General features: G+C 66.5%; 32 protein-coding genes, 1 tRNA gene and 3 pseudogenes (2 of these 36 cut by a window edge). 16 read left to right on the forward strand and 20 right to left on the reverse strand.

The window, feature by feature from the left end:
- Positions 1-29: the 5' end (the start) of a complex I NDUFA9 subunit family protein gene (locus tag RI03_RS03375; RefSeq protein ID WP_010215187.1), read on the reverse strand. It extends 907 nt beyond the left edge of the window; 29 of the gene's 936 nt are visible here — the first part of the coding sequence; its start codon is at positions 27-29; its stop codon lies off the left edge, out of view.
- Between the two features lie 97 nt (positions 30-126).
- On the opposite strand from RI03_RS03375, the gene RI03_RS03380 reads away from it, so the two are divergent.
- The 3 genes and pseudogenes from RI03_RS03380 (at position 127) to RI03_RS03385 (ending at position 1,733) form a co-directional block, all read left to right on the forward strand.
- A tRNA-Leu gene (locus tag RI03_RS03380) sits at positions 127-213 on the forward strand.
- Positions 214-350: 137 nt separating this feature from the next.
- Positions 351-1,321 (forward strand): annotated as a pseudogene (locus tag RI03_RS24470) (DNA/RNA non-specific endonuclease).
- A complete protein-coding gene (locus tag RI03_RS03385) occupies positions 1,308-1,733 on the forward strand; it encodes a hypothetical protein (RefSeq protein ID WP_010215189.1) in 426 nt (141 codons plus the stop codon). Before RI03_RS24470 ends, RI03_RS03385 begins: the two are co-directional and overlap by 14 nt.
- A 203-nt stretch (positions 1,734-1,936) precedes the next feature.
- Here the strand turns inward: RI03_RS03385 and RI03_RS03390 are convergent, their stop codons facing one another.
- Positions 1,937-2,878: an MBL fold metallo-hydrolase gene (locus RI03_RS03390; RefSeq protein WP_026046417.1), complete on the reverse strand. Its 942-nt coding sequence runs from the start codon at positions 2,876-2,878 to the stop codon at positions 1,937-1,939.
- Between the two features lie 103 nt (positions 2,879-2,981).
- Between RI03_RS03390 and RI03_RS03395 the strand changes: the two genes are divergently transcribed.
- On the forward strand, positions 2,982-3,890 hold the full coding sequence (locus RI03_RS03395) for a LysR family transcriptional regulator (protein ID WP_010215191.1): 909 nt from the start codon (positions 2,982-2,984) through the stop codon (positions 3,888-3,890).
- 95 nt (positions 3,891-3,985) lie between these two features.
- On the opposite strand, the pseudogene RI03_RS24475 reads toward RI03_RS03395, so the two are convergent.
- Positions 3,986-4,909: pseudogene (locus RI03_RS24475) on the reverse strand (PhzF family phenazine biosynthesis protein).
- Positions 4,910-4,960: 51 nt separating this feature from the next.
- Between RI03_RS24475 and RI03_RS03405 the strand changes: the two are divergent.
- Together RI03_RS03405 and RI03_RS03410 are read left to right on the forward strand one after the other, a co-directional pair.
- A pseudogene (locus tag RI03_RS03405) lies at positions 4,961-5,305 on the forward strand (integrase core domain-containing protein); the annotation flags it as partial.
- Positions 5,306-5,519: 214 nt separating this feature from the next.
- Entirely contained in the window at positions 5,520-6,326 is an 807-nt protein-coding gene (locus tag RI03_RS03410) for an RMD1 family protein (RefSeq protein WP_238542222.1), read from the forward strand.
- A 219-nt stretch (positions 6,327-6,545) separates the two neighbouring features.
- Here RI03_RS03410 and RI03_RS03415 read toward each other — a convergent pair whose 3' ends face one another.
- From RI03_RS03415 to RI03_RS03430, 5 genes are all read right to left on the reverse strand, one after another.
- Positions 6,546-9,617: a discoidin domain-containing protein gene (locus RI03_RS03415; RefSeq protein ID WP_037514683.1), complete on the reverse strand. Its 3,072-nt coding sequence runs from the start codon at positions 9,615-9,617 to the stop codon at positions 6,546-6,548.
- Positions 9,617-11,038 (reverse strand): glucoamylase family protein, encoded by a 1,422-nt coding sequence (locus RI03_RS03420; protein WP_010215203.1) that lies wholly within the window; start codon positions 11,036-11,038, stop codon positions 9,617-9,619. Before RI03_RS03420 ends, RI03_RS03415 begins: the two co-directional genes overlap by 1 nt.
- A gap of 103 nt (positions 11,039-11,141) precedes the next feature.
- The gene (locus RI03_RS03425; RefSeq protein WP_238542223.1) at positions 11,142-13,328 is read right to left on the reverse strand and encodes a TonB-dependent receptor domain-containing protein; all 2,187 of its coding nucleotides are present in this window, start codon (positions 13,326-13,328) and stop codon (positions 11,142-11,144) included.
- Positions 13,329-13,358: 30 nt separating this feature from the next.
- Positions 13,359-14,093 (reverse strand): carboxypeptidase-like regulatory domain-containing protein, encoded by a 735-nt coding sequence (locus tag RI03_RS24480; protein WP_238542224.1) that lies wholly within the window; start codon positions 14,091-14,093, stop codon positions 13,359-13,361.
- Positions 14,094-14,131: 38 nt separating this feature from the next.
- Entirely contained in the window at positions 14,132-15,112 is a 981-nt protein-coding gene (locus RI03_RS03430; protein WP_010215204.1) for a LacI family DNA-binding transcriptional regulator, read from the reverse strand.
- 189 nt (positions 15,113-15,301) lie between these two features.
- Between RI03_RS03430 and bglX the strand changes: the two genes are divergently transcribed.
- Complete coding sequence (gene bglX / locus RI03_RS03435) at positions 15,302-17,596, forward strand: beta-glucosidase BglX (RefSeq protein ID WP_026046419.1); 2,295 nt, start codon at positions 15,302-15,304, stop codon at positions 17,594-17,596.
- Between the two features lie 3 nt (positions 17,597-17,599).
- Here bglX and RI03_RS03440 read toward each other — a convergent pair whose 3' ends face one another.
- Positions 17,600-18,946: an MFS transporter gene (locus RI03_RS03440; RefSeq protein ID WP_238542225.1), complete on the reverse strand. Its 1,347-nt coding sequence runs from the start codon at positions 18,944-18,946 to the stop codon at positions 17,600-17,602.
- Positions 18,947-19,141: 195 nt separating this feature from the next.
- Positions 19,142-19,396, reverse strand: coding sequence for a hypothetical protein (locus RI03_RS22565; protein ID WP_010215209.1), 255 nt, complete (start codon positions 19,394-19,396; stop codon positions 19,142-19,144).
- Here RI03_RS22565 and RI03_RS03445 point away from each other — a divergent pair.
- The 5 genes from RI03_RS03445 to RI03_RS03460 all read left to right on the forward strand — a co-directional run bounded on the left by RI03_RS03445 (position 19,395) and on the right by RI03_RS03460 (position 25,995).
- Positions 19,395-20,912, forward strand: a complete 1,518-nt coding sequence (locus RI03_RS03445) for a M28 family peptidase (protein ID WP_010215211.1) — start codon at positions 19,395-19,397, stop codon at positions 20,910-20,912. The two genes, RI03_RS22565 and RI03_RS03445, sit on opposite strands and share 2 nt — an antisense overlap.
- Positions 20,913-21,202: 290 nt before the next feature.
- On the forward strand, positions 21,203-21,331 hold the full coding sequence (locus tag RI03_RS25050; protein WP_274517550.1) for a hypothetical protein: 129 nt from the start codon (positions 21,203-21,205) through the stop codon (positions 21,329-21,331).
- Between the two features lie 115 nt (positions 21,332-21,446).
- The gene (locus RI03_RS03450; protein WP_010215212.1) at positions 21,447-22,325 is read left to right on the forward strand and encodes a universal stress protein; all 879 of its coding nucleotides are present in this window, start codon (positions 21,447-21,449) and stop codon (positions 22,323-22,325) included.
- Complete coding sequence (locus RI03_RS03455; RefSeq protein ID WP_010215213.1) at positions 22,322-24,886, forward strand: cation-translocating P-type ATPase; 2,565 nt, start codon at positions 22,322-22,324, stop codon at positions 24,884-24,886. Before RI03_RS03450 ends, RI03_RS03455 begins: the two co-directional genes overlap by 4 nt.
- A 35-nt stretch (positions 24,887-24,921) precedes the next feature.
- Entirely contained in the window at positions 24,922-25,995 is a 1,074-nt protein-coding gene (locus RI03_RS03460) for an AI-2E family transporter (protein WP_051007225.1), read from the forward strand.
- A gap of 268 nt (positions 25,996-26,263) precedes the next feature.
- Here the strand turns inward: RI03_RS03460 and RI03_RS03465 are convergent, their stop codons facing one another.
- The 5 genes from RI03_RS03465 to RI03_RS03485 form a co-directional block, all read right to left on the reverse strand.
- A complete protein-coding gene (locus RI03_RS03465; protein ID WP_238542226.1) occupies positions 26,264-26,503 on the reverse strand; it encodes a hypothetical protein in 240 nt (79 codons plus the stop codon).
- A 105-nt stretch (positions 26,504-26,608) separates the two neighbouring features.
- On the reverse strand, positions 26,609-27,145 hold the full coding sequence (locus RI03_RS03470; protein ID WP_010215217.1) for a peptidylprolyl isomerase: 537 nt from the start codon (positions 27,143-27,145) through the stop codon (positions 26,609-26,611).
- 236 nt (positions 27,146-27,381) lie between these two features.
- Positions 27,382-29,184 carry a glycoside hydrolase family 9 protein gene (locus RI03_RS03475; RefSeq protein ID WP_010215219.1) on the reverse strand — a complete coding sequence of 601 codons (1,803 nt, stop codon included), beginning with the start codon at positions 29,182-29,184 and terminating at the stop codon, positions 27,382-27,384.
- Positions 29,181-30,194, reverse strand: a complete 1,014-nt coding sequence (locus RI03_RS03480; RefSeq protein ID WP_238542229.1) for a glycoside hydrolase family 5 protein — start codon at positions 30,192-30,194, stop codon at positions 29,181-29,183. Before RI03_RS03480 ends, RI03_RS03475 begins: the two co-directional genes overlap by 4 nt.
- A gap of 37 nt (positions 30,195-30,231) precedes the next feature.
- Entirely contained in the window at positions 30,232-31,173 is a 942-nt protein-coding gene (locus tag RI03_RS03485) for a polysaccharide deacetylase family protein (RefSeq protein ID WP_238542231.1), read from the reverse strand.
- 214 nt (positions 31,174-31,387) lie between these two features.
- On the opposite strand from RI03_RS03485, the gene RI03_RS03490 reads away from it, so the two are divergent.
- The gene (locus RI03_RS03490; protein WP_026046422.1) at positions 31,388-32,425 is read left to right on the forward strand and encodes a cupin-like domain-containing protein; all 1,038 of its coding nucleotides are present in this window, start codon (positions 31,388-31,390) and stop codon (positions 32,423-32,425) included.
- 112 nt (positions 32,426-32,537) lie between these two features.
- Here the strand turns inward: RI03_RS03490 and RI03_RS03495 are convergent, their stop codons facing one another.
- The 4 genes from RI03_RS03495 to RI03_RS03510 are packed head-to-tail and all read right to left on the reverse strand — an operon-like array spanning position 32,538 to position 38,173.
- Positions 32,538-33,563 (reverse strand): cupin-like domain-containing protein, encoded by a 1,026-nt coding sequence (locus RI03_RS03495; protein WP_037514684.1) that lies wholly within the window; start codon positions 33,561-33,563, stop codon positions 32,538-32,540.
- Between the two features lie 7 nt (positions 33,564-33,570).
- Entirely contained in the window at positions 33,571-35,190 is a 1,620-nt protein-coding gene (locus RI03_RS03500) for a tryptophan halogenase family protein (RefSeq protein ID WP_010215226.1), read from the reverse strand.
- Positions 35,187-36,680, reverse strand: coding sequence for a tryptophan halogenase family protein (locus tag RI03_RS03505; protein WP_010215227.1), 1,494 nt, complete (start codon positions 36,678-36,680; stop codon positions 35,187-35,189). The genes RI03_RS03500 and RI03_RS03505 overlap by 4 nt, the downstream gene beginning before the upstream one ends.
- Positions 36,656-38,173 (reverse strand): tryptophan halogenase family protein, encoded by a 1,518-nt coding sequence (locus tag RI03_RS03510; protein WP_037514687.1) that lies wholly within the window; start codon positions 38,171-38,173, stop codon positions 36,656-36,658. Before RI03_RS03510 ends, RI03_RS03505 begins: the two co-directional genes overlap by 25 nt.
- Positions 38,174-38,412: 239 nt before the next feature.
- Here RI03_RS03510 and RI03_RS03515 point away from each other — a divergent pair, with 239 nt between their 5' ends.
- Positions 38,413-41,901, forward strand: coding sequence for a TonB-dependent receptor (locus tag RI03_RS03515; RefSeq protein WP_037514690.1), 3,489 nt, complete (start codon positions 38,413-38,415; stop codon positions 41,899-41,901).
- A 51-nt stretch (positions 41,902-41,952) separates the two neighbouring features.
- Here RI03_RS03515 and RI03_RS03520 read toward each other — a convergent pair whose 3' ends face one another.
- The gene (locus RI03_RS03520) at positions 41,953-43,092 is read right to left on the reverse strand and encodes an endo-1,4-beta-xylanase (protein WP_010215230.1); all 1,140 of its coding nucleotides are present in this window, start codon (positions 43,090-43,092) and stop codon (positions 41,953-41,955) included.
- 195 nt (positions 43,093-43,287) lie between these two features.
- On the opposite strand from RI03_RS03520, the gene RI03_RS03525 reads away from it, so the two are divergent.
- Both RI03_RS03525 and RI03_RS03530 read left to right on the forward strand, forming a co-directional pair.
- A complete protein-coding gene (locus RI03_RS03525) occupies positions 43,288-44,367 on the forward strand; it encodes a LacI family DNA-binding transcriptional regulator (RefSeq protein ID WP_026046423.1) in 1,080 nt (359 codons plus the stop codon).
- A 177-nt stretch (positions 44,368-44,544) separates the two neighbouring features.
- On the forward strand, positions 44,545-45,357 hold the 5' portion of the coding sequence (locus RI03_RS03530; RefSeq protein ID WP_010215233.1) for a peptide MFS transporter. Its footprint extends 627 nt past the window's final position; the window shows 813 of its 1,440 coding nt (coding positions 1-813); the start codon lies at positions 44,545-44,547; its stop codon lies off the right edge, out of view.

Genomic DNA, 45,357 nt, shown 5'->3' on the forward strand with positions numbered 1-45,357 from the left:
CCGATCAAAGTCACCAGCTTGTCGTTCATCGAAAGCGCCTTCTCGAATGTCGATATGCCCTCTGCCTAGCATCGAGCGTGTTGACAAGACCAACGACGCTCCCCTAAGGCCCGCCACCTACCCAGTGCCCGGATGGCGGAATTGGTAGACGCACCAGCTTCAGGTGCTGGCGCTCGCAAGGGCGTGGAGGTTCGAGTCCTCTTCCGGGCACCATTTTCGAGAAATCGGACGTCGTACAGGACAAAGCTGGGCAATGCTGTAGCTTCGCGCCGTCGATCGCCGCAATCGCAAGTTGACTTGTAGGAAAATGTTGCTCAAATGTTCTCGCCGCACGAGACAGCGAGGGCGGCATGATTCCCATAACCGAAAACAAACGGCGACGCGCTTTTTCGATCTGGCTGCGGACCGGCAGATTGCCGAGCGTGGCTATCGCGGACGACGTAGAACTCAAGTTCAATCCTTGGCATGATCCCGCGGACGGTCAGTTCACCTTTGCTGGGTCGGGGCGTAACTATGGCCAAAGCGGGGGTGGCGGGTTTCGCAGCAGCGGGGGATCAGGCGCTGGTGCGTCGTCTCGCGAAGATTGGCCGGGCGAAGCTCGTTCGGCCACGAACCGACAGCGACCACGCCCGGGCCCGACTCCCACAGCAAAGGCGTCCGGCCCGTCCCCGAACACAAACGCGCAACGACCGATTTCCAATAATAGCTGGGGCGGTGGGGGCTTTACGCGAGGCGGTGGTGGCAGCTTCGGCGGTGCGGGGGCGTCGGGCGATTGGGGCGTCGATCCGCCAAAGCAGCGGACGGGTGCGAAAGCCCCATCGACCCCCACGAAGCAGCAAGCATCAGTACCGCCGACAACGACAGCCCAGCGTTCCAGCGCCGCGAGACCACTTCGTCGCGACGTCCGCAGCGGCTACGAATATCAGATCGACGAGACGGGACGTAACCGCACAGTGTCAGGGACCCTAGAGTTTGCCAACACGCAAGTGCGATCGAAAACGGCACAAGCGCAGGCCGGTGGTGCCGATCGGCGATCTACCGACGATGGCGGTCACTATATCGCAGTACGGTTCAATGGGCCGACCGACGCATTCAACCACTTTGCGCAGGACGCGAACTCAACCGCGGAAGCTACCGAGCGCTGGAGGACCAGTGGGCGAGGGCGAAGCGAGTCGGTAGTAACGTCACGGTAACGATTGTGCCAAGCTATGCTGGTGCGTCAAAACGTCCTGCAGTGATCAACGTCTGGTTCACGATCAACGGGCACCAAGAAAGCGTGAGATTTGCGAATGAGCCGAAGGAGAAGCATGGTGGCAAATGACGTGACGGATCGCCTGCTTGGCGAGATTGGCCAGCTTTTGGCGGAAGACACCGCGTATCCGCTCGATGACACATTGCTCTATGCTCGGCTTGATACGAATTACGTCGCGCCATCGATCTTCAAAAACCGGGGGGGAACTATCGTATACCGCCGCCCCGACCTGGACCGACTGGGCGACGCACTTCTGGATCTTTGGGATGCCGAGACGCCAGAAAACCGCTGGGCGGAAATTGAGTATCTTATCAGGGGCGACACGTTCGAGGTGACATACACCTATGCCGACGACATCGATCCGAATGAGGATACGTTCGAGCGGCGTGACCGAATTGTGAAGCGGCACTTCGGGGATAAGCCAGTCGTCTACCCTGATTTCCCGCCCGAAGATGACGGGGCCCCGAGCTATGACCTTTAGACATCCGGTAGCCATCCAGGACCGCGGCTAGAAACCCGTCGGACCGATATTTCCCAATGGTTCGAGTGCCCAGCTTCGCCCCCTCTGGGGCACTAGTCTTTAGTCCACCGCTGAGCACCGATCACCGTCGAGCGACGACCGCCCAGGCGGGTTTGATCCCGGCGCGTGGGGCGTTGCCGTGATGTGGAAACGATTTCCCCATGTCAGGGCTGGGATGACCAGGGGCGAGGCGCCCAGGAATAGCCGCTTGCGTTGCGGACGACATGCCCCAGCCCGGGAAAAGAGAGGTGCGCGCCGCCGACGAGGATGCCGCTCTCGGCCGTCTCCGCCAAGATTGCCGCGCGCGTCGCGGCGGCCGCCTTGGGATCGACATCATAATGGATCGTCACCGTTGGATCTTCGAACTGAACCTCGGCGGAGTGGATGACGTCGCCCCACAACAACAAGTGCTGCCCCTTGCTTTCGATGATATAGCCGCTCTGTCCCGGGGTATGGCCGCGCAACGCGATCGCGCGCACGCCGGGAAACAGCGCGGCAGGCGCCGTGAAGGTCTTTAATCGTCCCGCGGCGACATAGGGGCCGACCGTCTTTTGCGACTGTTCGAAGGTGGCGCGCTGCGCTTCCGGTGCGAGGGCTTCCACCGCCTTGTTCAGCCAGAGCGCCGGATCGGCGCCGTCGACATAGACCGTCGCGGCGGGGAAGACCGGACGCCCGCCGATCGACAGGCCGCCCGAATGGTCGCCATGGATATGCGTCAGGAGGATCGTGTCGATATCCTCGGGCGCATAGCCGGCGCTGCGCAGATTGGCGACGAGTTGGCCGGCGATGCCCGCGCCGAACAGTTCTCCCGCGCCGGTGTCGATCAGGATGCGATGGTCGCCAGTGTCGATCAAATAGCAGTTGATCGAGAGGCGGGCTGGCAGCGCCTGGTGCTGCGCACGATAGCGCGTGCGGACCAGATCCGGCTGGCTCATGATGGACGGCAGATCGCGTTCCACCGACCCGTCTGACAGCACCGTTACTCGAAAATCGCCGAGCTGCATCCGGTAATAGCCCGGCGCCTGCGGCCATTCAGCCTGCGCCGGTGCGGCGGCGGGCATGGCGGCAAGTGCTCCCGCAGCAATTAAAGTCCTGGCAATACCCATCGTTCGTCTCCTGTCGAGAGCGCAGATAGGTGCAATTGGGCGACGGGATTAGCCGACAATTATGGTATTGAGCAGACCGATTTCGGTCTAATAGGATCCGCCAATGTCCGCAGACGATACGCTCGCCTTCTTGGCGGTGGCGCAATTCGGGGGCTTCACCGCGGCGGCGGCGCGGCTGCGCCAGCCCAAGACCAATCTGGTGCGACGCGTGCGCGCGCTCGAGTCGGCGCTCGGGGCCCGGCTGTTCGATCGGACAACTCGGTCGCTGTCACTGACCGAAGCTGGCCAGGCGTACCGCCAGTATCTGGGTGATTGGGGAACGAAGCTGGTCGAGGCCGAGCAGGCGGTCAAAGACCTTCAGGGCGAGGCGGCTGGCTGGATCCGGATCAGTCTCGCGCATTCGCTGGCTGTGGGGGCCATGGCGCCACTCCTCGTGGAATTCGGGACGCTCCATCCCCGGATCCGCTTCGACCTGTTGCTCGATCATCGTTCGGCCGATCTGGTCGCCGACGATGTCGATATTGCGCTGCGGATGGGCCCGCTTTCGGACAGCGCGTTGGTCGCGCGACGGCTGACGCGATTTCCTAACCGGGTCCATGCCGCACCTGCCTATCTGGAGCAGCATGGTGCGCCGCTGCAGCCGGCTGACCTGATGGTACATGCGACGCTCGCCAATCGCCTGGCCCAACGCAAGGAGGGACATGCTTGGGGCCTGATCAATAATGGCGTGATGCGCGACTATCCGATCGCGCCGGTGATGATCGCCGACGATCCCTCAGCATTGCTCGCCGCGCTTGAAGCCGGGCGGGGCCTGATGCTGGCGACCGATGCTCTGGTCGCCCCTCTGGTCAAGGCCGGTCGCGTCTTACCGGTTCTGAGCGGCTGGACGGGTCGCATGCCGGAACTGCACGCGGTGTTTCCGACCGGTCGCGCGCGTTTCCTGAAAATACGATTGTTCGTCGATTTCCTCGCGGCTCGTTTCGCGACGCTGAATACAGGTGCTGAGGCTTAGGCGGAAAAGCGGGCGCTACCGCATATCGCCGCGCGTCGCTCGCCTGCCCATCGCGGCCACCGGGCGTCCGGGCGCATACAACCGCAGGCACGCAGTTACAGATCGATCTCCCCGTGCATTACGGGCACGCATAATCCGCGCAATGTCGCGACGATACCGTTCGGGGTCCGTCGCGCATCGACTTGCAGCAAGCTTGCTCTACCCATCTCAACGCCTTGATGGATTTCGAACTTGGCCTCCTCGGCATCCGGGTCGAGCGATAGCAGCAAACAGGCGAGCGGCGCGTTGGCGCTGCCGGTCGCGGGGTCCTCCCAGGTGCCTGCCAACGGTGCGAACATTCTGGCGCGGAGGGCACTGCCATCCTTGCTGTAGACGTGAACAGAAAAGCGATTGCCGAACTGCGGATGGGCGCCGAGCGCGGTCCGAAACGCTGCGAGGTCAGGTTCACATTGCGACAGGGCTTCGCGGGTAAGCTCGGCGATGACATAAGGATTGCCGTTCGAGGCGACAGTCGGCAGGTGATGCGCCGTCATCACGGAGTCGGGCTGTATTTGCAAGACTCGGGCGATGACCTCGGGTGAAATCGTGCCGCTGATACTGAGCGGTTGGGGTGCCGCTATGGTGGCGCCGATCGGCTCAAGCCGAGCATCGCGGTCGATCCGGACACGCACGATACCGGCGGGAATTTCAAAGGTAGCGACGTTGAGATCGGGGTCCTACCTCGCAAGGACAAAAGCGGTTCCAACCATCGGGTGACCGGCAAACGCCATTTCGGCTGTTCGATTGAAAATGCGAACGCGTGCGGTGTTGGCAGGGTCTACGGGCGCGAGCACGAAGGTCGTCTCGCTTAGGTTAAACTCGGCCGCTACGGCCTGCAGGGTCACATCGTCGAGGGCGTCGGCGCCTGTCACCACGGCGAGGGGGTTGCCGCCGAAGCGGCTCGCTGTGAACACATCGGCGGTATAGAAGGGGATACGGGCCACGCGGTCTTTCCGGTCTGCTGTCAACCGAGCCACCATACACGATGCAAGATGGCTGTCTTCGCTTCCTAAAATCTGTCATGCGCGCGTCGTGGACTGCCATGCATGGTGGTCAGCGACAACGGAGCCGAGCTGACGCGTTACGCCGTTCTCGCCCGGTGCCAAGGCACCGGGGTCGCGTGGCATTGCATCGCGCCGGGCAGGCCCCAGCAGAACGGCTTCGTGGAATCCTTTAATCGTCGCTTGCGCGACGAGTGCCCGAACGGGCACCTGTTCCCTTCGCTGGCTGCGGCGGAGCGGATCATCGAGGCATGGCGAACGGACTACAACACCGTCCGTCCGCACGGCAGCCTTGGCGGGCTGGCACCCGCCGAGTTTACGAACCACCCCCGACAGGGGCATAGGGAAACCGAAGCTGACGTATCAGCGGCCTGAAATCGGGCGTATGTCAGAGTACGCCATAAGCCATGATCGCTGAGAAGATACCTAGCCTTCCGGCGGTTGCACGGCACCCACGAATCATGTGACGCTCCGTGGGTTCATGAATGCCGTCGATGCGGTTCGGGATCGATGTGTCGCAACGATAAGAAGGCCGGTCTCATGGTTCTGACGCGACATGGTTGAGGGCAGTCCCCTGCGAACGATCAGCGTGGGAATCCGTGAGGTGCTCGGAGCCGCGTTACCGGGCGAACCAACGCAAGGCGACGTCCGCGCCCTCCTGCTGGGTACGCGCGTCGATACCCGCAATTTGAAAGACTTTGCCGAACCTGAAACCCTGAACCTGTCGGGCGTTGGGGCTGCCTTCGTTTTCCGTTACGGCGTTCTGGTCCTGATCGGCGCTTCGGCCGAGACCGAGCGCCGTTTGATCGAACATCTTTCCGATCACGTCATCGAACCGCTCGCCACGCCGGAGACTGAAACCGCCTGGATAGAGATCCTTGCAGACCGCGAGGAGACCGTCAGCGCAGATGGGCACATACGGCTGAAAGAGGCGTCGCGCGAACGCCTGTTGCTGACCGCCACAGTTGTCGCCAGAAGCGTCGTCCTGGCGCGGGACGAAGGTCGCATCGCCGAAGCCTTCGATCGCGTGGAGCCGCTGATCAACGAACTCCGCGTCCATGGCCGCGCAGTGATGCCGATCCGGCGGGTCATGCGGAGCATCGGCGATGTCCTCGCGGCGCAGCATCGGGTCGTCGGTCGCGCGCAGATCATGGAGAAGCCGGACCTGCTTTGGGATCATCCGGAGCTCGACCGTCTTTATGGACGTCTGGAAGCCGAGTTCGAGCTTGGGGACCGAGCCCGTGCGATGGAACGCAAGCTCGAGGTGATCGGCGATGCCGCCGAGTGGTTGCTCGATCTGGTGCAGGACAAGCGCTCGTTGCGGCTCGAGCTTGCCGTGATCGGATTGATCGCGTTCGAGGTCGCGCTCAATATCTACGAGTTGTGGCGGCACTGAAAACGATATCAACGCATAGCCGCAGGAAAGCGTCGAGAAGGCGATGCGGACGAAAGCCGGTTGAACGAACGTCCGGTTTGGAAACGCGCTTCGGGCGGTGCGAATGACGGACATTGGGTCCAGGCCACCGCTTACGATCGTTGGGTGTGTGGCATGCCGCGTGAGACGGTGCCTTGAGGCCCGTGCGTATGCATAAACGACCGTTGAGCGTCGTCGACGTCAATGAGGCATCGTGACGACGACCAGGACTCGCTTGCCGTTTGCCCGAACATGCAGCCCGTCCGACGCGAAGCGCCGCGACTTCCCGTTTACCCGCGCCTGGCCCGGCCGTCCCCCCGACACCCAGGGGATGACGAACCCGCCGGGCGGTCGCGCCGTACCGCCGATTTCGATCACCAGCGCCCCCGATTGGCGGCGGACCGATACGTCGAGCGTACCATAAGCGGTATGCAACCCGCGGATTGCGCTGCCCCGCCCGACCTGCCAGCGTTCCGTGAGCCCTCCGCCGAGAATGAGCGCATGGTCCGACGAGCGCTCGTAAGCGAACAGGTCGAGTGCCGCGCGGATGAAGTCGGAGGCGACCCAAGCGTGCGGCATGTCGCCGATGAAGCGTTGCTCGCGCGGCAGGCGGCCGACAACTTCGGCCCACCCGTTCCATGCCGCAGGACGCCGCCCCGCCATGTAGAATTCGAGGAGATGGTTCGCCCGCTCCGCCCAGCCCAGCCGGACGAAGGCGGAAACATTGCGCAGTTCATACGGCGTATAGTCTGCCCAGTCCGCCCCCGGCGCAGTCCGCGCGAGAACGCACGTCCACTGTTTTTCGAACGTCCGGCGCAGCAACGCCGGATCGAGCGTATCCTGTTCCCCCGCCGGGTCGAGCGCGATCGTGGTCGAGGTCGCGTCGAAATCACCAAGGCTTGTCGCGCCGGGGATGAAGTCGATCCTGAACGTCGTAGTCGCAGCACCGATGGCGGCGTGGATATCGGTCGCGAAGCTTGCACGCGCGGCGTCGATTGCGCGGGCTTCAGGCCGGCGTAGCACGGTCGCGGCGAAGGCTGCGTCGCGATAGCCGGTCAGCGCCCAGAAATCGTCCCACAGACTGTATTGCGGCGCGGCGGAATAGGCTTCGTGGCTGATCGAGGCGGGCATCAGCCCGCGTGTCAGTGGCGTCGCGGCAGGACCGCGCTCGGCCGCGCGCACCGTGTCCATGTAGCGTCGCGCGGCATCGATCCTCGGCCAGTCCCGCAGAAGGGCGCCGCGGTCGCCGGTGAAGCGGTAGAGCTGTGTGACGAGATGGATGTATTCGCCGTTCGAGTCGTTCTCGGGCACGGGATCGGCTCCGCGCGGATCGACGCAGCACGGCACCTTTCCGTTCGCGAACAGCTTGGTTCCATACCAGTCGGCGAAGGTCCGCGCGGGGCCGGGCAGGCCGAGCCGCAACAATGTATCCGACATCATCGCGCCATCGCGGATCCAGCTGCGATCGTAGGAGCGAGTCCCCGGTTGCAGTGCCGGACCCGTCCGGCTCATCAGCACCTGCGCCAGTGCGGTGCGGACCGTGTCGGCAACCGCGCGTTGCGCTGGCGGGACCGAGATCGTCACCCCGCCGAGCAGAGACTGCCAGCGCGCGCGCGTCGCGTCGTGCGCGCGGTCGAACGCGGCGCGGGTGACCGGGGCAGGCGGCGCGTCCGACGCGATCACCATTGGCACGTCCACGCTCGCGCCGGGGGCGAGCATCGAATCGTAGCGCAGCGTTGCGGACGCCAGCCCGACCGGGTCGTCGACCCGGTGCCGGGCAGGCATGTCGGTCACCGCGAGCGCGCCTCGATCGAACGGCGCGGTTGCCACGGCATCGGGCTCGACCAGCGGCGTCAGGTGACGGGTGACCGGCGGATCCCCCGCAATCGCGGGCACATTGGTCACGCCAAGCGTGTGCCCGTCCCAGGCGATCTGCCCGATCGGACTGACGCCGCCCGCCTGCCCGAGAAACTGGGTCGGCGCGTTGACTTGCAGCGGGCGGACCGCGAGCAGCAGCCGAAGCCGACGACGGGTGGTGCCGGTGTTGGTCAGACGCCAGCGCGCCATCAACCGGGGCGAGCCGGTATCCGCAAACACGGACGTATCGAGCCGCCAGCCGGGCCCCTGCCACGCGACATGCGGTAGCGGCAAACCGTCGTCCTCGAGCGACTGGCTGGCGATGACATCCGCCCAGCTGAACGTCCGCCCGTCCGCGACCACGAAGGGCTCGACCGAGAACCCGCCCTTGGCGACCTCGATCGCACCATCCTCGCCGATCAGCGCGGAGGTCGCGCCGGTGTCGCTTGCGACCAGCGTCCAATAGGGCTGCTCGCCGGTAAACCCGCGCGGGTAGGTGCCACGCGGGGCATCTTTGGCGAGCGCGGTGATGAAGGCGTTGGGCGTTTCACCGACTTCGGGCGGACGCGTCTCGATCTCGGCGAGCATCGCGGCGGGTGCGCCGGATGGAAGCTGCACGCGGAGATACCGCAGGTCGGCCTGGGGCAGCGCGATCGGATCGGCGCCGCCGTCGCCATCGGTCACGGTGCGAAGCGTCCGCCAGCGCTTCCCGTCGTCCGACCCTTGTACGGCGTATCGCGGCGCTCCACGACCGGGCGCCCAGTGCAGCACCGCGCCGCCAAGCGATGTGATTCCGCCGAAATCGACCTGGACGCTGTCGCCACCCCGCCCGGTCCAGCCGGTCGCAGGATCGTGGTCGATCACGCGCGGGTCGCTTGCAAGTGGCGCGGGGAGCGGGCCGGGCACGGGCAGGGCCTCGAATTCGAGGTCGTCGATCGCGACCTCGCCCGCACCGCCGTCGCGCCCGCGCACCACGACGACTTCCATCGCGGCGGTGCGGCGCAGCGTCTTGTCCGCGCTCGGCCCCCAGGCGAACGAAAAGTCGCGCGGCCGCAGCTCTATCGTCTGCCATTCGGCGGAAGCGCGGAAGTTGCGCCGCTGCACCCACCACACGTTCGCGCCACTTGCGTCGCTGACCTTGATCTGCAGGTCGTTGACCCCGCCGGTCCCGCGGATCTTGAGCCGGACCCGGAAATTCGCCGGCCAGTCGATCGGCAACGCGCGCCGCGCGAAAGCGTAGCCCGCGACCTGCCGAAAGTCATAGCGCAGCCGCAGCGCCTTGCCCGTCGCGCCCGGAACGAGATCGATCTTCGCCTCTACCCCGTTGGAAGCATCCGCGTGCCACGGTTGCGCGGTCTCGAACCCGTCGAGCAAAAGTGTCGGCGCGGCCCCCGCCAGCAGAAGTGCTGCCAGCATCACGCGAGCCACCCGCCGCTGAACCCGGCGCGTTTGAGCCCGCGGCGCAGATGCGGGTTCTTGTGCATCGTCCGCCAGATCAGCCCGGTCCGGCGGTTCTCGATCATCGCGACGATCGGGCCCTGGTCGATCCCGATGTAATCGCGGTCGATCCAACCGATCCCGGGCTCAACGCGACCCTGATGGATCTCGGGCCGTGCGACCGTGAGGGTCGGGTTGAACGAATCGATGAAGCCGTACCGTTGGTAGATCGCGCTGCCGTAACGCGTGTGCAGCGCGTCCGCGGCGGGAAGGACGATCTCGGGGGCGAAGGCGATCGAGCCGAGCGCGGCGGTCGGCGCGATCGTGCCGTCGTCGCGGTCGCCCGGGCCCCGGGCGGAATAGCTGAAGAAGCTGCGCTCGACCTCGTCGATCCGGGTCTTGAAGTCGCCGGGGCCATCGCACGCGGTCAGCCCCCAGATTTCGGGACCATAGGCTGCGAACTTGCCGGGATTGGCGATTGCATAGGCGCGCTGCGCATGGGTCGCGCGGCGGCTGTTCTCGAAATAGTCGAGGCCCTTGGTGGCGATGAAGCGGTCGCGAATACCGCGGAAGTCGACCCAGGTCTGGCTGTACTGATGGCCGAACAGCGGCGGGAAGGCGAGATGCGGCTCGCCCCAGCGGTCGCTCCACGAGGCTGAAAACCGATCGGTCCATGCCGTCCACGTTTCCGCCGGCAGCGGGTGCGTCGGCGAGCCGAGCGCGAGCAGGTACATCATCAGCGATTCATTGTAGATGTCCCAATCGCTCGGGATGTAGCCGCGCTCGGGGTGCCAGCCCATCGAGACGAACGGCGCACGCGGGGTGAACCAGGTCCAGTCGACCGCCGCGTAGATCTGTTCGGCGAGCGAGCGAATCTGCGCTTCGTCGGGATGGTCGCTGTCGAACCAGCTCTGCGCGAACAGCACGCCGCCGAGCAGCAGCGCGGTGTCGATCGTCGACAGCTCGGTCTGCCGGAAGCGCGTCCCGCTCTGCATGTCGAGGAAATGGTAGAAGAACCCCTTGTGCCCCGCAGTGCCGCTCGGGGCGGGGCCTTGCGGCGCGTTGGCAAAGAAGCGCAACGTCGCGAGCGTCCGCGTGCGCGCCTGCTCTCGGCTGATCCAGCGGTTGACCACGCCGATCGGGTATGCGGTCAGCGCGAAGCCAGTCGCGGCGATGCTCGCAAAGGACGGCGTCGGCCAGCGATCGGGCGCGAGACCGGTGGCTGGGTCGGTCGTGTCCCAGAAATAGCGGAACGTGCGTTCCTGCAGGTCGCCGATCAGCGCTTCCTGTGGTGCCGGACGGGCCGGACGCCGGACTCGCCGTGGCGCGGCCAGGCCGGCACTTGCCACACCGGCCAGCACAAGCCCGCCGGTGCCCAGAAAATGCCGCCGGTCGATCATGAGGTAAGCCTTTGGAACGTAATGGGGCAGGGTGTTCGCCCCCTTCTTCCGTCATCCCCGCGTGGGCGGGAATGACGGTGGGAAGGGGGCGACGACATCCCCCTTAGAAACGATACCCCAGACGGAACTGGATCCTTCGTGGCAGCGTCAGCAGCGAATTGCCGATCCGTGCCGGATCGAGCGGGTCGGTGATCCGCCCGGTGGCGGGGTTGATGGTGTTGTTGTAAAAATCGTCGAAGCCCGAAAAGTTGTTGTTGTTGAACAGGTTCAACACGTCGACCGCAGCCTCGAGCGTATCCTTGCCCAGCACCGGAATCTTCTTCGACAAGGTCACGTTGACCTCACAGAAGGCGAATACCCCGCCGAGGCAGTTCTTCTGCGGATAACGCGCGCTGAAATTGTTGAAACCGGAGCTCGAGCCGTTGGTCCCGTCGGTCACGCGGAACGCCTGCCCGCTGCCGAGCGTGGTGAGCGAAGCGAACTGGAAGCCGAGCGGCAGGTCGACGATCCCCGAGACCACGACGCGGTGCCGTTCGTCGCCGTCGCGGGGCCGCCAGCCATAGGCGTCCGGCGTGACCTGATCGAGGCTGAACAGGTCGCCGCCATTCTGCTCGCCCTTCGACAGCGTATAGGCGACGTTCAGGCCCCAGCCCGACGTCTTGGTGTAATTCTTGTCGAGCGTTACGAACAGCGCCTTGTAGCGTGTGTCGAGGCCGTCATAGCCGATCAGCACGTTCGAATAGCCCAGCGGCACGATCGTCGACGTATTGCAGCACGTGCCGAACCCACCGTCGTTGCGGGTTGCGAAGAGGTTGGTGTAGCCGTTGCGGCCGCGCTGGTAAGAGCCGGTAACCGACGCCTCGAACACCCCGAGCCGCTGCCGAACGCCGAAGCTGACCTGATCGTTGACCGGGGGCTTGGCGTTGTTCTTGACCGCGAACAGTTCCGGCGCACCGGCGCTGGTCGACGCCGCGCGCAGCGCGAGCAGGCCGTCGCGCGTGCCGTACGCAGGATCCCAGCGGATCGTCGGCAAGCCGTTGCGCGGCAGGCCGTCCGACGAAAAGCGGAAGATCCCGACCGGATTGATCGAACGCGACAGCTCGTCGACGGTGTTGTTGAAGTTGTTGCGATCGTAATACCGGCCGAACCCGCCAAAGATCACGGTCGAGCGATCGCCCTTGATGTCCCACGAGAAGCCGACCCGCGGCGCGATCGCCCCGGCGAACGGCTTGCGGTTCGAGCCGGTTGAGATGTAATTTTCGGGATTGAAATAGGACGTCGCGGGCAACGACCGCAGCGCCGCCGCCGCAGCGACGGGCGTGATATAATCGTTGTTGACTGCGTTCGTCTCATAATCCCAGCGCACGCCGAGGTTGAGCTGGAGCCGCCCAGTGATGTCCCAATCGTCCTGTGCGTACAGGCCGATCTGCGTGTTCGACCCCTGGATCAACCCGTTGCCGAGGCCAAGCCGCGCTTCGCCCGGTAAGGTGAAGTTGAGATTGTTCTGCGGCTCGCGCAGGAAGGTGTAGCGCGGCTGGGTATACAGCCGGTTGTCGAACGAGATGTCGGTGATCTCGACGCGACCGCCGACCTTGAAGGTATGGCCCGCAACCCCCGAATAAGTGAAGTCGTCCCGCAGCGTATAGCTCTGCTGGACCTGCTTGCGGGTCGAATCCTTGCCGCCGAAAATGATGACGCCGCTATAGTCGTAGGTCGGCAGATCGGGATTGAGCGAGGTCGGGTTGAACGTATACTGCAAATAGTTGGCGTTGAATTCGTTGACGAATTTGTCGCCCTTATACGCCCATTTGAACTGATAGGTGTCGATGATGTTGCGCTTGTTCTCGGCATTTTCATACGACACGTTGCCGCCGAAATTCTGGATATCGGTTTCCTGGCGGCGGCTGAACGAGGCGTCGAAGGTCTGGCGATCATCCGGGGTCAGCGTCAGCTTGCCGAAGTAGAAATCGCCGCGGAACGGGCTGATGAACGGGGCCTCGAAGTCGGACAGCCGCCGGCCCGAAACCTGGTTGAATTCGTTGACCGCATCCGCCGAACCCGTGCTCTTGACGTTGAGCGCGCGGTTCTGGTCGTTGCCCTCGTACGTGCCGAAGAAGAACAGGCGATCCTTGATGATCGGCCCGCCGAGCGCGATACCATATTGCTTGCGCGTGAAATCGGGCTTGGGGTTGCCGTCGCGCTTGTCGATGAACGACGTCTCCGACAGGCCCTTGCCGGTATATTGGCCGAACACTTCGCCGTGGAACTGGTTGGTGCCCGACTTGGTCACGGCGGTGATGATCGCGGACCCGGCCTGTTCCTACTCGGCCTTGTAATTCTGCGTCAGCACGCGGAATTCCTGCACGGCGAGCTGTCCGAACGGGTTGCCCCGGCTGTTCTGCTGGCCGGCGATGCCGCCTTCGCTGAGCTTGTTCTTGAGGCTGACGCCGTCGATGAAGACGTTGACCTGACTGGCGGTCGATGCGCCCGACTGGATGCCCTTGCCGGTTTCGCTGTCATTGTAACGCACGCCCGGAGCGAGCGCCGCGAACGACAGGAAGTTGCGGTCGGTCTGCGGCAGCGCGCGGATCTGCGCCTGGCTGACGTTGGTCGCGATCTCGCTGGTGCGCGTCTCCCGCAGGCGGCTGCCGGTGACGACGATGTCCTTCCCGCCCGATGGCGTGGCACCCGGTGCGGAGCCGGGGGCCTCGACCGTCGCGTCGAGCGATGCGGTCTGGCCGATCGCGACGGTGACGAGCTGGGTGTTGGTCTGGCCGTCGGTCGCGGTCGAGGTGACCTGATACGATCCCGGACGCAGGCCGTTGAGCGTGTATCCGCCGTTTGCATCGGTGGTCGCGCGATAGGTCTGGTTGGTATCGCTGCTGACCGCGGCGACGGTTGCGCCGGCGACCGGCGTACCGGCGGCATCGGTCACTTGCCCACGGATCGCCGCGGTGCTGGTCTGGGCGTAGGCGGGGGACAGGCCCGTCGTCGCGACGGAGAAGGCTGCGCTGGCGAGCAACAGCCGTAGAAACTTCTGGTTACGCATACTCATATTCGTGTTCCCTGTTTAATACCCGACTGACGCGGGCTTCATTTGGTCGTTTCGCGAATCATCAGCTCGGGCAACGACACCTCGAGCGCGTGATCGGTGGAGCCGGCGATCGCTTCGGTCAGCCGTGCGATCGCGCGCGCGCCGATCCCGGCAATGTCGACGTGCATCGTGGTGAGCGCAGGCGAGATGAGCCGCGACAGCGGGACGTCATCGAATCCCGCGAGCGCAATCCGGCCGGGCACGTCGACCCCGGCCGCGCGCAAGGCGATCAGCACGCCGAGCGCCATCATGTCATTGGCCGCGAAGATCGCATCCGCCGTCGGGTAATCGCGCAGGATCTGCGGGGTCAGCGCGACCCCGGTCTCCTGCATGAAATCGCCGGCGACGATGTGTGGCGCGAGCCCTGCCGCTTCCATCGCGGCGCGATAGCCGGCGATGCGCTCGCGCGCCTCGGCGTTGCTGTCGGGGCCGGAGAGATGGACGATCTCGCGCCGCCCGGTCGCGATCAGATGCTCGGTCATCGTCCGCGCACCCGCGACATTGTCGACGCGGAGCGTCGGACGGTCCTTCCCCGGCGCGTCGCAATTCACGAGCACCGCGGGGATGCTCGGCGGGAGCCCGGCGAGCAGCAGGTCGGGGTCGATATGCGGCGCCATGATGATCAGCCCGTCGACCCGGCCGCGCATCGTGTGGAGCATGCGCACCGCGCGGTCGCCGTCGTGCAGGTTGGACAACAGCAGTTGCAGCCCGCGTTCCGACGCTGCGCGATCCATCCCACGCAGCGTTTCGGAGAAGAACTCGCCGTGCAGGTCGGGAAGGACGACACCGATGGCGTTGGCGCGCGCCATGCTGAGGTTGCGGGCCCCCGCGTGCGGGACATAGCCGAGCGCGGCGGCAACGGTCTCGATATGCAGGCGCAGTTCTGGCCGGACGTTGCTGTGCCCGTTGAGCGCGCGCGACACCGAGGCGACCGACACGTCCGCCTCGCGAGCGACATCGCGGATCGTGGCCTGCGCCATCTGTCGAAACGTCCTTCCCTGTGTGGCGCGCGAAACCGTTCGCGAGCCCGTTGCGTCGGCTGGGGCAGTGGCCCGTGCCGATCTCCCTGCTTGATGTAACCGGTTACATCATTCAAAAGCGGTGTTCAAGACCGGCTGTTTCGGTAAGGGCGGGGGCAAGTGGCCGTACCGCCAAGGGGAGGATAAGCGATGGAAACGTCGAGCATTTCACGACGCGCAATGCTGCTTGGCGCAGGCGCGGTGACGGCCTGGGCGACGAGTCCTGCGCGCGCCTTGCTTGCGGCGGCGGATCAGGTTGACGCGTCCCCGATGATCGAATCGCTGATCGCGCGCATGACCGTTGCCGAAAAGGCGGGACAGCTCACGCTCAACGCAGCCGCCTGGGCAGGCGGCGCTGCGAACGCGCTCAACCCGATCAAGGCGGGCGCCACCTTCGAGACTCAACTCGCCGAGGTCCGCGACGGGCATCTGACCGGCGTGTTCAACGGCCACGGCACCGACATGGCGCAGCGGATGCAAAGCACCGCGATGCGCGAGTCGCGGATGAAGATCCCGCTGCTCTTCGCCGCCGATGTCATTCACGGTTTCCGCACCGTCTTTCCCGTGCCGCTCGCCGAAGCGGGGAGCTTCGATCCCGACCTGGCGGAAAGCACCGCGCGTGCAGCGGCGGTCGAGGCGTCGGCGGCAGGAATCGACTGGACGTTCGCGCCGATGGTCGACATCGCGCGCGACCAGCGCTGGGGGCGTGGGGTCGAAGGCGCGGGCGAGGACGTGTTCCTTGGCCGGATGATGGCCGCCGCGCGCGTTCGCGGGTTCCAGGGCCGCAAGGGGCTCGCCGCCGACGACGCGGTGATGGCCTGCGCGAAGCATTTCGCGGCCTATGGCGCGGCGGAAGCCGGGCTTGATTACAACAGCGTCGACGTGTCCGAGCGGACCTTGCGCGACGTCTATTTCCCGACGTTCCAGGCGGCGTTCGATGCTGGCGTGGGATCGACGATGGCGTCGTTCAACGAGATTTCGGGCGTGCCGGCAACCGCCAACCCGTGGCTGCTCGATACCGTGTTGCGCAAGGAATGGGGGTTCGGCGGTCTGGTCGTGTCGGATTATACCGGTGACGAGGAACTCATCGCGCACGGCTTCGCCGCCGATGCGCGCGAGGCGACGCGGCTCGCGTTCCTGGCGGGGGTCGACATGAGCATGCAGAGCAGCTTCTACCGCGATCACCTGCCCGCGCTAGTCGCGTCGGGCGCGGTGCCGATGGCGCGGCTCGATCAGGCCGTGCGGCGCGTGCTCCGCGTCAAGCAGGCGCTCGGCCTGTTCGATAATCCGTTCCGCCGGATCGATGCGAAGCGCGAGCGGACGCGGGTGCGGACCAAGGCAAATCTTGCGCTCGCGCGCGACGCGGGGCGCCGGTCGATCGTATTGCTCAAGAACGACGGCGACCTGTTGCCTTTGCCCCGGTCGGGCAAGCGGATCGCGTTGATCGGTCCGTTTGCGCAAGGGCAGAAGGATCTGATCGGCCCGTGGAATGTCTACGGTTCGGACAGCGAGGCGGTCGATCTGTTGACGGGTGTGCGCGCTGTCGTCGCCGACGCCGGGATGGTGACCGCAACCGCCGGTTCCGGGATCGAGCAGGCGCTTCCCGGCGGGATCGACGCCGCGGTCGCCGCGGCACGGGCAGCGGACATCGTCGTCCTCGCGATCGGTGAGGGGCAGAACATGTCGGGCGAGGCGCAGTCGCGGGACGCGATCGTCATCCCCGCACCGCAACTGGCGCTCGCCGCCGCGGTCTCCGCGACGGGCAAGCCGATCGTCGTCGCGCTCCGCAACGGGCGCGCGCTGGAACTGTCGGGCGCGGTGCTGGATGCGCCGGCGATCCTCGTGACGTGGTTCCTCGGGTCGCAATCGGGCCCGGCGATCTCCGACATCCTGTTCGGGCTGGCGGCACCGTCGGCACGTTTGCCCGCCAGCTTCCCGTTCTCGACCGGGCAGGAGCCCTATCATTATGCGCACAAATCAACCGGGCGGCCGAATCTCACGGAACAGCTGACCGAATATAAGGCGCATTACCGCGAAGCGCCCAATGCGGCGCGGTTCGCGTTCGGGCACGGGCTGACCTACGGCAAGATCGCCTATGGCAACCTGCAACTCGGCACGGGAAAGCTCGCGTGGAACGGCGACCTCACCGTCCGCGCGACGATCACCAACAGTGGCAGCCGCGCGGCGGACGAGGTGGTTCAGCTCTATATCCACGACGTTGCCGCCAGCATCACCCGCCCGGTCCGCGAGCTCAAGGCGTTCCGCCGCGTCCGCGTGGCGGCCGGGGCGCAGGTCGAGGTGGTCTTCACCCTCAAGCGCGCCGACCTGCTGTTCATCGGCACTGCGCTGAAACCGACGGTCGAGCCGGGGCAGTTCCGCATCTGGGTCGCGCCGTCGGCACAGGCGGAGGGTGTCAGCGGGACGTTCGACCTGGTCGCGGGCTGACCCTCAGGTGTCGGCGCGGTCCGCCAGATCCTCGACCAGCGCGGCATGGACGCCGCGCTTGAGCGGGTTTGCCAGCATGACCAGCGCCGACGCCACCAGCCCCGCCGAGCAGGCGTACAGCATCAGGTCGCGGATCCCCGCGATCGTCGCCCCAGTCTGCACCGCGCCCGCGACATAGCCGATATGGCGGTAGAACAGCCCAAGCACCCCCGCCGCCGCCGCCAGCCCGAGCTTCTGCAGCAGGGCGGCCACACCGAACGCCAGCGCCTCGACCCGGGTCCCGGCAAGCGCTTCGCCATATTCGACCGTATTGGGCAGCATCGACCAGAAGACGAGGTTGAACCCGGTAAACGCCGCCTGGAGCAGCGCGAGCACGACGATCGGCGTGACGAGGCCGCCAGCGCCGAACACCGCAAGGCACGCCAGTCCCCATCCGACCGCGACGAACCACACCCCGCGCAACCCGATCCAGCGCGTGACCGCCATCCACACCGGTACCGCGACCGTCCCGGCGAGCGCCATCAGCGCGAGGGTCTGCGGACCCTGCGCCGGTTGCCCTGCGACATGCTTGAAATAATAGAGCACCGATTGCGTCAGCAGCGCCGCCGCCAGCCCTGCGGCCATCGCCGCGAAATTGAGCGTCACGAACGCGCGATTGCCGAGCAGCAGGCGCAGCCCCGTCAGCAAAGGCAGTGGTGGTTGCGCCCGGTCCGCAGCCGGTGCCTCGCGCGCAAAGATCGCCAGGGCTAGCAACAGCCCCGCGCCGACCACGCCATAGACGATCGCGGCAGCGGCGAACCCCGCCTGGCCGGCCGCGTCGCCGGTGGTCCGCAGCGCGATCCACGGCGTGCCGACCGTGACGACCAGCGCCGCCACCGTCCCGAACACCATCCGCACCCCCGCGAGCGTCGTGCGGTCGCGGCTGTCGCTGCTGAACCGCGCGCTCCACGCGGCATAGGGCACGTTGACCGTGGCATAGAGCGTGCGGAACAGGATCTGCGTGGCGGCGATCGCCCCCGCGAGCCAGCCGCCCGCCAAGTGCGGCGTAGCATACAGCAGCACGAACGCCGCCGCGAGCGGCACCGCGCCCGCTGCGATGAACCGCCGATACCGTACGCCGGGGCGTTGCGCTGCGATGCCGACCAGAAGGTCGGCGATCCCGTCCCAAAGGGCACCTGCCATGTAGAGCGTCCCCGCCAGCGCTGCCGGAAGGGCAAGGACATCGGTGTAGAAGAACAGGAGGTAGAGCGAGACACTTTGCCAATACAGGTTGCACGCGAAATCGCCCGCGCCGAACAGCACGAACTGGGCCGGACCGGGACGCATCAGGGCAGGAGATGGGCTTTGCATGGGCGTCCGTGTGACTGATCGTCGGCGAGGTCTGGTTTGCGTCGCACGGTATCGGTTCCGACACTATCCGGAAGTGTTCGTTTCGAGCGGAGCAAAGTCGACAACCCATATTATCTGCTTCCCGTCGCCTTGCTCGTTCGGAAGGTGCCCTGGAGATGGAGGGGATGCGGCGGATCCTGAACGGCGACTTCTGGGTCAACGTGGCGGTTCGGTCATGGCGCGCCACCAGGTATCCAGCGAAGTCTGGCGGCCACTACGCACAATGCCGGCGCAATCGCGGCGTGGCGAATAGCGGTAGCACCCGGGAAAAGCGCGGGCACCCGGTACGGACGGCCCCGGCAGGACTTCCGCCGCGAACGGCCCGGTCTGCAGAGCCGCGCTTTCCGACTGCGCCGCCCCTGTCCGCACGGCCTTGCCGCAGCCGCCCGTTTTGGGCACCTTCGCGTTCATGCTGAAGCCCTTCCGTACGTTCGCGCCGCTTGGTCTGCTCCCGCTCCTGATCGGCGCGTCCCGGCCGCTGCCTGCCGATCCCGATACGCGCGCCTGGTGGGCGACGACCGCCGCGCTGTCGGATGACGCGATGGCGGGACGCGACGCGGGCTCTGCCGCCTATGAACGCGCCGCCAAGCTGGTCGAAGCGGGGTTCGCGGCCGCCGGTCTCGAGCCCGCGGGCGATAATGGCGGCTACATGCAGCGCGTGCCGATGCAGGCGCTGTCGATTGACCGCGCGACGTTCAGCGTCGGCGCCCGGCCGCTGCGCTTCCTCTACGACATCATGATCAACCCGTACCCGGGCATGCCGCCGCGGATCGATGCGCCGCTGGCCTATCGCGGCTATTGCAAGGCGGGCACGCTCGGCGACGTGCGCGGCAAGGCGGTGATCTGCCACGGAACGCACCGCGCCGGGCTGCCGTCAGATGCGGAGCGGCTCGCGGCCGTCAAGGCGGCGGGCGCAAGCGCGCTCCTGACCATCGCGGACCCCGGCTTCACGGTCGAACCGCCACGCTGGCCCTTCGCCTACGCACGCACGGTTTGGCTCCAGGGCAGCCCGCCGGAAGCGGCGGGGCTGATGCGATTCACACTCAACGCTGACGCATTGGGGCGATTGGATGCTGGCAGCGACCGCGATGCTGCGCGGCTTGTCGCCGCGGGCGCGGCCGGCCAAGCGCTGCCCGACTTCGATATTCCGGGGCGCTTCCACGCGGATTTCAAAGTCTCGGAGCGAACGATCAGCGCGCCCAATGTGCTTGCGCGGCTGCCGGGCAGTGACCCGTCGCGCGCGGCGCAAGTGATCGTGCTCTCCGCGCATCTCGACGGCTATGGCTTCGGCGAGCCGGTTGCGGGCGACGGTCTCTACAACGGCACGCTCGACGATGCCGCCTACGTCGCGTTGCTGATCCGTCTTGCCGAGCGGCGCCAGCGCGCGGGATTCGCGCGGCCGGTGCTGTTCGCGGCGTTCACCGGCGAGGAGAAAGGCCTTCTTGGCGCCCGCTGGTTCGTCGCGCACCCAACGCTGCCGCGCGATCATATCGCCGCGGACATCAATCTCGACCAGTTGCGGCCGATCTTTCCGCTTGAGCTGCTGACCGTCCATGCGCTTACCGACACGACGCTGGGCGACGATGCGCGCGCCGTGGCCGCCGGGATGAACGTCGGGGTGCAACCCGATCCCGAACCAGAACGCAACCTGCTGCGCCGCGCCGATCAATGGCCGTTCATGGAGGCGGGCATCCCCGCGACGGCGTTCGTGTTCGGCTACCGGCCGGGGACGGAGAGCGAGCGTATCTATCGACGGTGGTACAAGACCGGCTATCACAAGCCGCAGGACGACTTGACGCAGCCGATCGACTGGCACGCTGCGGCGGACTTCAACCGGTTCTTTTACGCACTCGTGGAGCGTGTCGCGGACCAGCCCGCGGCGCCGGCGTGGAAGCCTGGCAGCACGCTGCGCACCGCTAAACGCTAGGCGGTACTTGGTATCGAGCGGCGGACCAGGCCTTTCACGAGCCAGGGGCTGGCGGGCAAGGTCGCGGGGATGATGAGCGAGGCTGACGGCCATCGAAAATGAATGTCGAGCGGACTAGCGTCCAACGACGCGGTCAGGCGGCGGTATCGCGGGAACTACGTATGGAGCGGCCGGAACCGACCCCCTAATATTCCCCTTCGGTGCCAACGCCACGCGTCAAGGCCTTGCGGTGGGGCGCTCGACCCCAGGGGGACTGTATCGGCGATGCAGCGACGGCGGTCGCCGACCGCATGCTTGCGCTTCTGGCGGGGAAATTGGCCGTGACGACAGGGTATCTCATCGCTGCGTTCGTCTCGGGGCTGCTGATTGGTGCCGCGCTGGTCACGTATTGGCTGGGTTGGCATCGGCGCTGGCTCTGACGGCGGACTTTCGAGCCTCCTGATGCGTGATGGCGCGACATGTCCCCTCAGTGGACGTGCTCGGTCGAGGAGAGCGAGCCGGGCAAAGGGGGCGAGGCCTGGGGATCAGGCGGCGGTGACCGATAAGCGCACTTCACCAACAGCAACCGTCGCCAAGGAAGCCATCGTGATCAAGGATATCCTGCTCATCGTCGAGAATTCGGCGCATGCCAATCCGATCATCCGCGCCGCCGTGACGATGGCGGAACGGTTGGCGGCCACGCTCACGATCGAGGTGCTGACCGCAAGCCCACTGCTGATCCCGGCGCTCGCCCCGCTGACGACGATGTATGTCCCCGACTGGGCGATGGCCGAGGACGAAGCCGCGCGCATCAACACCATTTCCGCCAGCGTCGCCGGGTCGCCCGCAGTCCTTCGCGTGCTTGGCCTTCGCGACGACGTCTTCGATCTTGCCCGGCGCGCCGGGCGTGCTGGCCCGCTGGTCGATCTGATCGTGATGGGCAGCGATGCGGACTGGGAGACGCGGTGGCTGCGGCGTCGGGCGTCCGAGACGGTCGTGATGGGTGCGGGGACGCCCCTGTTGATCCTTCCGGGTGCGACTGCGTTGCCCCCCGTCCACAACGCGGTGCTGGGGTGGAAAGACTGCCCCGAAGCGCGCCGCGCGGTGCACGATCTGGTGGCGATGACCGAGCCCGGCGCGAAGGTGTCGGTCGTCACCGTCGGCGTGGAGGAAGGTGACGAAGGAAGCTCTGTCGAGAGTGTAGACGAAGTCGTTCGTCACCTGGTCCGCCACGGGTTGCGCGCCGAACGGAAGGCCGTGACCGACGCGGCGCTATCCGACGCGGAAGTATTGCAAGCCTTCGCGCTGGAGGATGGCGCGGATCTGCTCGCGATCGGTGCGTTCGGGCATACGCGGCTGCGCGAGGTGATGCTCGGCGGCGTTACCCGCAGCTTGCTCGACACGGTGCGGTTGCCTTTGTTGGTGTCACGATGAAGCCCACCGTCGGCACCGGACTGTCGTCCGTGGACGCAGCGTCGCGGCTCGCGCTCGACGGCCCCAACGAACTTCCGCGCGCGGGGCAGCGATCGACCTGGCGGATCGCGCTCGACGTCCTGCGCGAACCGATGCTGGCGCTGCTGCTGCTCGGTGGCCTGGCCTATCTGCTGCTTGGCGATCTCACCGAGGCATTGATCCTGCTCGGCTTCGCGACCTTCTCGGTCGGGGTTACCGTCGTGCAGGAAGCGCGTACCGAGCATGTACTGGAGGCGTTGCGCGATCTTTCCGCACCGCGCGCGCTGGTGATCCGTGATGGCGCACGCCTTCAAGTCGCCGGGCGCGACGTGGTCCGCGACGATCTGATCGTGCTGGAACAGGGCGACCGGATCGCCGCCGATGCCGTGCTGGTCGAGGCGAGCGACCTGCAGACCGATGAATCGCTGCTCACGGGAGAGTCTCTGCCGGTCGGCAAGATCGTGGCGGGCGAAGCGGAGAGCGACGCGGCGCACCGGCCGGGCGGCGACGGTCAACCCTATGTCTATTCGGGCTCGCTCGTCGCGCGCGGTGGCGGGATTGCGCGCGTGCTGGCGACGGGGCCGCGAAGCGAGATCGGTCGGATCGGCCAGTCGCTTGCGACGCTCGACACCGAAGCCCCGCGTCTGAGCCGCGAGACGACCCGGATCGTCACCTGGTGTGCGATCGGCGGTGGCGCGGTCGCGCTGAGCGTGGTGCTGCTCTACGGACTGCTCCGCGGCGGGTGGATCGAGGCCGTGCTTGCCGGGATCGCGATCGGCATGTCGATGCTGCCCGAGGAGTTCCCGGTGGTGTTGACGGTGTTCCTGGCGATGGGGGCATGGCGGATCGGCAAGATCGGCGTGCTCACGCGGCGCGCCGCGGCGATCGAGACGCTCGGGTCGGCAACGGTGCTGTGTACCGACAAGACCGGCACGTTGACCGAAAACCGCATGTGGCTTGCGGAACTGTGGTTGCCCACGGGGGAAACCCTCAAGCTTGGCGCAGGCGTCGCGGTCCCGGAATCCTATTATCTGTTGATCGAGACCGCTGCGCTCGCGAGTGCGGCCGTCCCGACCGACCCGATGGACATCGCGCTGCACGGTGCGCGCGCGGAGATGCCGGACATCGCCTTGCCCGCCGGTGCGCCCGTCCATGTCTATGCGCTGCGGCCCGAGTTGCTGGCGATGTCGAACGTCTGGGCGGATGGCGACACGCTGGCGACTTCGGCCAAGGGGGCGCCGGAAGCGATCGCCGCCCTGTGCCATCTGACGGGCGATGCGCTTGCGGCGATGACGGCAGCGGTCGAGGCGATGGCGGTACGCGGCGTTCGTGTACTCGCCGTCGCGACCGCTACGCCGCTCGATCGGGACTGGGCGGAAACGCAAGACGATTACGCCTACACTTTGACGGGACTTGTCGGGCTGGCCGATCCGATCCGGGCGAGCGTGCCCGCTGCGGTCGCGGAATGTCGCAGTGCGGGGATCCGCGTCGTGATGATCACCGGCGACTATGCCGCGACCGCCCGGTCGATCGCGACGCAGGCGGGGATCGACGATGGCGACGTGCTGACCGGCGACGATCTTGCCACGCTGGACGACGCCGCGCTGACGGCCCGACTGAAGTCGGTGACGGTCTTCGCCCGCATCATGCCCCAACAGAAGTTGCGGATCGTCCAGGCGTTCAAGGCCGCGGGGGAGGTGGTTGCGATGACCGGTGACGGCGTCAACGACGCACCGTCGTTAAAGGCCGCGCATATCGGCATCGCAATGGGCAAGCGCGGTACCGACGTCGCGCGGGAGGCGGCGGCGATCGTGCTGCTCGACGACGATTTCGGGTCGATCGTCCAGTCGGTCCGGCTCGGTCGGCGAATCTACGACAATATCCGCAAGGCGATGGCGTTCATCTTCGCGGTGCATGTGCCGATCGCCGGGCTGGCGCTGCTGCCGCTGTTCTTCGGCATGCCGTTGCTGTTCGGGCCGATCCACATTGCGCTGCTCGAGATGGTGATCGACCCGGTCTGCGCGCTGGTGTTCGAGGCCGAGCGCGACGAAGGCGACATCATGACGCGGCCGCCGCGCGATCCGGCGGAGCCGCTGTTTGCCGTATCGATGATCGTCTGGAGCGTGTTCCAGGGCGGTCTCGCTTTTGCCATGCTGGCGAGCGTCTTCTTCGTCGAGACGTGGAGCGGCATGCCGGAGGCCGAGCTTCGCGCGTTGATCTTCTTCGCGCTGATCGCCGAGATCGTCGCGCTGATCCTGGTCAACCGATCATTCAGTGCAGCCCTGGGCGAAGCCCTCCTCCGGCACAATGCGGCACTGCGCTATGTCGGCGTTGCGATCGCGGGCGTGACCGCGCTGATCCTGTTCCTGCCGCAAGCGCAGGCGCTGCTGAAATTCGGGTCGATCGCGTGGAGCGACATGGTGCTGGCGGTGGGGTTGGGCGTCGTCCTTCTGGTCCTGCTCGAAGGCTGCAAACCGCTGGTCCGGTGGCTGCTGGCGCGCGCCGCGCCCGCTTCGCAACCCGGTTCGGTCACCGCGGCGTGAGCGAGGATGCGGCACCGGCCGCGCGCGGCTTTCTGATGCTCCTGGTCGTGGCCGCGACGCTGGCGTTCGTGTGGCTGGTCGCTCCTTTTTCCGGCGCGATCCTGTGGGCGGTGATTGCCGCGGTCCTGTTCGAGCCGCTCAATGCGCGCCTGCTCCGCGCCTTGCACGAGCGCCGGGGGATTGCGGCGGCGATCACGTTGCTCGTCATCGTCACGGTCGTCGTCGTGCCGGCGATGCTGCTGGCGGCGGCGATGCTGCGCGAGGGGACGGCTTTCTATGCCCTCGTCCGCAGTGGGGAGATTGATTTCGGTCGTTTGTTCACCGAGACGCAGGGGCGATTGCCGGGATGGGCGAGGAGGTGGCTCGCCGACATCGGCCTCGGCGATATCGCGGGCTTGCGAACGCGATTGGGTCAGGGGTTTGCAAACAGCTTCCAACTGCTGGCGGGGCAGGTGATCAGCATCGGGCAGGGAACGTTCGGCTTTTTCCTGGCGCTCGGCGTGATGCTGTACCTGACGTTCTTTCTGCTGCGCGACGGCCATGCGATCGCCGCCCGCATCGAGCGCGCGATTCCCCTGGCGGCCGATCAGCGCGCGGTGTTGATCGCGCAATTCGTCACGGTGATCCGCGCGACGATCAAGGGCAGCTTGATCGTCGCGATCCTGCAGGGCGCGACCGGCGGGATCGTGTTCTGGGCGATCGGCATTCCGGGCGCGTTGCTGTGGGGCGTTGCGATGGGCGTGTTCTCGCTGTTCCCCGCGATCGGCACCGGCTTGGTCTGGGTGCCGGTGACGGCGTATCTCTTTGCCAGCGGCGCGATCTGGCAAGGGAGCGTGCTGTTCCTCTGCGGCTTTTTCATCATCAGCAGCGTCGATAACGTCGTCCGCCCGATCCTGGTCGGGCGCGATGCGCGCATGCCCGACTATGTCGTCCTGATCGCGACGCTGGGCGGGTTCGAGGGGATGGGGTTCAACGGCTTCGTGGTCGGGCCGGTCATCGCGGCCCTCTTTATGGCCGTCTGGCAGATATTCGCCACCACGGACCGCGCAGGGGCTGACGCGGGGATGCCGGATGGAGACATGTCGCCGCAAGATCTGGCGAGCCTCTAGACCAGGTACAGAGAGGCCATCGATTCGCGCAGCGGCGCGGACCCCTTATCCCGGCACCCGGAATGATGGGGTTGGAACCAGCGTTGTTATCATCCCCCTCGGCTCAACGGGCACCCCATCCGCCCATTCCACTGTCGTCGTGAGGTTGACCGAAAACGCGCTCCGTCTTGTTTGCGATCGAGAACTGTCCGCGCGCATATGCAATCGCGCCCTCGACCGCCTCGATAGTCGTGGCGATCTTCCCCGGGGCGGCGGTGAGAGTGGATCGTCAGGCGACGATCGGATCGTTCTCGACTTCGGTCGTGCCGGGCGCCTTCCAGGTGGTGGAGTTTGGGAGGCAACAATCGCGCTGAGAGCGGACCATTCCGGTCGGTTTGACCTTGCCGCCATCGGCAGTGACCGAAAGGGTCTCCGGGCCGAAGCTCGCCCGGTGGAGCGCGATCCGGGCGGTGTCCGCATCGCGGCGACCATGCTCCGTGGGGAACTGCCGCTCAAGTTCCCGCGCCACCGCTTTGATCCCCTTGGCGCGCGCGGTACTCCCGGATTGATTGCGCGCAATGTCGGGACGGTGGTCGGCCAAGTGACACCGACGGGGCATCGGCAAGAGCGGCGGCTAGGGTTTCAGGCGACGGGCTGTCAGAACCTTTACCGGGGCCACCGGCACTTCGCCCTTGAACGCGCCGCGTTGCGTGGCCGTCGGCGAAACGGGCGCGTCCATGATGCTGACGATAATCGGCATGCCCTCCACGACGTGGCCGAACGCGGCATAGCCAAGATTGTCCGCGGGCTGTCCTTTGCCTGCGTCCAGCGAAGACGTCTGGTTTCCGACGCTGATCGTAAACTCGCTGCGGCCGGTGCCTGGCGCAAGGCGGGCAAGCGATATTTCGCCGTCGGTGTGGTGGAGGCCGGTCTGCGTTGTTGGCTCGTGCGCGATGGGCGGGAGAAGGCGCTTGAACTCACCATTGGCTCCGAACTGGACAAAACCGAAATGATCGGCAGCTTTGACAGCGCGGTAGAATTCGGTGCCATCGAGCTTCTTTTGGTCCACGTACCGTAGGAAATTGGCAGCGGAAGCCGGCGCTTTCACCGTTTCCAGCTCGATCACGATCCTTCCCGCGCTCGTTTCGACCAGCACGCGCGGCAAGTTCACGGGCGGGGTGGTGGCCGAAGCCAGGGGAGTCGCCGGACCCTGCGCCAGGGCAGGTACGGCGAGCGCCAGACTTATGGCGGACAGACAAATTCTCATCGCGTTCCTTCCGATCGCTCAATTACGCCGGTATCTGCAATCCGGGGTTTGACCGCGACGCGCGTGGCGCTGACCGACCTGGTGCTTGCCCCCTTTTGAGCAGGAAAAATCCGTGTTGGGAACACTGCCCGCGCCACCCCCTACCGCGCCCGGCTCGCGTCGAGAAATGCGGCAGTCCATACCAGCGGGGCGTTCCAGTTGATCGCGACCTCGTTCACCGTAAAGACCCGGTAGTCATCGATCCAGCACGCCTGCGGCGCGCACCCGTGCATCGGCCCCGGACGTCGCGCTTCGTCCGAATTCGGCCCGCCCGACAGCACGCCTGAGGGTGGCGCGGGATAGCGCGGGTTCGCCATGGCGGCCCAGAAGCGATGGTGCGGGTGACGCATGCTGCGCACTCCGAAGCCTGTGACATAAGATTGGTCGAGCGCGTTGCGCCCCAGCACGTAGTCGAGGCTGGCGACCACCGCGTCGCGATAGGCGGGCGTCGCTTTGATCTGCCACGCCACACCAAGCACGATCGCGCGGTTGAGGATCGTCGCGTTCGATCCCCAGGAATAGCGTGTTCCGGCGTAGGGAAGGCCGTAGCCGCTGCGGCGTGTCTCCGCGACGAAACCGTCCGCCAGCCGCGTGATCCCCGCGCGGAGCGATGCGCGCAGGTCGGTCGGAAGGGCGCTTGGCACCGTCGCCAGGGTCAGCGCGCCCGCCAGCCGCAGATAGCCCCAGTCGATCCGGTCGCCAGGATCCGCAAACACGCCGTCGCTGCGCAACCGCGCGAGGAACGGGGCTTCGCCGGTGGACGCGTACAACTGCGCCGCGGCAAAGGTGAATTCGTCGCGGATGTCCTTGTCGCCATAGCCGCCGCTGCCGGTGAAATCCGAACTGGCACGCAGGTCGGGGTAGCTCAGGGCAGCCGCCCAGCCACGTCGTGCGGCGGCAAGGCACCGCGCGGCGAAAACCGGGTCGATCGTCCGCCAGATCCGCGCGGCCTGCGCCGCGACCCCGACCATGTTGAGCGTCGCGGCGGTCGATGGCGGGTACAGGAATCGCCGCTCGTGGTCGTCGGCGGGCGCGGTCGGCAGGGGCGTCCAATGTTCGTCCGCGATCTTGGTGTGGACGAGTCCCCCGGCGTCGATCGTCTCGAAGCCGGCGTCGCCATTTCGCCGGGCCACCGCCAGCGACGTCCCATCCGGGATTTGCATCGCGAGCAAAAATTTGACCTCGACCTGCGCTTCGTCGAGCAGGTCGTCGCGTCCATTGGCCCGTTCCGGAAGCGCGAGCCGCCCGTCCGCAAAGGCCGCCGCATCGCCGAACGCGCCCAGCCGTTCGTGCAGATCGAGCAGGGTCCAGGTCGATACGCCGCCGTTGACGACATATTTGCCCTGGTCGCCCGCGTCATACCAGCCGCCGGTCGCGTCGAGGGTGTAGCCGCAGCCCGGCCATTGCACGCCTTTCTGGTCGCGCCCCGCAAAGCAGGTGGCGCGATCGGGCGCATGACCCGCCGCGCGCGACAGGTCACGCCGTTCGACCAACGCGGGCAGGATCGGCACCCCGCTGCGTTGCTGGTAGAAGAACGCCATCGCCGCGGTCGCGACGGGGGCGAACGGCCGGTTCGCGATCGCGAAGGGGTGGCTGGCGTCCGGGCCGACATGCAGGACATAGCCGCTGCCGGGGGTGTGGAACTCGCCGAACGCGATCCGGTGCACGCTTTGCCCGGAGGCCGCATCGGGGCCTACCGGAATGGTGGACCCGGACGCGACCGTCCGTCCTTCCGAATTGCGCAACGTCCAGCCGAGCGGGGTCGTCGCGGCGGACAGCAGCACGGCCGTCTTGGGGCCGCGCGTCTCATATCCGGCCTGATCGATGCGGATCGCCGCGGGCGGGGTCGGCGCCGCCGCTGCGGCGAGCAGCAGCGCGACCGGAACGAGCCGGCGCGCGCTCATGGTTTCCCCACCAGCGCCTGGCGGATCGGCTCGACCCATTTGTCGTGGTCGATGTCGTAGACGATGAAATCGCTGTCGAACTGCCAATAGGCCCAGGGGAAGCCATGCGCCTCCGCATCGCGCCGGACGGTCGCGGTGTAGCGCACGCGGTCCACCATCGGCGTGCCGCTCTTGTCGAAGGTGCCGAACTCGCCGAGCAGCACCGGGCGTTTATTGGCCTTGCTCCAGGCGGCGACCGCATCGAGGTCCGCGCCGATGCGCTTCTCGTCGGCCGAGGTCAGCGGGATGCCGTGGAGATCGCGATTGTCGGTCCACGGCGCACCCTGGTGGGTGAAGCGGAACGGCTCGTAGTAATGAAAGGTGACGAGGATGTTGCGGTCGCTCGCCGGCAGCTTCAGCGCGTCCAGCTTGCTCAGGCTGTTCCAGTTGGTCGGCCCGACCACGAGCGTGCGCTGTGGATTGCTGGCACGGACGACGGGCAGGATCTGCGCGAGCAACGCGTTCCAGCGATCCGCGTCGAGCTTGCCGTGCGGCTCGTTCAACAGTTCGAACAGCACGGACCGCGGGGCGGCGCGATAACGCTCGCCGATCTGCCGCCAGAACGCCGTGAGCCTCGGGCCGCAAGCCTCGGGATCGTCCGAGCATGTGTTGAAATCATGTTCGTCGAGGATCACCGACAGGCCGGCATCGCTCGCCTGCTTGACCACGCGATCGAGCGTGGCGAGCCATTTGGGGTCGAGCCGGTTGGCGGCGTCCATATGGTCGAACGCCTGCAGCACGAGACGGATGAAGTCGAACCCGCCCTTGCGGATAACCGCGAAATGGCGCGGCTGGAAGCGTGCGCGCGCCGGGTCCTTCCACAGCGGATCGTAGCCGAGCACGTTGACCCCGCGGTGCAGGTGCGCGGCCGTGGCGAAGGCATCGCCGGACGGCGCGGCGCTCGCCGCGACCGGCAAGAGCGTTGTGCAACAGGCCAGTGCTACGCGGAGGCTGCGGGGGATCGTCCTCATTGCGTTGCTCCTTGAGCGGTATCGATTGCAACCGGTGTCACGCGCAAACTTCGGCGGTGGGAAGGGGGGCATTGGCGGGGATGGGCTGCCCCTTGGCATACGCCGCCGCTTCGAGCGTCGCGGTCGGGCCCGGCTGCGAAAGATCGCGCGAGCCCGCGTAAAAGCGATCGGCCTCCGCCTCGGGGAGGGTGGTGAAGCCGAACCCCATCTGGTCGTACAGGTCGAGCAGCCGCGGCATCATCCGCGCGTCGAACGCGCCGAGATGGAGCAGCAGCACGTACGGAATGTCCCGCCCGAGCGCGGCGCGGGCCAGATCGCGCGACCGCTGCGCCTGCGCGCGCGCCGCAGCGAGGAAGCTCGTCTCCAGCGTCGCGATTGCAGTCGTATCGTTTCGCGCGGTGCAGCGCGCGAAGGCGTCGTTCCAGGCATAGTCGCCAAAGCTCATCGTGACCGCGGCGATCCGATAGCCGCGCGCGCGCAATCCGGCGCGGACGGTGTCGCGCACGCTGGCGTCCTGCCCCTCGGCGAGGAAGGGGTAGCGGAACCAGTGCCAGTCGCTGTCGCCCGCGACCGCGGCGATCGCGGGCTCGTTGCGAAGCACATCGGCAAGGAAGGCGGTCGACCCGACCGTGTCGAGATTGACGTGGCCCGCGGTATGGTTGCCGATCGGCAGCCCGGCCGAACGCCATGCCGCCAGCACCCTGGGGGCGTTGGGGTCGCCCGCGCCGAAGGTGGCGTTCATGAAGCCGAACGCAGGCGCATGATGCGCGGCGAGCGCGGCGAGAATCGTCCGCGCGATGACGAGCCGGTCGCCCCCGACCGGCAACGGTCCATGCGCGGGCAGGTCGTCGAAGGTCAGGGCAATCCGGGGGCGCGCCGACCGCGTCTTTGCCGCGGGGGAGGAGGGGGTCGACCGTTCGGACGGCGGCGCAGCGAGGGCGGATCCTGCGACGAGCGCCGCCGTCAATCCGGCGGTCAAGACTTTCCACCCGTGCATATCGCATCCTGCTCCCCACGGCTCGGGTCCGGTCGCGTTTGCGATCGTCTCGGGCTGGCCGTGTTACCGGTATCACACCGTACCCCGCGGGTCGTGTCAACCCGCTGTGTCCTTGATAAGAAAGCGTTTCACGCGCGTACGTTTTTGCCCGAGACATGCTGTCGCGACGCCATCTGCTCCGCTACTGTCGGGAACAATGTCGGACTTTCCCCCGCCCGTAACCCAACGCCGCGTCGCCGAACGCGCTGCCGTGGACGCGGCGACGTTCGCGCGGGAGGTCGTGACGGCCTATCGACCGGTCGTGCTGCGCGGCCAGGTCGCGCACTGGCCTGCCGTCGGCGCGGGGGCCGGGGGCGACCGGGCGATGGCGCAATATCTCGCGGGCTTCGCGACGGCGGGGGGCAAGCCGCTCGACGTGTTGATCGCGCCACCCGAGGCGGAAGGGCGCTTCTTCTACGCCGATGACACGCTGACGGGGTTCAACTTCCATCGCCAGCCCGTGCCGATCGGCGCGCTGGTCGCCGAGCTGTTGCGGTTCTCCGAAACGGCAGCGGAACGGCCGCACGCGCTTTACGCCAACGCCGCGACCGCGCCCGAACATCTGCCGGGCTGGGAGGCGGCGAACCCGCTCGCGCTCGGGGTCGACGCACCGGCGAGGCTGTGGATCGGCAATGCCACGCGGATCGCGACGCATTACGACACGTCGATCAACATCGCGTGCGTCGTTGCGGGGCGGCGGCGGTTCACGCTGTTCCCGCCCGAGCAGATCGCCAACCTGTATGTCGGGCCGCTCGACCACACGATGGCCGGGCCGCCGTCGAGCATGGTCGATCCCGACGCGCCCGACCTGCAACGCTACCCGTGCTTTGCGCAAGCGCTGGCGCATGCCGAGGTCGCCGAGCTCGGACCGGGCGATGCGATCTTCATCCCGCCGATCTGGTGGCATCATGTCCGCGCGTTCGACCGGCTCAACGTGCTGGTCAATTACTGGTGGGAACATCGCTCGAGCGCCGCCTTCCTCGCGCTGGTCCATGCGATCGAGGCGGTGCGCGACCTGCCGGTCGCGGAGAAGACGGCGTGGCGGAGCTGGTACGACCATCTCGTCTTCGCGCCCGACGCGGCGCGGGCGGCGGACCATTTGCCGGAAGCGGCGCGCGGCATATTGGGGGCGGCGAGCGTCGAGCGGACGGGCAGGATCCGCCAGTTCCTGATCCGGATGCTGCAGCGGCCGTGAGCTGCAGTCGTCGGCGCGAATCCCCTTCGATCGTATCGGCTCACCAATTCTCCCCGTTCGGTTCGAGCGAAGTCGGTTTGGGGGCGTCAAAGTTCTGGTCGTCTCTGGAACGCTATCCGGTCCGCCCCAGGCTTTGCAGCAGTGTCACGCGCATCCGCTCCAGTCCGTCGCGGTCGGCCTCACCCAGCACGCCTTTGACGTGTGGCGGCAGATGCGCCGCCGGATCGCCGCCGGTCTGGAACACGAGATGGTCGAACATCGTGCGCCATACCTTGCGCTGGTCCTCCGGTAGCGTGCGCAGCGCAAAAAGCCCGAGCAACAGCGCGTCATACGGGTTGGGCATTCCCGCCGGTGCCGGGTCCCACCAGTAATTGCACAGCACGTTGACCGGCGCGAGCGAGGCGACCGCATGCCACCAGTGGAACGGAATGTAGAGCGCGTCGCCGGGCTCGAGCGTCGCCGCGCACGCATGCGCCATTGCCTCGGCGAAGCGCGGGTAGCGCTCGAGATCGGGCGCGTCCGGGTCGACCATGCTCACCGGCGTGCCCGCCGGGGTCAGTTCGTACGGGCCCATGTAGAGGTTGGCGACCTGATCGGGCGGGAACAGCGTGAAGCGACGGCGGCCCGCGACGACGACCGCGATATTCTCCATCAAATCGTAATGCGTCGCGACGCGGATCGCATTGCCGAGCCACAGCCGCGGCACGACCGTGGGATCGACCAGATCGATCGCGTGCGCCGCGGCGAACCCGGGGAGCAGGTCGGGTGCCGGGATCGACTGGACCGCGATCGCATAGGGACGCGGCACCGCGCGATCGCGCAGCAACCGGTCGAGAAACGGATCGAGCGGGGAACGGCCGCGCGTGAAGTTGAGCGCGGTGAGACCGGGTTCGTAGAAGAAGCGCCCCTCGATCTCGGGCGCGCCGACGATCGCGCCGACCGGTTCGGGATGGCTGAAGGTCTTGAGATAGTCGACCAGCGCCTCGTCCGACTCATGCGCGGCGTGGACCGCGGGCCAGTCCGCGGCGAGCCCGCGCAGGACCACCGGCCTTGCGGCGGTGCGGATCTCGCTATCGAACCGGGTCCGGTCGATGCCGTGCAGTTCCGCGATCGGCGCAGGGGTGGCGAGCGACGTCATGCCCGCGTCACAGCGGCGATCCCCCGCCACCGACGTCGAACGGCGATTCGGCGGTGAAGGCGAAGAACGGCACGTCGTCCTTGGGTGCGGGCGCGGGGGCCGGCGGAGCCACCGCCAGCGGGGAAAGCGCGGTCCGCCGCAGGAAATCGCCGTGCGTCGGCAGGCGTTGCGCGGTGTCGAGATAGCCGCGTCGCATCTGTTCCAGCGCAATCGCGACCTTCTGCTCGTCGAGCGCATCGGCGGCCGGCTCCCAGCTCTTGGGGATGATCCCCTGGCCGAGGCACACCGCCACCCAGCTCGGGTCGCTGAACAGGTCGTAACCTTCGCGGAACAGCCGGCCCTTGCCCGCGAACAGGTCGATCTTGCGTTGCAGGCTTTCGGGCACCTCCATCGTCCGCACCTTGTCCCAGAAGGGTGAATCGTCGCGGCGCGTGGCCTTGTAATGCAGGATGATGAAGTCGCGGATGTCCTCGTACAGGTCGTGCATCTGCCGGTTGAACTCGTCGCGTTCGGTCGGGTCGAAGCGCTTGTCGGGGAACAGCGCGAGGAGTCGCTGGATTCCCGCCTGGACGAGATGGATGCTGGTCGACTCGAGCGGTTCGATGAAGCCGCTCGATAGCCCGAGCGCGACCACGTTGCGGTTCCAGCAGTCCCGACGACGGCCCGCGGTAAAGCGGATCCGGCGCGGGTCGGCGAGCGGCTCGGCCTCGAGGCTCGCGAGCAGTTGCGCCTCGGCGGCATCGTCGTCGAGATAGTCGCTGCAATAGACGAGGCCGTTGCCCATGCGGTGCTGCAACGGAATCCGCCACTGCCACCCCGCCTGATGCGCGGTCGAGCGCGTGAACGGATCAGGCTCGCCCGGCCGGGGCAGCGCGCACGGCACCGCGATCGCGCGGTCGCACGGCAGCCAGTGCGCATAGCTCTCGTAGCCGGTGTGGAGCGTTTCCTCGATCAGCAGGCCGCGGAAGCCCGAGCAGTCGATGAACAGGTCGCCCTCGACGCGCCGCCCGTCCTCGAGCGTGACCGCCTCGACATAGCCGTCGCCGGGACGCTGATTAACCGTCGCGATCTTGCCTTCGACCCGGACGATCCCCGCCTTCTCGGCATAGTCGCGCAGATAGCGCGCGTAGAGCGAGGCGTCGAAATGGAAGGCGTAGAACAGTTCGCGCACCGGCGAGCGCGCATCCTCGTTCGCGCGGCCGAAGGTCCCGTTCTTCGCGGCCATCGCGCTCATCGACCAGGCCGCAATGTCCTCGATCGGCCGCCGTGCCTTCTCGCGTAGCCAGAGCTGGTGGAAATGAATCCCCTGCAAATCGTGACCATATTTGCCGAACGGATGGAAGTAGCGCTCGCCAAGCGCGCCCCAGTCAACGAACTCGATCCCGAGCTTGAACGTGCCCGCCGTCGCCGCAAGGAACGCGTTCTCGTCGATCCCGAGCATCTGATTGAAGTTGATGATCGGCGGGATCGTCGCCTCGCCGACGCCGACCGTGCCGATCTCGTCGGATTCGACCAGGGTGACCTGGGTATAGCCGTTGTTGAGGAAGCGGGCGAAGGCGGCGGCGGCCATCCAGCCGGCGGTGCCCCCGCCGACGATGACCACGCGGCGGATCGAATGCTCGTTCATTGGGTGAGGTGTCTCGTCTGGGCCGCACGATAGGCGGCGTGGGTGGGAACATGCGGCAGGGCGGCGGCAATCGCGGATGCCTGATGCGCCATCGCCGCGCGTACCGACGCGACGGGGATGGCCGAAACGAGCGGATCGACGCGGCGCGGCAGGAAGCCCTGGCCGATCATGACCGCGGCCCAACTGTCGCGCGCGAAGGTTTCCTCTTCATGGAACGGGAGGCGCCCGCGTTCGGCGAATTGCGCGAGCGTATGCGCGAGGCTGGCAGGCGGTTCGGTCGCGGCGAGGCTGCGCCACAGCGGATCGTCGCGCCGCGCCGTCCGGTAATGCATCGCGAGGAAATCGCGGACGCGTTCGGCTTCGGCGCGGGTCTGGCGATTGAATTCGGCCACCTCGACCGAGGTCGCGACACGGCCGGGGAGCATCGTGATCAGCCGGTCGATCGCGCTGAGCGCGAGGTGGAGGTTGCACCATTCGAGCGGTTCGATCTCGGTCGCGGCATCGCCGATCGCAATGCAGTTGCCCTGCCACGGCTGCGGGCGCGTGCCGGGGCGGATGCGGATCGGTTCGCCTGGCGTGGCACCCGAGGCGTTGCGCAGGACGCGCGCCGCCTTGCCGTCGCTGATCGCGTGGGAGGCATAGGCAAAGCCCGCCTGTCCGCCGCTCGACCATCGCCAGCCCGCTTCGTGCGCGGTGACGGTGGTGAGCACCGCCGGCTCCCCGCCCGGTTCGGCGAGCAGGACGCGGTCGCAGGGGAGCCACGCACTCCAGTCGTCGCGCACCGCGTCGATGGTGCCGCGCAGGCGGGCCTGGGGGCCGGTCGCGTCGATGAACAGGTCGGCGCACAGCGCGGACCCGTCGGCCAGATCGACCGACGTGATCGCCTTGTCGGCATCCAGCGTCACCCCGGCAATCTCGCCCACGATCTCGCGAACGCCGACGTGCAGCGCGAACGCGCGTAGCATCGTCGCGTGGCGGGGCACATCGAGCGTCAGGCCAAATTCGTGGTCGGCGAACGGCGAATTGGCGGTCGGCGGGACGAACCGCCCGGCGCGCGCGAGCGCCGCGGCGGGCGAGTGGCTGTCGAACGGTTCTGCGCTCCCGTCCTGTGCCGATCGCACCCAGTGCAGATGGAAAGCGGTCGGCCCGAACGAAGCGCCATAGCGGCCATAAGCGTGGACATAGTCCGGCAGCCCGGTTGCCCAGCCCGCGAACAGCGTCCCGAGCCGGTAGCCGCTGCCGGTCCGCACGATCCCATCGGCGACGCCGATCCCCAGATCCTCCTGAAACCCCAGCAGCGAGGGCAGGGTACAGGCGATCCGGTCGGCCAATGCATCCGGCGCGGCCGCGCACGCGAGGATCGTCACGTCGAGGAACGGCGCGCGCCGTTTGATTGCGGCGGCGGCGCACCAGGCGGTGATCCCGCCGCCTGCCACCACGATCCGCTCGAGCCGGTCGCCGCGCATCAGGCGGCTTGCGCCATCGCGCAATAGCGCTCGATGAAGCTGCGGTGATCGGGGCGGCGCGCGACATCGCCCGCAATTTCGGCTTGGAGCGTCTCCACGCTGTGGAGCAGCGCATCCGTCGCGACCGTGTCGACGCGCGGATCCCATCCTTCGGGCACGATCCCCTGGCCGAGATAGACCGCGACCCAGCTGGGATCGAGAAACACCCCCTCGCGATATTTCACGATCCGCGCGCGGGTGCGCCACAGGTCGAGCTTTTCGGACAGCGTGTCCGGGATGGGCATTGTGCGGACATAATCCCAGAAGGGGGAGTCGCTGCGGGTGGTGGCGTGATAATGGAGGATCAGGAAGTCGCGGATCCGGTCATATTCAAGATCGATCACGCGGTTGAATTCGTCGCGGTCGGTGGCGCTGATATGGCGCTCGGGGAACAGCTCGATCAGCGCGGTGATCGCCTGCTGGACGAGGTAGATACTGGTCGATTCGAGCGGCTCGAGGAAGCCGCTGGCGAGCCCGATCGCAACGCAATTGCCGACCCAGCTTCGCCGCCGCCGTCCCGCCTGGAACCGCAGCATGCGCGGCGCGGCGAGCGGCTCGCCCTCGACCGCGGTTTCGAGCGCGCGGCGTGCGTCGTCGTCGGAGACGAACGCGCTCGCATAGACATAGCCGTTGCCGGTGCGATGCTGCAGCGGGATCCGCCAGCGCCAGCCCGAGGGCATCGCGATCGCGCTGGTATAGGGCGTGACCGCGGTGCGCGTCCGGCACGGCATCGCCACCGCGCGATCGGTCGGCAGCCAGTGCGACCAGTCGACGAACGGTTCCGCGAGCGTCGACCCAAGCAACAGCGAGCGGAAGCCCGAGCAGTCGATGAACAGGTCACCCTCGATCCGTTCGCCGCCGTCGAGGACGATCGCCCGGATGTCCCCGCTTTCGCCATCGCGCTCGACGGTGGCGACCGTCCCTTCCGTGCGACGTGCGCCGGTCTCCTCGGCGATCTGGCGCAGGTATGGCGCGAACAGCAGCGCATCGAACTGATAGGCATAGCCATAGGTCCCCGCGAGCGTCCGGTCGGTCGCGGGCCGGTCGAACTTGCCGCCGCGTGCCAGTGCGCAAGCGTAGGACAGGCTGTCGAGCGACGGCAGCGGTTTCCCCTCGCGCAGCAACCTTGTCCAATAGTGGTGAAAATCGACCGCGCCGGACCCGCGCCCGAAGGTGCCGAACGGATGGATGTAACTGTCGCCGATCCGGCCCCAGTCGCGGAACTCGATGCCCAGTTTGAAGGTCGCCCGCGTGCGCGCCATGAACTCGGCTTCGTCGATCCCGAGGCGCTTGTTAAAGGCGCGGATGTGCGGAAGCGTCGCCTCGCCGACGCCGACCACGCCGATCGCCTCGGATTCGACGAGATGGACCGAACAGTGATCGGGCAACAGCCGCGCGAGCGCAGCGGCAGTCATCCAGCCGGCCGTCCCGCCGCCGACCACCACGACCCGTACTTTTGCCCCTGCTGTCAACGGCATCGCTACTCTCCACCGGCGCCTTATGCTTGCGCTCCCATCGGGTGCTCCTTCATTCCAAACGCTGCGTCAACCGCTAGCTGATTGTTTCACCAGCGTTGCAGGATTGTCACATTCCTTCGAATTTAGCGTTTGATTTCCCCAAAATGTTACCGCAAACATAGCTGGCGCGCATCGGACAAACCGACGGCGTCGTCAAAATCAGACGCGAATACAGCGTCGTGTTCAGTGAGGGGTTGTGTATGCGTAGCTTAACGCCACAGACGGCGGCTGTTCGTCGTCTTGTCCACTTTTTCCATGGCGCTTCCGCCACCGCGTTGTGCGTCGCGCTTGCCGGGACGGCACACGCGCAGACCGCCGGATCCAACCCGACGTCGCCAACCGGAGCGGTTGCAGGGCAAGGCACCGCAGGTACGGCCGGGGCACCGACGTCCTCCAGCGAGACTTCGAGCGTCGACGGGCAGACTGCGACGCCGGCGAACACCGCCAAGGATCCCGACGACATCGTCGTGACCGGGATTCGCCAGAGCCTCGCCAACGCGCAGAACATCAAGCGCAACTCCGACACGGTGGTCGACGCGATCACTGCGCAGGACATCGGCGCCTTGCCCGATCGTTCGGTGACCGAAGCGCTCCAGCGCGTGCCGGGCGTGTCGATCAGCCGCTTCGCCGCCTCGAACGATCCCGACCATTTCTCGGTCGAAGGTTCGGGCGTGGTCATTCGCGGTCTCAACTTCGTCCGGTCCGAATTCAACGGGCGCGACGCCTTCTCTGCTGGGATCGGCGGCCAGTCGCTCAACTTCTCGGACGTGCCCGCGGAATTGCTCGGATCGGTCGAGGTGTACAAGAACGTCACCGCCGCCTCGATCGAGGGCGGGCTCGCCGGGACGGTCAATCTCAACACGCGCAAGCCGTTCGACAACAAGGGCTTCCATATCGGCGTCGATACCGAGGCGAGCTATGGCGACCTTCGCAAGAAATGGACCCCGACCGGGTCGATCCTGGTCAGCAACACCTGGGATACCGGCGTCGGGACGTTCGGCCTGCTCGGCGACGTGTCCTACTCCCGCGTGCGAAGCCGCGCTGATGGTTTGCAGATCACCAACTTCCAGGCGCGCGACAACTCGCTGGTGACGTACCAGAGCCAGGGCGGCACGACGATCTGCCGCAATCCGCTGCCGGGCAATTCCGACACGACAACCTTGCCGGGCGCGAACGCGGCCTGCGGCGCGGCATCGACCCCGGGCGCGGACGGGTTCGCCGATCCGCAGTCCGGCCTGTATTCGCCATTGGGCGGACAGTATCGCACTCAGGAGTTCGATCGCAAGCGCGACGGCATCGCGGTTGCCGCACAGTTCGAATCGAAGGACCGCCGGTTCCTGATTACCGGGCAGTACATCCGCTCGCACACGACCAACCTGTCGGACGAACATACGTTCGAGGCGGCGCCCGACCTTTCCGAATACAGCACCTATCCGGTCGGCTGCCAGCAGAACAACGCCGGCCCGCTGACCAACCCGACCGACGTCAACTCGGGCACGGTGCGTGCGCAATGCCCCGTCGGCCAGTTCACCAACTACAAATATGACGCGAACGGCCTGTTCCAGAGCGGCTACATCACGACGCCCGGGACCGGCTATCGCAGCAACCTGAGCGGCACGCCGCTGCAGACGTTCATCCCCACCGGCGGCGCACCGATCTCGTTGTCGCGCGGACAGTCGTACGAGCAGAATACGGTCAACGATTATGGCCTGAACGCGCTGCTTCACCCGACCGAGCGGCTGCATATCGCGCTCGACGCCGATTACACCGAGTCGCACCACCAGGTCAGCCAGCTCAATATCTTCGGCGAGACCTATGCCGACCAGGAGCTGAACCTCACCGGCAATTTGCCGACCGTCGTATCGCACAAGCCGGCGACGCTGGCGGCGGCGTGGGCGGGGCCGGCGAACCCGGCGCTGGTCAATGCGACCGACGCGCAATATTTCGGCGATCCGAACGTCGAATTCTGGCGCGCGGCGATGGACCATTTCGAGGACAGCCGCGGCAAGGAGTTCCAGTTCAAGGGCGACGTCACCTATGACGTCGACGGCAGCTTCCTCGACAAGATCCGGTTCGGCGCGCGCTATGCCGACCGGGACCAGACCGTAAAATATTCGGCCTATAACTGGGGCATGCTCAGCGAGGTCTGGGCCGGAAGCCCCGTCTCGATCAATCAGGTCAATGGCGGCAACGCGAGCTTCTACAACTTCAACAACTTCTTCCGCGGCGCGACCCCGGGGCCGGCCGGTGCCTATTATTACAACGGCAACATGATCGACGGCTATGACAAGACCGTCGGCTTCATCAACCAGGTCGAGGCGGCCGGTGCGGCCAGTCAGTGCCCGCCCACTGCGGCACCGACAAATCCGCCGTGCACGCCTTCGACGCGCTGGGCTCCTGCCGCGCTGCGTGCCGGGGTCGGCGCGGATTCACCGTACCTCCCGAACGAAGTCACCCGCGTGCATCAGCGCGACAGTTCCGCGTATCTGATGGCCTCGTTCAATACCAAGACGCTGGTCCAGGGGCTGGACATCGCGGGCAACGTCGGGGTTCGCTACGTCCATACCGGCATGGATAATTTCGGCGGCAGCATCATCCCGAGCCAGGCAACCCTCGGGATCGCGGACTCGTACCAGAGCCGGTGCGTCCGCGCGGCGCCGACCAATCTGCCGGCCGGCTATACGCCTGCCGCGCCCGGTGGCGTTTGCCTGCTTGGCCCCGCAGGTTACGCCCGCTTGCAGCAGTTCGCCGCGCCCAACCCGACCATCGTGCTGGGTCAGGCGTCGAACGATTACACCTACTGGCTGCCCAGCGTGAACCTCAAGGTCGGCCTTACCCCGCAGCTCCTGCTGCGCTTCGCAGGCTCGAAGGTGCTCACCCGCCCCGACACCAATCTGGTGCGCAATTTCCAGCAGATCTCGATCGACGGAAACGGCAACTTCCAGAGCCAGGTCGGCAACCCGTATCTGAAACCGGCGACGGCGTGGCAGTTCGACATTACGGCCGAGTGGTATTTTTCGCGGGTCGGCTCGCTGACCGCGGACGTTTTCTACAAGGACATCAGCGGCTTCTTCTACCAGTCGCTGGTCAGCCTGCCGCTCACCAACAATGGCCAGACGTTCGACCTGCTGACGCGCGGGCCGGCCAACTATTCCGGGCACGGTAAGGTCAAGGGCGCGGAAGTCGCCTATCAGCAGACCTTCAACTTCCTCCCCGGCCTGCTCAGCGGCTTCGGCTTTACCGGCAACTATACGTTCATTCAAAGCACCGGCCTGCCCAACTCGTTCCTGAACGGCGGATCGCCGGTAACCAACGTGGCGGCGCAGACCAAGACCGGCAGCCTGCCGCTCGAAGGCCTGTCGAAGCATAACGTCAACGCGACGTTGTTCTACGAGAAGGGCCCGGTCTCGGTCCGCGCTGCGTATAACTGGCGGTCGAAATATCTGCTGACCGCAGCCGACGTGATCTATCCCTACACGTCGATCTTCCAGGACGCGTCGGGCCAGCTCGATGCCTCGGCGTTCCTCAATCTCAACAAATATGTGAAGATCGGGGTACAGGGCGTCAATCTGACCAACTCGGTGACCAAGACGCTGCAGGCGTATAGCGGTGATCCGAACACGCTCGCGCCGCGGTCCTATTTCGTCAACGACCGCCGCTTCTCGTTCATCCTGCGCGGCAACTTCTGATCATCGCTGCCGGGGGGCGCCAAGCCCCCCGGCACACGATCGGCGATCCCGTCAGCGGGGCGGTGCAGCCGCAAACGCAGCGGCGACCGCTTCGCGCATCGGCTTGGCGCGGAACTGCGTATCGTACAAAGTCGGGCGGCGCCGCGAGCCATCCTTGCGCGGCTCGAACCCCTCGATCCAGCTGTACCGGTCGCACAGGCCCCAGCTCAGCACGTCGCGCACCGCCGGGTAGCTCAGCGTCACGTCGAGATAGCCGCGTGTAAAGTCAGCGACCGCGCGGTCGCGGGTGGTGACGTCGGCCGGCAGCGCATTGTCGCGCACGTCGAGCTCGGTGAGCAGCAGCCGATACCCCATCTGCGTGACCGCATCGAGGAAGTGCCGCCAGTCGCGTTCGAGCGTGGCCACACTTGCCTTCGTATCCAGCCCCTGCGTGACGAGATGCGACTGGATGCCGAGCGCGTCGACCGGCGTGCCGCGGCGGCGGAACCCTTCGAGCAGCTTGAGCACGCCCGTACGGTGTGCGGCATTCCCCGGCTCCCAGCTCATATAGTCGTTATAAACGAGCTGCGCCCCCGGCGCGGCGGCGCGCGCGGTGTGGAAGGCGAGGTCGAGCGTCGGTTCGGCACCGCCCATCGCGCGCGAAAGACTGGTGTCGTACAGCACGCCATCGGCCGGGCGGACCGCCTCGTTGACGACGTCGTAGCTCGTGATCCGCTTGCCGTAGCGGCCGAGCACCGTGTCGATATGCGTCGTCAGCACTCGTTCGGCTTCGCGCTTGGGCGTGGCGCCGAAATCGTAGCTGTTGAGCCAGGCGGGAAACCACTTTGGCTGGTGCCACAGCAAGTTATGCCCGCGGACCGCGAGGTGTTCGCGCTCGGCCCAGCCGAGGATCGCATCGAAGCGTTCGAACGCGAAGGTCGTCGGGCTCGGTCGCAACCACTGCCATTTCATCTCGTTCTCGGAAACGATCGACCCGCATTCGGAGGAGACGAGGCGCGCGTACGCCGGGTTGGCGAAGGAACCACGGTCCGCGCCCGGCGCGCCCCAGGCGATCGCGGAGCCGAACCGTATCCCCTTGCGCCGCGCCAGCGTATCCAGGGAGGGGGCTTCCCGCGCCGCGGCGGCCAGCGGTGCCGCCGCGAGGCCTGCAATCGTCCCGAACATGGTTTCGCGTCGCGTAAATCCAGTCATAACAGCACCCTCTCTTATTTTGATACCGTTACCATCGGCAAGCGGTAGGCGCAGGTCAAGGACTGGTAGCGGCCGCTGATGCGATCAATATGCATCTTCGCACAACGCGCCCGGCCCGGATATGCGCCGAACCGGGTCGGACCTGCCGTTGCGCATCGCGGCGCAAAACCGTAGCGGCACCCTCCGGGGGTAAGAATGAAACCGCGACCAGCTCAGCACCCGGCGAAAGCCGCGACGATCCGCGATGTCGCCGCGGCAGCGGGGGTGTCCGCAATGACCGTCTCGCGCGTGGTCAACAAGGAAGCGACGGTCCGCCCCGGCACCCGCGATCGGGTCGTGGCGGCGATCGAACGGCTCAACTATTCGCCGAATCTCGCCGCGCGCATTCTAACCGGCGCGCAGCAGATCCGGATCGGACTGTTGTTCACCAACCCCAGTACGAATTATCTCAGCGCGCTGCTGGTGGGTGGTCTCGATATGGCGAGCCAGTTGAACGTCCAGATGATCGTCCAGAAATGCCAGCCCGACGATCACGCGATCGCGGTGGCACGACAGTTGATCGAAGGCGGGATCGATGGCCTGATGCTGCCGTCGCCGCTTTGCGATTCTGCCGAGCTGATCGCCGCCATCGTCGGCGAGGGCGTCCCCGCGCTCGCCATCGGCAGTGGCACGCCGTCGCCCGATCTGCTCGCGGTCAGCATCGACGAATTTGCCGCAGCGCGGACGATGACACAGCATATCCTGTCGCTCGGGCATCGCCGGATCGGTTTTGTCGTGGGCGATCCGAACCACAGCGAAAGCATCCGGCGGCTTGACGGCTATCGCATGGCGTTGCGCGAGGCTGGGCTGGTGGTGAACGAAAGGTACGTGGCGCAGGGGCAGTTCACGTACCGCTCGGGACTGGATGCCGCGGAAGAATTGCTCAGCCTTGCCGATCCGCCGTCGGCAATATTCGCGAGCAACGACGACATGGCAGCGGCGATCGTGAGTGTTGCGCATCGGAAGTTGCTCGCCGTTCCAGCCGATCTTACCGTCTGCGGGTTTGACGACACCACCCTCGCAACCGCGATCTGGCCCGAACTCACGACGATCCGGCAGCCGATTGCCGAGATGGCGCGGGCAGGGGTCGAGTTGCTAAGCGCCGAAATCCGCTCGCGCCGCGCCGGGAACGCATTTTCGGCGCAGCATGCCGTCCTCGGCCACGCGCTGGTTCGCCGCCAATCCGACGGCATATGGTCGGATCGGCACGAAGCCGCTGCGGTGGAGGCGGACTGACGGTCCGGCTCGGGCGTCGCGCCTGCGATCGTGATCGCAGGCGCCGACCGCCTCGGGCCGACCCACGCCGGTTGCGTGAGGCAACCGCGGGTTGGGATCCAAGAACCTGCAAGATGGTCGTCCGCCCCGCAATCTTGTCGAGACAGCCGCGCGCTTGGCTCCTATCGTCGGTGACCGATGGCTACCAACGTCGCAGTGCCGGCCCGCTGGCGGAGCATTCTGGATCACCCTCGCGGCCTGTACGTGCTGGCCGCGACCGAGCTGTGGGAGCGGATTTCCTACCACGGCATGCAGGCGCTGCTGGTTTTGTACATGGTCGAGCAGTTGCTCCTGCCCGGGCATATCGAGCAGATTGCCGGGTTCGACCGTTACCGCGCGATTGTCGAGGGGATCACCGGCCCACTTTCCACGCAGGCGCTCGCAGCGCAGACGTTCGGGCTCTACACCGGGCTGATCTACTTCACCCCCGTCATCGGGGGCGCGATCGGCGACCGTATCACGGGGCGGCGTGGCGCGGTCGCGGCGGGGGCGCTGCTGATGACTGCGGGGCACTTCTCGCTTGCGTTCGATCGCTCCTTTCTGCTCGCATTGTTGCTGCTGATCCTCGGCGCGGGCTTGCTGCGCGGCAATCTGTCGGCGCAGATCAAGGCGCTGTACGCCGATGGTGATCGACGCGAGGCGGACGCGTTCCAGATTTATTACGTCGGCATCAATCTTGGCGCGTTCATCGCGCCGATCCTGACGGGTGCGCTGGCGGCGACCTATGGCTGGCACACCGGGTTCGCCTTCGCGGGGTTCGGAATGCTCGTCGGTCTTGCCGTGTATCTTGCCGGCGCGCGCTATCTCCCGGGCGATCCGGATCGGCGCGTGCGGGCACGGCGGGAGGCGCTGACCGCGGACGAGCGTCTGCGGATACGCTGGCTGGTCGCATTGCTGCCGCTTTGCGTCGGCTTCTGGATTGCGCAGTCACAGGTGTGGAATGTCTATAAC

It is taken from the genome of Sphingomonas sp. PAMC 26621, from assembly GCF_000251145.1.
Classification (GTDB): domain Bacteria; phylum Pseudomonadota; class Alphaproteobacteria; order Sphingomonadales; family Sphingomonadaceae; genus Sphingomonas.

Bases quoted from the DNA above. Each gene is read 5' to 3' on its own strand.
- RI03_RS03385 (WP_010215189.1), top strand. From the start codon at position 1,308: ATGGTGGCAAATGACGTGACGGATCGCCTGCTTGGCGAGATTGGCCAG.
- RI03_RS03390 (WP_026046417.1), bottom strand. From the start codon at position 2,878: ATGGGTATTGCCAGGACTTTAATTGCTGCGGGAGCACTTGCCGCCATG.
- RI03_RS03395 (WP_010215191.1), top strand. From the start codon at position 2,982: ATGTCCGCAGACGATACGCTCGCCTTCTTGGCGGTGGCGCAATTCGGG.
- RI03_RS03415 (WP_037514683.1), bottom strand. From the start codon at position 9,617: ATGCTGGCAGCACTTCTGCTGGCGGGGGCCGCGCCGACACTTTTGCTC.
- RI03_RS03420 (WP_010215203.1), bottom strand. From the start codon at position 11,038: ATGATCGACCGGCGGCATTTTCTGGGCACCGGCGGGCTTGTGCTGGCC.
- RI03_RS24480 (WP_238542224.1), bottom strand. From the start codon at position 14,093: ATGAGTATGCGTAACCAGAAGTTTCTACGGCTGTTGCTCGCCAGCGCA.
- RI03_RS03430 (WP_010215204.1), bottom strand. From the start codon at position 15,112: ATGGCGCAGGCCACGATCCGCGATGTCGCTCGCGAGGCGGACGTGTCG.
- bglX (WP_026046419.1), top strand. From the start codon at position 15,302: ATGGAAACGTCGAGCATTTCACGACGCGCAATGCTGCTTGGCGCAGGC.
- RI03_RS03440 (WP_238542225.1), bottom strand. From the start codon at position 18,946: ATGCAAAGCCCATCTCCTGCCCTGATGCGTCCCGGTCCGGCCCAGTTC.
- RI03_RS03445 (WP_010215211.1), top strand. From the start codon at position 19,395: ATGCTGAAGCCCTTCCGTACGTTCGCGCCGCTTGGTCTGCTCCCGCTC.
- RI03_RS22565 (WP_010215209.1), bottom strand. From the start codon at position 19,396: ATGAACGCGAAGGTGCCCAAAACGGGCGGCTGCGGCAAGGCCGTGCGG.
- RI03_RS25050 (WP_274517550.1), top strand. From the start codon at position 21,203: ATGCTTGCGCTTCTGGCGGGGAAATTGGCCGTGACGACAGGGTATCTC.
- RI03_RS03455 (WP_010215213.1), top strand. From the start codon at position 22,322: ATGAAGCCCACCGTCGGCACCGGACTGTCGTCCGTGGACGCAGCGTCG.
- RI03_RS03460 (WP_051007225.1), top strand. From the start codon at position 24,922: ATGCTCCTGGTCGTGGCCGCGACGCTGGCGTTCGTGTGGCTGGTCGCT.
- RI03_RS03475 (WP_010215219.1), bottom strand. From the start codon at position 29,184: ATGAGCGCGCGCCGGCTCGTTCCGGTCGCGCTGCTGCTCGCCGCAGCG.
- RI03_RS03480 (WP_238542229.1), bottom strand. From the start codon at position 30,194: ATGAGGACGATCCCCCGCAGCCTCCGCGTAGCACTGGCCTGTTGCACA.
- RI03_RS03490 (WP_026046422.1), top strand. From the start codon at position 31,388: ATGTCGGACTTTCCCCCGCCCGTAACCCAACGCCGCGTCGCCGAACGC.
- RI03_RS03495 (WP_037514684.1), bottom strand. From the start codon at position 33,563: ATGACGTCGCTCGCCACCCCTGCGCCGATCGCGGAACTGCACGGCATC.
- RI03_RS03500 (WP_010215226.1), bottom strand. From the start codon at position 35,190: ATGAACGAGCATTCGATCCGCCGCGTGGTCATCGTCGGCGGGGGCACC.
- RI03_RS03510 (WP_037514687.1), bottom strand. From the start codon at position 38,173: ATGCCGTTGACAGCAGGGGCAAAAGTACGGGTCGTGGTGGTCGGCGGC.
- RI03_RS03515 (WP_037514690.1), top strand. From the start codon at position 38,413: ATGCGTAGCTTAACGCCACAGACGGCGGCTGTTCGTCGTCTTGTCCAC.
- RI03_RS03520 (WP_010215230.1), bottom strand. From the start codon at position 43,092: ATGACTGGATTTACGCGACGCGAAACCATGTTCGGGACGATTGCAGGC.
- RI03_RS03525 (WP_026046423.1), top strand. From the start codon at position 43,288: ATGAAACCGCGACCAGCTCAGCACCCGGCGAAAGCCGCGACGATCCGC.